This window comes from Kitasatospora sp. NPDC004615 (assembly GCF_042873545.1).
In the GTDB taxonomy this organism is placed as follows: Bacteria; Actinomycetota; Actinomycetes; order Streptomycetales; family Streptomycetaceae; genus Kitasatospora.
This window is the reverse complement of record NZ_JBIALQ010000002.1, coordinates 601,146-657,567: the sequence shown is the minus strand read 5'-3', so window position 1 is coordinate 657,567 and position 56,422 is coordinate 601,146. Positions and strand designations below refer to the sequence as shown.

53 protein-coding genes and 1 tRNA gene (2 of these 54 only partly in view) are annotated in these 56,422 nt (G+C 73.0%); 32 read left to right on the top strand and 22 right to left on the bottom strand.

The features are described from left to right. Positions 1-278: the end of a SagB family peptide dehydrogenase gene (locus ACFYS8_RS09840; protein WP_387638261.1), read on the top strand. 1,240 nt of this gene lie to the left of the window's left edge; 278 of the gene's 1,518 nt are visible here — the last part of the coding sequence; its start codon lies beyond the left edge, outside the window; its stop codon occupies positions 276-278. Between the two features lie 78 nt (positions 279-356). Here the strand turns inward: ACFYS8_RS09840 and ACFYS8_RS09835 are convergent, their stop codons facing one another. The 3 genes from ACFYS8_RS09835 to ACFYS8_RS09825 form a co-directional block, all read right to left on the bottom strand. Beyond that, a complete protein-coding gene (locus tag ACFYS8_RS09835; RefSeq protein ID WP_387638258.1) occupies positions 357-1,052 on the bottom strand; it encodes a LuxR C-terminal-related transcriptional regulator in 696 nt (231 codons plus the stop codon). A 34-nt stretch (positions 1,053-1,086) separates the two neighbouring features. Beyond that, positions 1,087-1,347, bottom strand: coding sequence for a hypothetical protein (locus ACFYS8_RS09830; RefSeq protein ID WP_387638255.1), 261 nt, complete (start codon positions 1,345-1,347; stop codon positions 1,087-1,089). 236 nt (positions 1,348-1,583) lie between these two features. Further along, positions 1,584-1,910: a hypothetical protein gene (locus ACFYS8_RS09825; RefSeq protein WP_387638252.1), complete on the bottom strand. Its 327-nt coding sequence runs from the start codon at positions 1,908-1,910 to the stop codon at positions 1,584-1,586. Between the two features lie 276 nt (positions 1,911-2,186). On the opposite strand from ACFYS8_RS09825, the gene ACFYS8_RS09820 reads away from it, so the two are divergent. Continuing rightward, on the top strand, positions 2,187-3,197 hold the full coding sequence (locus ACFYS8_RS09820; RefSeq protein WP_387638249.1) for a LuxR C-terminal-related transcriptional regulator: 1,011 nt from the start codon (positions 2,187-2,189) through the stop codon (positions 3,195-3,197). A 160-nt stretch (positions 3,198-3,357) separates the two neighbouring features. Here ACFYS8_RS09820 and murJ read toward each other — a convergent pair whose 3' ends face one another. Further along, positions 3,358-5,562, bottom strand: coding sequence for a murein biosynthesis integral membrane protein MurJ (gene murJ / locus ACFYS8_RS09815; RefSeq protein WP_387638247.1), 2,205 nt, complete (start codon positions 5,560-5,562; stop codon positions 3,358-3,360). 304 nt (positions 5,563-5,866) lie between these two features. Then, positions 5,867-6,679 carry a phosphatase PAP2 family protein gene (locus ACFYS8_RS09810; RefSeq protein ID WP_387638244.1) on the bottom strand — a complete coding sequence of 271 codons (813 nt, stop codon included), beginning with the start codon at positions 6,677-6,679 and terminating at the stop codon, positions 5,867-5,869. Between the two features lie 322 nt (positions 6,680-7,001). Here ACFYS8_RS09810 and ACFYS8_RS09805 point away from each other — a divergent pair, with 322 nt between their 5' ends. Together ACFYS8_RS09805 and ACFYS8_RS09800 are read left to right on the top strand one after the other, a co-directional pair. After that, a complete protein-coding gene (locus tag ACFYS8_RS09805) occupies positions 7,002-7,973 on the top strand; it encodes a sigma-70 family RNA polymerase sigma factor (protein WP_387638242.1) in 972 nt (323 codons plus the stop codon). Between the two features lie 66 nt (positions 7,974-8,039). Further along, positions 8,040-8,207: a hypothetical protein gene (locus tag ACFYS8_RS09800; RefSeq protein ID WP_387638240.1), complete on the top strand. Its 168-nt coding sequence runs from the start codon at positions 8,040-8,042 to the stop codon at positions 8,205-8,207. 11 nt (positions 8,208-8,218) lie between these two features. On the opposite strand, the gene mscL is transcribed toward ACFYS8_RS09800, so the two are convergent. The 4 genes from mscL to ACFYS8_RS09780 all read right to left on the bottom strand — a co-directional run bounded on the left by mscL (position 8,219) and on the right by ACFYS8_RS09780 (position 12,629). After that, on the bottom strand, positions 8,219-8,659 hold the full coding sequence (gene mscL / locus ACFYS8_RS09795) for a large conductance mechanosensitive channel protein MscL (RefSeq protein ID WP_387638238.1): 441 nt from the start codon (positions 8,657-8,659) through the stop codon (positions 8,219-8,221). A 554-nt stretch (positions 8,660-9,213) separates the two neighbouring features. Next, positions 9,214-9,513 carry an FmdB family zinc ribbon protein gene (locus ACFYS8_RS09790; protein WP_387638235.1) on the bottom strand — a complete coding sequence of 100 codons (300 nt, stop codon included), beginning with the start codon at positions 9,511-9,513 and terminating at the stop codon, positions 9,214-9,216. Positions 9,514-9,607: 94 nt separating this feature from the next. Continuing rightward, positions 9,608-10,900: an MFS transporter gene (locus ACFYS8_RS09785; RefSeq protein WP_387638232.1), complete on the bottom strand. Its 1,293-nt coding sequence runs from the start codon at positions 10,898-10,900 to the stop codon at positions 9,608-9,610. 208 nt (positions 10,901-11,108) lie between these two features. Beyond that, positions 11,109-12,629 (bottom strand): potassium/proton antiporter, encoded by a 1,521-nt coding sequence (locus ACFYS8_RS09780; protein ID WP_387638229.1) that lies wholly within the window; start codon positions 12,627-12,629, stop codon positions 11,109-11,111. 217 nt (positions 12,630-12,846) lie between these two features. Between ACFYS8_RS09780 and ACFYS8_RS09775 the strand changes: the two genes are divergently transcribed. Beyond that, the gene (locus tag ACFYS8_RS09775; protein WP_387638226.1) at positions 12,847-15,591 is read left to right on the top strand and encodes a penicillin acylase family protein; all 2,745 of its coding nucleotides are present in this window, start codon (positions 12,847-12,849) and stop codon (positions 15,589-15,591) included. A 202-nt stretch (positions 15,592-15,793) separates the two neighbouring features. On the opposite strand, the gene ACFYS8_RS09770 is transcribed toward ACFYS8_RS09775, so the two are convergent. Then, positions 15,794-16,390, bottom strand: a complete 597-nt coding sequence (locus tag ACFYS8_RS09770) for a 5-formyltetrahydrofolate cyclo-ligase (protein WP_387638223.1) — start codon at positions 16,388-16,390, stop codon at positions 15,794-15,796. A 60-nt stretch (positions 16,391-16,450) separates the two neighbouring features. Here ACFYS8_RS09770 and ACFYS8_RS09765 point away from each other — a divergent pair, with 60 nt between their 5' ends. The 10 genes from ACFYS8_RS09765 (at position 16,451) to ACFYS8_RS09720 (ending at position 25,415) form a co-directional block, all read left to right on the top strand. Then, positions 16,451-17,290, top strand: coding sequence for a GGDEF domain-containing protein (locus ACFYS8_RS09765; protein WP_387638221.1), 840 nt, complete (start codon positions 16,451-16,453; stop codon positions 17,288-17,290). Between the two features lie 57 nt (positions 17,291-17,347). Further along, positions 17,348-18,268: a UTP--glucose-1-phosphate uridylyltransferase GalU gene (gene galU, locus ACFYS8_RS09760; RefSeq protein ID WP_387638219.1), complete on the top strand. Its 921-nt coding sequence runs from the start codon at positions 17,348-17,350 to the stop codon at positions 18,266-18,268. A 26-nt stretch (positions 18,269-18,294) separates the two neighbouring features. Next, positions 18,295-19,608: a gephyrin-like molybdotransferase Glp gene (gene glp / locus ACFYS8_RS09755; RefSeq protein ID WP_387638217.1), complete on the top strand. Its 1,314-nt coding sequence runs from the start codon at positions 18,295-18,297 to the stop codon at positions 19,606-19,608. 116 nt (positions 19,609-19,724) lie between these two features. Continuing rightward, complete coding sequence (gene moaC / locus ACFYS8_RS09750; protein WP_387638881.1) at positions 19,725-20,162, top strand: cyclic pyranopterin monophosphate synthase MoaC; 438 nt, start codon at positions 19,725-19,727, stop codon at positions 20,160-20,162. Beyond that, positions 20,159-20,650, top strand: a complete 492-nt coding sequence (locus ACFYS8_RS09745) for a molybdenum cofactor biosynthesis protein B (RefSeq protein ID WP_387638214.1) — start codon at positions 20,159-20,161, stop codon at positions 20,648-20,650. Before moaC ends, ACFYS8_RS09745 begins: the two co-directional genes overlap by 4 nt. Further along, a complete protein-coding gene (locus ACFYS8_RS09740; RefSeq protein ID WP_387638878.1) occupies positions 20,647-21,273 on the top strand; it encodes a GNAT family N-acetyltransferase in 627 nt (208 codons plus the stop codon). The genes ACFYS8_RS09745 and ACFYS8_RS09740 overlap by 4 nt, the downstream gene beginning before the upstream one ends. 163 nt (positions 21,274-21,436) lie before the next feature. Further along, positions 21,437-22,498, top strand: a complete 1,062-nt coding sequence (gene glpR / locus ACFYS8_RS09735) for a gephyrin-like molybdotransferase receptor GlpR (protein ID WP_387638212.1) — start codon at positions 21,437-21,439, stop codon at positions 22,496-22,498. A 140-nt stretch (positions 22,499-22,638) separates the two neighbouring features. After that, positions 22,639-22,712: transfer RNA gene (locus ACFYS8_RS09730), tRNA-Ala, on the top strand. 201 nt (positions 22,713-22,913) lie between these two features. Then, entirely contained in the window at positions 22,914-23,075 is a 162-nt protein-coding gene (locus ACFYS8_RS09725; RefSeq protein WP_387638209.1) for a hypothetical protein, read from the top strand. A gap of 216 nt (positions 23,076-23,291) precedes the next feature. Next, complete coding sequence (locus ACFYS8_RS09720) at positions 23,292-25,415, top strand: tetratricopeptide repeat protein (protein ID WP_387638206.1); 2,124 nt, start codon at positions 23,292-23,294, stop codon at positions 25,413-25,415. A 70-nt stretch (positions 25,416-25,485) separates the two neighbouring features. On the opposite strand, the gene ACFYS8_RS09715 is transcribed toward ACFYS8_RS09720, so the two are convergent. The 7 genes from ACFYS8_RS09715 to ACFYS8_RS09685 form a co-directional block, all read right to left on the bottom strand. Further along, complete coding sequence (locus ACFYS8_RS09715) at positions 25,486-27,171, bottom strand: hypothetical protein (protein WP_387638204.1); 1,686 nt, start codon at positions 27,169-27,171, stop codon at positions 25,486-25,488. Positions 27,172-27,210: 39 nt separating this feature from the next. Then, positions 27,211-28,314: an acyltransferase family protein gene (locus ACFYS8_RS09710; protein ID WP_387638201.1), complete on the bottom strand. Its 1,104-nt coding sequence runs from the start codon at positions 28,312-28,314 to the stop codon at positions 27,211-27,213. Between the two features lie 64 nt (positions 28,315-28,378). Then, positions 28,379-29,023, bottom strand: a complete 645-nt coding sequence (locus tag ACFYS8_RS09705) for a response regulator (protein ID WP_387638198.1) — start codon at positions 29,021-29,023, stop codon at positions 28,379-28,381. Beyond that, positions 28,975-30,252, bottom strand: a complete 1,278-nt coding sequence (locus ACFYS8_RS09700; RefSeq protein WP_387638195.1) for a sensor histidine kinase — start codon at positions 30,250-30,252, stop codon at positions 28,975-28,977. Before ACFYS8_RS09700 ends, ACFYS8_RS09705 begins: the two co-directional genes overlap by 49 nt. Next, positions 30,249-31,022: a CPBP family intramembrane glutamic endopeptidase gene (locus tag ACFYS8_RS09695; protein ID WP_387638192.1), complete on the bottom strand. Its 774-nt coding sequence runs from the start codon at positions 31,020-31,022 to the stop codon at positions 30,249-30,251. Before ACFYS8_RS09695 ends, ACFYS8_RS09700 begins: the two co-directional genes overlap by 4 nt. Positions 31,023-31,142: 120 nt before the next feature. Beyond that, positions 31,143-31,379, bottom strand: a complete 237-nt coding sequence (locus ACFYS8_RS09690) for a response regulator transcription factor (protein ID WP_387638189.1) — start codon at positions 31,377-31,379, stop codon at positions 31,143-31,145. Positions 31,380-31,413: 34 nt separating this feature from the next. Continuing rightward, positions 31,414-31,617, bottom strand: a complete 204-nt coding sequence (locus tag ACFYS8_RS09685; protein WP_387638186.1) for a hypothetical protein — start codon at positions 31,615-31,617, stop codon at positions 31,414-31,416. Positions 31,618-31,930: 313 nt separating this feature from the next. Here ACFYS8_RS09685 and ACFYS8_RS09680 point away from each other — a divergent pair, with 313 nt between their 5' ends. Together ACFYS8_RS09680 and ACFYS8_RS09675 are read left to right on the top strand one after the other, a co-directional pair. After that, complete coding sequence (locus ACFYS8_RS09680; RefSeq protein ID WP_387638183.1) at positions 31,931-32,353, top strand: hypothetical protein; 423 nt, start codon at positions 31,931-31,933, stop codon at positions 32,351-32,353. Between the two features lie 119 nt (positions 32,354-32,472). Continuing rightward, positions 32,473-32,967 carry a hypothetical protein gene (locus ACFYS8_RS09675; RefSeq protein ID WP_387638180.1) on the top strand — a complete coding sequence of 165 codons (495 nt, stop codon included), beginning with the start codon at positions 32,473-32,475 and terminating at the stop codon, positions 32,965-32,967. 11 nt (positions 32,968-32,978) lie between these two features. Here ACFYS8_RS09675 and ACFYS8_RS09670 read toward each other — a convergent pair whose 3' ends face one another. Continuing rightward, positions 32,979-33,299, bottom strand: a complete 321-nt coding sequence (locus ACFYS8_RS09670) for a hypothetical protein (protein ID WP_387638178.1) — start codon at positions 33,297-33,299, stop codon at positions 32,979-32,981. A 205-nt stretch (positions 33,300-33,504) separates the two neighbouring features. Between ACFYS8_RS09670 and ACFYS8_RS09665 the strand changes: the two genes are divergently transcribed. Continuing rightward, positions 33,505-35,697 carry a germacradienol/geosmin synthase gene (locus ACFYS8_RS09665; RefSeq protein WP_387638175.1) on the top strand — a complete coding sequence of 731 codons (2,193 nt, stop codon included), beginning with the start codon at positions 33,505-33,507 and terminating at the stop codon, positions 35,695-35,697. A 151-nt stretch (positions 35,698-35,848) separates the two neighbouring features. On the opposite strand, the gene ACFYS8_RS09660 is transcribed toward ACFYS8_RS09665, so the two are convergent. Together ACFYS8_RS09660 and ACFYS8_RS09655 are read right to left on the bottom strand one after the other, a co-directional pair. After that, the gene (locus ACFYS8_RS09660; RefSeq protein ID WP_387638172.1) at positions 35,849-36,715 is read right to left on the bottom strand and encodes a peptidase; all 867 of its coding nucleotides are present in this window, start codon (positions 36,713-36,715) and stop codon (positions 35,849-35,851) included. A 2-nt stretch (positions 36,716-36,717) separates the two neighbouring features. Continuing rightward, positions 36,718-38,040, bottom strand: coding sequence for a VWA domain-containing protein (locus ACFYS8_RS09655; RefSeq protein ID WP_387638169.1), 1,323 nt, complete (start codon positions 38,038-38,040; stop codon positions 36,718-36,720). Between the two features lie 95 nt (positions 38,041-38,135). Here ACFYS8_RS09655 and ACFYS8_RS09650 point away from each other — a divergent pair, with 95 nt between their 5' ends. The 8 genes from ACFYS8_RS09650 to ACFYS8_RS09615 all read left to right on the top strand — a co-directional run bounded on the left by ACFYS8_RS09650 (position 38,136) and on the right by ACFYS8_RS09615 (position 47,484). Next, positions 38,136-38,966, top strand: coding sequence for an ATP-binding cassette domain-containing protein (locus ACFYS8_RS09650; protein WP_387638166.1), 831 nt, complete (start codon positions 38,136-38,138; stop codon positions 38,964-38,966). Further along, the gene (locus ACFYS8_RS09645; RefSeq protein WP_387638163.1) at positions 38,963-39,613 is read left to right on the top strand and encodes an ABC transporter; all 651 of its coding nucleotides are present in this window, start codon (positions 38,963-38,965) and stop codon (positions 39,611-39,613) included. Before ACFYS8_RS09650 ends, ACFYS8_RS09645 begins: the two co-directional genes overlap by 4 nt. Before the next feature lie 102 nt (positions 39,614-39,715). Then, positions 39,716-40,219 (top strand): DUF1269 domain-containing protein, encoded by a 504-nt coding sequence (locus tag ACFYS8_RS09640; RefSeq protein ID WP_387638161.1) that lies wholly within the window; start codon positions 39,716-39,718, stop codon positions 40,217-40,219. A gap of 75 nt (positions 40,220-40,294) precedes the next feature. After that, positions 40,295-41,632, top strand: a complete 1,338-nt coding sequence (locus tag ACFYS8_RS09635; RefSeq protein ID WP_387638159.1) for an FtsW/RodA/SpoVE family cell cycle protein — start codon at positions 40,295-40,297, stop codon at positions 41,630-41,632. Positions 41,633-41,718: 86 nt separating this feature from the next. After that, positions 41,719-43,140, top strand: coding sequence for a penicillin-binding transpeptidase domain-containing protein (locus ACFYS8_RS09630; RefSeq protein WP_387638876.1), 1,422 nt, complete (start codon positions 41,719-41,721; stop codon positions 43,138-43,140). 87 nt (positions 43,141-43,227) lie between these two features. Beyond that, a complete protein-coding gene (locus tag ACFYS8_RS09625; protein WP_387638157.1) occupies positions 43,228-44,655 on the top strand; it encodes an amino acid permease in 1,428 nt (475 codons plus the stop codon). Positions 44,656-44,743: 88 nt separating this feature from the next. Then, on the top strand, positions 44,744-46,006 hold the full coding sequence (locus ACFYS8_RS09620) for a glycosyltransferase 87 family protein (RefSeq protein ID WP_387638154.1): 1,263 nt from the start codon (positions 44,744-44,746) through the stop codon (positions 46,004-46,006). Next, positions 46,003-47,484, top strand: a complete 1,482-nt coding sequence (locus ACFYS8_RS09615; protein WP_387638152.1) for a N,N-dimethylformamidase beta subunit family domain-containing protein — start codon at positions 46,003-46,005, stop codon at positions 47,482-47,484. The genes ACFYS8_RS09620 and ACFYS8_RS09615 overlap by 4 nt, the downstream gene beginning before the upstream one ends. A 41-nt stretch (positions 47,485-47,525) precedes the next feature. On the opposite strand, the gene ACFYS8_RS09610 is transcribed toward ACFYS8_RS09615, so the two are convergent. Together ACFYS8_RS09610 and ACFYS8_RS09605 are read right to left on the bottom strand one after the other, a co-directional pair. Further along, the gene (locus ACFYS8_RS09610) at positions 47,526-49,253 is read right to left on the bottom strand and encodes a penicillin-binding transpeptidase domain-containing protein (RefSeq protein ID WP_387638149.1); all 1,728 of its coding nucleotides are present in this window, start codon (positions 49,251-49,253) and stop codon (positions 47,526-47,528) included. 114 nt (positions 49,254-49,367) lie between these two features. Next, the gene (locus tag ACFYS8_RS09605; RefSeq protein WP_387638873.1) at positions 49,368-51,158 is read right to left on the bottom strand and encodes a dolichyl-phosphate-mannose--protein mannosyltransferase; all 1,791 of its coding nucleotides are present in this window, start codon (positions 51,156-51,158) and stop codon (positions 49,368-49,370) included. A gap of 139 nt (positions 51,159-51,297) precedes the next feature. On the opposite strand from ACFYS8_RS09605, the gene rsmI reads away from it, so the two are divergent. The 6 genes from rsmI to ACFYS8_RS09575 form a co-directional block, all read left to right on the top strand. Continuing rightward, complete coding sequence (gene rsmI / locus ACFYS8_RS09600) at positions 51,298-52,143, top strand: 16S rRNA (cytidine(1402)-2'-O)-methyltransferase (RefSeq protein WP_387638146.1); 846 nt, start codon at positions 51,298-51,300, stop codon at positions 52,141-52,143. 413 nt (positions 52,144-52,556) lie between these two features. Further along, a complete protein-coding gene (locus ACFYS8_RS09595; protein WP_387638144.1) occupies positions 52,557-52,979 on the top strand; it encodes a hypothetical protein in 423 nt (140 codons plus the stop codon). Positions 52,980-53,114: 135 nt separating this feature from the next. Continuing rightward, positions 53,115-53,996 (top strand): TatD family hydrolase, encoded by an 882-nt coding sequence (locus ACFYS8_RS09590; protein ID WP_387638142.1) that lies wholly within the window; start codon positions 53,115-53,117, stop codon positions 53,994-53,996. 54 nt (positions 53,997-54,050) lie between these two features. Beyond that, entirely contained in the window at positions 54,051-54,626 is a 576-nt protein-coding gene (locus ACFYS8_RS09585) for a Uma2 family endonuclease (protein WP_387638140.1), read from the top strand. An 18-nt stretch (positions 54,627-54,644) separates the two neighbouring features. Beyond that, on the top strand, positions 54,645-55,526 hold the full coding sequence (gene rsmA / locus ACFYS8_RS09580) for a 16S rRNA (adenine(1518)-N(6)/adenine(1519)-N(6))-dimethyltransferase RsmA (protein ID WP_387638138.1): 882 nt from the start codon (positions 54,645-54,647) through the stop codon (positions 55,524-55,526). Beyond that, positions 55,526-56,422 carry the 5' portion of a 4-(cytidine 5'-diphospho)-2-C-methyl-D-erythritol kinase gene (locus ACFYS8_RS09575; protein ID WP_387638136.1) on the top strand. Its footprint extends 33 nt past the window's final position, so the window shows 897 of its 930 coding nt (coding positions 1-897); it begins with the start codon at positions 55,526-55,528; its stop codon lies off the right edge, out of view. The genes rsmA and ACFYS8_RS09575 overlap by 1 nt, the downstream gene beginning before the upstream one ends.

Below are 56,422 nucleotides of genomic sequence, written 5' to 3'. Positions count from 1 at the left end.
ACAGCCAGATCGCCTACGCACTGACCCTCAAGCACGTCGGCGTGCTCTACCAGACCCTCTACCTGGTGGCCACCGCCATGGGCCTGGCCCCCTGCGGCCTCGGCTCCGGCGACACCGACGCCGCCGCCCGCGCCCTCGGCCTGGACTGGGCCGCCGAATCCTCCGTCGGCGAGTTCCTGATCGGCAGCCGCCCCGCCGACCTGCCACGCACCGCGCACGGCTTCGCCGACGTGGTCTCCGCCGCCCGGGCCGGGGAGGGACTCGGCGGGAACTTCTGACACAGGCCTGTACGCACGCACGCCTGCGACCCGTCAGCGGGAATCTGACGGGTCGTCGGCGGGTCCGTTCATGGGGTGTTACAGCCAGCCGCACTCGCGGGCGATCCGGATCGCGTCGCACCGGTTGCGCGCCCCGGTCTTGGCGATCGCCGCCGACACGTAGTTGCGCACCGTCCCCGGCGACAGCGACAGCGCCACCGCGGCCTCCTGCACCGTGCTGCCCTCGGCGATCTCGCCCAGTACCGCGAGCTCCCGGCGGCTGAGCGGACCCGGCTGCCCGGTGGTCCGCACCACCTCCAGCACCAGCCGCGGGTCGTACACCCGCCCGCCGCGGGCCAGTTCACGCACCGCCGCGATCAGCGCCGGCGCCTGCACGTCCTTCAGCAGCACCCCCGCCGCGCCCTCCACCAGCGCCCGCCGCGCCTGCGCCGTCCGCGGCAGGGCCGGTACCAGCAGCAGCACCGCGGTGCCCGGCGCGGCGTGCTGCAGGCGCCGCGCGGCGGCCGTCGGATCCGGCTGCTCCTCGTCCACGCCGAGCACCGCGACCGCCGGGCGCACCCCGGACGCCGCCGCCGCGGCCTCCTCTCCGCCGACCGCCTCGGCGACCACCGCGAGGTCCTCCTCCCGGTCCAGCAGCGCCCCCAGCCCCGAACGGAACAGGTGGTGCCGGTCGGCCAGCAGCACCCTGGTCGGGCTCGCCGCCGCTGCCGCGGCGAGCGGGAACTGGTGGGGCAGGGCCCGCTGCACCAGCGGGCGTTCCAGTGCGGTGGTCATCCGGACGCCTCCCCGGCTCTGCCGCCCGGCCCGATCAGCCCCAGCCCCAGGTGTCGTTGTGCGGCGGCTCGGTCGAGGTCGGGCTGCCGGACGGCGCCGGGGTGGGCGTCGGCCCGACCACGATCACCTGCGCACCCGCGTCGGTCGGCGGCTGCGGACCGCCCGCGACGGTGCCGTCCGCCGTGACCACCGCTCCCGGCCGGCTCGGCCCGGCCGGCTCCGCGGCGGTGGCGATGCCGCCGACCACCATCGCACCCAGAGCGGCAATCGTGACAAAACGGATGTTCAGCGTCATGGGAGTGCCCGATCCTCTCGCGTTCGGCCGATCCCCGGGCTGCCGCCGGGGAAGTGTGGTGAACCGCCGTCAGGTCTCCGGTGCGATCCGCGGCCCCCGCCGGGGGCTGCTCCCGCGGTCTCGCACCGCCGTCCTGCCGACATCACCAAGAGTGGCCCGGACGGCACCCCCGCGTCAGCACCCGGAGCTGGCACCAGAGTGCCGTGACACCGAACGGCCAGCTTCCCGCCGAGAGGTCAACTCCGTGCGCGGGCCTGCAACATGCCGAGCGCGATCCACGGATCCGCCTCGCAGCGCACCACCGCCCAGCCCGGCAACGGCCCGCCCGGCTCCGCCAGCGCACCCGCGCCCACCTGCAGCGCCCGCTCCGCGGCCAGCAACGACCCGGCGGTCAGGAAACACACCGCCGCCAACCCGTCCGGTCCGGTCAGCACCCGGGCATGGCAGACCCGGGCCCCGATCAGCGGCAGCCGCAGCAGGGCCAGCCGGACCGGATCGGCCTCCATCGCCGGACCGCCCGGGACGGGCCGCGGCGGGATCAGCTCCAGGCGGATCGCGTACACCCCCCCAGCGTGACGGACCCGAGCCCCCGCCGGAGGGCGTCACGGGTGACAGATATCCGCCTGGCAAGAAAATGCCAGTTGCCCGGCACCCTTCACGGGTTGCCCACCCGTCCGCCAGAATCTCCGCAAGTCAGTTCCAGACCTGACTCGGGCGGCAATAACCTGACGCCCGATCAGGACGCTACCCGGGGGCAGCGCCGCGAACCGGCGCATGGAGGCCGAGATGATAAGAGCGACGCGCACCGGCACCGGACAGGACATACGGAAGACCGAACGTTGACCGCCGGCGGCCCGATCGGGCTCGACGCGTTCGGCGAAGCCGTCTACCGGGCAATGCTGCTGCACCCCGACCTCGACACCGGCGGCCTCGCCACCCATCTGGACAGCACCGAGACCGAGGTCTGCGCCGCTCTCGACCGCCTCGCCGACCTCGCCCTCACCCGCCCCACCAGCTGCGGAACCCGCTGGCGCGCCGTCAACCCGGAACGCGGCCTGGCCGCCCTGCTCGCCCACCAGGAAGCCGAGGCAGCCCGCCGCCACCGCGAAATGGAACGCAGCCGCGCCGCGATGGCCGGCCTGATCGCCGAGTACGCCCACCTGCACTCGCCCGGCGAACAACGCGGCGTCGAAATGCTCTCCAGCCTCGACCAGGTCCGCGACCGGCTGATCCAGCTCGCCTCCGACGCCACCGCCGAAGTGCTCTCCTTCGCCCCCGGCGGCCCGCAGCCCGCCCAGGTGATGGAGGCCAGCCGCACCCTTGACCAGGAGACCCTGGAACGCGGCGTACGGATGAGAACCGTTTACCAGGACAGCGTCCGCAACGACCCCGCCACCGTCCAGTACGCCCGCTGGCTGCACGGCCTCGGCGGCGCCGTCCGCACCGCACCCACCCTGCCGCTGCGCATGATCGTGGTCGACAACGCCACCGCCATCGTCCCGATCGACCCCGAGGACCCCCGCAAGGGCGCCGTATTACTCCAGAGCCCCGGCGTGGTCGCTGCCCTGCGCGCCCTGTTCGACCAGGTCTGGGACCACGCCCGCCCGCTCGGCGAATCCACCCAGCGCGACCCGCACGGCCTCACCGGCCAGGAACGCGAACTGCTGCGCCTGCTCGCCGACGGCCTCACCGACGAACGCGCCGGCCAACGCCTGGGCGTCTCACTGCGCACCGTCCGCCGCATGATGGCCGACCTGATGATCCGCATGGACGCCCGCAGCCGCTTCCAGGCGGGCATCCAGGTCGCCGGCCTCGGCTGGCTGGAGGCCGCCGAGGACGCCCCCGCCTGACGACGCGAGGCGGTGTCCCCGGCCCAGGGCCTGTCTTCGAGCTCCCGCCTGCCCCACGGCGCGCGCCCGGCTCTCGGCCGGGAGGCGTCCCCGGGCGAGGCCTTCCACCCCGGCACACCGAGAGCACGCACCGGACACCGCCCGGCACCGACGGCGGACCCTAGCGGCGGTGCTTGCCCCCGGCGGCCGGGGCCGGCGTCGGGTACGGGATCCGCAGCTTCCGGGCGAACGGCGCCACCGCCGCCCCCACGCCCAGCGGACGGGCCAGCAGGAACAGCGACAGCAGCACTGCCAGCGAGCCCGCCGCCAGGCCCGCCAGGCTGCCGAACAGGCTCTCGCCGAACCGCCCCGCCAGCCAGTGCGCGGCGAATGCTCCCGGCAGGCACGCCACGATCAAGCCCACGTGCAGGGTCACCAGCCGGAAGCCCTCCAGCCCGCTGCCGCGCCGCCCGCCGCGCCGCGTCCCCAGGTCCACGGTGGCGTTCGCGCCCGGCGCGAAGGCGTCGGTGCGCAGCACCATGGTCGAGTCCAGGTCCGGCTCCGCTGCGGCGGGCACGGCGGCCGGGGGAGCGCCCTTCGCCAGGCGGCGGCCCAGCGCGACGCCGGTCACCAGCACCGACAGGATGGCGGCAGCGGTGTGCGCCACCGCCATGCCGATCACCTTGTCCTGCAGCGGCAACACCTCGTACGCCACCCAGCACAGCGCGGCGTTGGTGCCGGTGGAGATCAGGGTCAGCCAGAACGGAGTCTTGGCGTCGCCCATCGCGTAGAAGCCGCGGGCCAGGCCGTACTGGGCGCAGAACGCGGGCAGTCCGATCGCGAAGGCCATCAGCAGTTGGCCCACCACCATGGCGTCGTCATGCACGGTCGGCCCTGAGCCGTAGCCGTACGCGGCCATCGCGATCTGCGAACCCAGCGCGAAGAACAGCACGGCGGCGGTCACCACCATCGCCGCCGAGGAGCGCAGCACCGCCGACAGGTCCTCGCCGATCTTCCGGTAGTTGCCCGCCGTCGCGGACCGCGCCATGCTCGGCAGCAGCGCCGTCACCAGCGACACCGTGATCACGCCCTGCGGGACCACGAACAGCGCGTAGGCGTTGTTGTAGGCGAAGATGCCCCGGCCGCCCAGGATGCCCGCGTCGTGCGCCGCCTTGCCCGCACCGGTGCCCAGGCTACTGATCACCGCGAAGGACAGCTGGGTGGCCGCCACCAGGGCCAGCGCCCAGCCCGCCGCGCGCAGTGGCCGGGTGAGGCCCGCACCGCGCCAGTCGAAGCGCGGACGGTAGATGAAACCGGCCTTGCGCAGCGAGGGAAGCAGCGCGGCAGCCTGTACCACGATGCCCATGGTCGAGCCGAGACCCAGCAGCAGCGCGTCGCCGCTGCTCACCTCCTCGGCCGCGTACGCGTGGTGCCCCATCGCCAGGTAGCCGCCGAACACGCCGATCGCCACCACGTTGTTCAGCACCGGCGTCCACATCATGGCGCCGAACCGGTCGCGGGCGTTCAGTACCTGCCCGAGCAGGGTGAACACGCCGTAGAAGAAGATCTGCGGCAGGCAGTACCGGGCGAAGGTGATCGCCAGCTCGCGTTGCACCCCGTCGAACGTGGAATAGAGGTCGACGATCTGCGGGGCGAACAGCCACGCACCGAGCGTCAGCACCACCAGGATCGTCCCGCACAGGGTCAGCAGCCGGTCGGTGTACGCCTGGCCGCCGTCCTTGTGGGTCTGCATCGCGTGCACCAGCTCCGGCACGAACACCGAGGCCAGCACACCGCCGATCAGCATCATGTAGACGATGTTCGGCAGCGAGTTCGCGACGTTGAACGCCTCGCCGGCCGGGCCGATGGTCAGCGCAGCCACGATCACCGCGCTGCGCACGAAGCCCAGCGCACGGGACGCCAGCGAGCCCAGCGCCATGATCAGACCGTTGCGCCCGGTGGACGCGGCGGGCTTGGCCGCCGGCGTCTCCGCCGCCTGTTCTCGCTCCTGCTCCTCGCTCGCCCGCGGCGCAGGCACCGGCACCGGAGCCTGCGGTGGGGGCGGCGGGTAGCCGACCTGGTCGTACTGGCCGAACTGGTCGGGGATCCGGCTGAACTGCATGGTCGGCGGATCCTGCGGAACGGCCGGCGGATCCTGCGGAACGTACGGCCCGCGCTGCCGGGGGTACTGGACACCTTGCTGAGGGTGCTGCGGGCCGCCCTGCTGGGGGTACTGACCACCCGGCTGCTGGGCGTACGGGCCGCCCTGCTGCGGGTACTGGCCGCCCTGCGGAACGTACGGGCCCCCCTGCTGGGGGTGCTGGCCGCGCTGCTGGGCGTACGGGTCGTACGGGTCGGTCGGGCCGTCCGCGGTGTGCGTGGTCATCGGACCCCCCGTCGATCGGTGCCCGTGCGGCGTTGCGTGGGAATGTGCGGGAGTTCCGGTCCGGCCGGGCTCCATCTGCCGGTTGCAGGGTGCATCCAGCCGCAGAAGTCTGCCGTAATTCGGCACCCGATGGGGAGTCGGGTGCCGTTCGGGGGCCGATCCGGCCCGTCGCGGTGGGCGTTCGGAGGCCGTGGCGGGTCGTCTGCCGAGCGCCGTTTCCGCCCGGAAACATGCGGAATGCCGCCCACGTCCGTTCCCTCCCCCGGACGGCCCGGATGCGGAGTGTGACCTTGCTCACGAACCGTCAGGAGCGGCTCGGGTCGCCGTCCGCCTCGACCGGCAGCGGCGGGGCCAGCACCCGCTGCACCCGGGGCCGCAGCCGCCAGTGCAGTCGGCGGACGTCCCGGCCGAGCCGGCCCGGCAGCCAGAGTTCGACCGCCAGCGTCACCCCGGCCAGCACCGCGGCCGCCGCCGCCCAGCCGGCCAGCACGTCGCTGGGGTAGTGCACGCCCAGTGCGAGCCTGGTCCAGCCGACGCCCAGTACGGTGAGCGCCGCGCCGGTGCCCGCCACCGCCCGGACCGCCCGGTCCGCGCGCGGCCAGAGCAGGACCAGCAGCGCCCCGCAGGCCACCGCCGAGGCGATCGCGTGCCCGGACGGGAAGCCCGCGCCGGAGCCCACCGCGACCGGGTCGGCGAAGTGCGGCCGGGCCCGGCCGATCAGCGCCCGGCCCGCCCCGCTGACCGTCCAGCCCAGCAGGCCGACCGCGACCACCCAGCCGGCCAGCACCCGGGCGCGCACGCACCACAGCCACAGCGCGGCGGCGCCGAGCAGGGCGCGCATCGTCCACGGGGCGCCGATGTCGGCCAGCGTCTGCATGGCCGCCGTCCACACCGGGTGCCGCAGCGCGTACCGGTGCAGCGCCGCCACCCAGCCGTGGTCCAGCCGGTCCAGCGGCGACCAGCCGGTTCTCACCAGAACCAGCAGCACCGTGAACAGCAGCAGACCCGTCAGCCCGATCCAGGCACAACGGAGCAGTGTCCGGCGTTGAACCGGAGAGCGGCGGCGGCCGGCCGGGGGCCGGTCGACCGACGGGGAGCCATCGGTGGACTGGTGCATGACAGACACCTTCCCAACGGCGGGAGGCCAGTCGGCCGTCCGTCGATAGCGATTCGGCATCAGTTGTGCGGATGTGTCGCGAAGGCTCCGCGCCGGTTCGGTGGTGGCGGGTGGATGCGGGGTGTGCGAGCCACGTCACGCTGCGTGTATCGACGGATGAAAATCGGCAGGATACTGCATCGCTCACGAAAAACTGAGCCACTTGGGAATGTTGTCCGATTTCTGTGCGTTGGATCGTTACGTGTGAGCCGGGAACTGGCCCACACGGTTGTGCCAGGCGGCGGAACGGAGCGCCCCCGGCCTCGTCAGTGAGGGAGCAAGCATGGCCACCCGTGCCGTCGTACGCGACAGGGCCGATCGGACTCGCACCGCCCGACCGACCAACCTCGAAGCCGACCGCGATCTGGTCGGCATGTACCTCGACGAGATCGCCAGGACGCCCCTGCTCGACGCCGCCGAGGAGGTCGAGCTGTCCCTGCGCATCGAGGCCGGAGTCTTCGCCCAGCACCTGCTGGACGAGGAGGAGCAGCTCGACGGCGCCAGCACGGAGGAGCTCCGCGCGATAGCCGACGACGCCGAGCGCGCCAAGGACGTCTTCATCCGCTCCAACCTGCGCCTGGTGGTCGCCGTCGCCCGCCGCTACCCGCGCAGCGGCCTCCCCCTGCTCGACCTGATCCAGGAGGGCAACGCCGGCCTGGTCCGTGCGGTGGAGAAGTTCGACTACTCCAAGGGCTTCAAGTTCTCCACCTACGCGACGTGGTGGATCCGCCAGGCGATCACCCGCTCGATCGCCGACCAGTCCCGCACCATCCGGCTGCCCGTCCACCTGGTCGAGGAGCTCGGCAGGATCCGCCGGGTGCAGCGCGAGAAGGCCAAGGAGCTGGGCCGCGAGCCCGAGCCCGCCGAGATCGCCGCCGAGCTGGACACCACCGAGCAGCGGGTCAAGGACGTACTCGACTGGGCCCGTGACCCGGTCAGCCTGAACATGGCGGTCGACGACGAGGGCGAGACCCAGTTCGGAGACCTGGTGGAGGACACCGGAGCCGTCTCGCCGGAAGACGCCGTGCTGGTGATGCTCCGCCGCGAGGAGCTGGACGGTCTGATCGGCCGCCTCGACGACCGCACCGCCTCCATCATCCGAAGCCGCTACGGCATGGAGGACGGCCGCGAGCGGACGCTGACGGAGGTCGGCAAGCAGCACGGCCTGACGCGCGAGCGGATCCGGCAGATCGAGAAGCACGCGCTGGCCGAGCTGAAGAAGATCGCCGACCACGCGGGCTTCGAAGCCGCGTGACCATCGACGCACGATCAGTCCTTCGGGCGCCCCTGCGGGGGCGCCCGTCGGTTCTAGAGTGGACGAATGACCGAGCAGGACGAGACGAACAAGCCCAAGCCGCGACTGGTCTTCAAGGACCCGTTCGAGCAGCAGACCAGTGACGACACCGACCGCGGCTGGGGTGAGTCGCAGGGCGGGCGGGGGCTGGACTGGTACCTCGACCAGCGGCCCCCGCACCACGGCGAGAAGTAGCAGCGCAGCCCTCAGCGGCTGACCAGCGCGTCGCGGATCTCGGTGAGCAGCTGGACCTCCTTCACCTCGGCGCTCAGTACCTCTTCCTCGACCGTCTTCCGCTTCTCCATGAAGTGGTTCATCGGCAGGACGATCAGGAAGTACACGACAGCGGCGATGATGATGAAACTGATCACGGCACTGATCACCGAGCCCCACAGGATGAAGATGCCGGAGGTCACGTTGCCGCTCGCGTCCATCGAGCACGGCCCCCGGAGGCAGGACGCGTAGCTGTTCAGGTCCTTGGTGCCGATCAGCCCGAGGAGCGGGTTGATGACGCCCTTGACGAACGCATTGACGACGTTGGTGATGGCCGCACCGATGACGACGGCGACGGCCAGGTCCACCACGTTGCCGCGGAGCAGGAATTCCTTGAAGCCTTTCATGCCGCGTCGAACGGCGGCAGTACTCATAGGTCACGGGTGAATCCACAGCCCTCCGGTTGACGCCCGGGGGCATCCGGCGGCTCCCGGACCGGGCGGGGGAGCGGGCCGCAGCGGGCCCGAGGTGAACGCGGCGGCCAGCGCCAGGCAGGCCATAGCGAGCAAGCCCGGACGCCGGCGCACGGCCTGCCGCAAGCGGTGGCGGCCCCGCGCGGTGCCCCGGATCGGTGGAAAATCGGGCACTTCGCGGCGCGGCGGCACCGGCGCGGCGGGCAGCGGGGGAAGCACGAAGGCGGTCATGGCGGCAGGCCCTTCCTCGGGAACGGCGGCCCCGACCGGGGTCGCGGCAGTCATCCTGCGCCCGCCCCGCGGCCCCCGCCCGCCGATATCCCCACCCTGTGGATAACCCGGCCCTGTGGAAAACCGCCGTCACCCGCAGGGCTGAACCGCTGCGCCGTTCGGAGCACACCCCGCAGGCGCCGCGCCCCGCCGTCCGGAGGAACCCGCGTAACCGCCCCGGACACGCCAGCAGGCCCCGCCCGGTCGGTACCGGGCGGGGCCTGCTGTGCTGCTGCTTCAGGCGATCAGCTCGCGGCCGGAGCCGAGCTGCTGCTGGTCGACGACGAGGCCGACGAAGAAGAGGTCGAGGTGCTCGACGAGGACGACGACGAGGCCGAGGACGACGAGCTCAGCGAGCTGCTGGAGCTGCTGCGGCTGTCGGTGCGGTAGAAGCCGGAGCCCTTGAAGACCACGCCCACGGCCGAGAAGACCTTACGGAGCTTCCCCTGGCAGACGGGGCACGTGGTCAGCGCGTCGTCGCTGAACTTCTGCACCGCCTCGAGGCTGTTGCCGCACTCGGTGCACTGGTACTGGTACGTGGGCACTTTCCGCTTCCTCCTGCACTCCCCCTGGCACTCTCACGCTACGAGTGCTAACGACGGTCCATGATGCGGCATTCCGCTGGTGGAGTCCAGCGGCTCAGCCGCGCAGGCCTGCTCCGGCCGGCTCCTGACGGGCGTCGGCACCGTGAACCACCGTACGGCCGGGGGCGGCCGGAGCGAGCAGCAGGCCGCGCATCGTGACCATCGCCACCAGGCCGAGGCCGGAGCCGATCAGCGCGACGGCGAAGCCCAGCGAGGGCCCGGAGTGGTCGATCAGCTGGCCTGCGGCGGTGGAGCCGACCGCCAGTCCGAGGCCGATGGCGCCGGTCAGCCAGGTGAACGCCTCGGTCTTGGCACCGTCCGCGACCAGGGTCTCCACCAGGGTGTAGCCGGTGATCAGGGTGGGGGCGATGGCCAGGCCGCAGAACAGGCCGGCGATCGCCAGCGAGACCAGGTTCGGCATCGCCCACAGGGTGGAGCAGCCGATCACCAGCAGCGCGTAGCAGGCGAGCATCCGCTGCCGGGCCGAGCTGCGCCACGGGATCAGGCCGTAGAGCACGCCGGCGACCATCGAGCCGGCCGCGAACAGGCCGTAGACCGGGCCGCTGAGGCCGGGGGTGCCGGCGTCCTCGGCGAAGGCGGTGATGGAGACCTGGAGCGCACCGAAGACGGTGCCGAGGCCGAGGAACCCGCCGGCCAGCAGTCGCACGCCGGGGGAGGCCAGTGCGGAGGCGCGGCGCAGGCCGGGGGCGGCGGGGCCGCTGGGGGCGGGGGCGGTGCCGCGGCGGGCGGCGAAGGCCAGGCCGCCGATCACGGTGAGGGTGGCCTCGGCGATCAGCCCGACGGACGGGTTGACCGCGGTGGCGATGCCGGTGGCCAGCACCGGGCCGATCACGAAGGTGAACTCGTCGGTGACGGACTCGAAGGCGAACGCGGTGTTCAGCAGCGCGGGCCGCTGGTTCAGCCGGTTCACCCAGCGGGCCCGGACCATGGCGCCGACCTGCGGCACGGAGGCGCCGGCCGGGGCGGCGGCGAGGAACAGCGTCCACTCGGGGGCGCCGCCGTGGGCGAGCGCGATCAGCGTGCCCACCGCGGCGGCGTGCGCCAGGACGGCGGGGACCAGCACGGCGGCCTGGCCGTGCCGGTCGGCGAGCCGGCCGGTCTGCGGGCCGATCAGGGCCTGCGAGACGGCTGCGGTCGCGGCGACGGCGCCGGCCAGGCCGTAGGAGCCGGTGGTGTCGCGCACCAGCAGCACGATGCCGAGGCCGAGCATGGCGTACGGCAGTCGGGCGACCAGGGCGGGGAGCAGGAAGGTCCAGGCGCGCGGGGTGCGCAGCAGGGCCACGTAGCCGTTGGAGGTGGTGTCGTCGACCGGTCGGCGGGCCGCCACGGTCGGTCCTCTCTGCTGCCTGGTAGCGCGGGACCGGGCAAGCAAGAAGGAACCGGGACCGGCGCCGAGAGTCGTCCTCTCGCGCGTCGACCGGGGTTGTTACCGGGCCCGGGCGGTGCGCCTCGGGGCCCGGCCGCCGAGCGGTCGCGCCGACTCTGCATCAGGCAGATGCGGGGGAATCGGGGTTTTCAGCCTTCAGCTTAGCGGTTCAGCCCGCTTTCTTTCTGGGAACGGAAGGTGAAGCCTCGGCATTGTGCAGCCAGCCGGCCAGCTTGCCGCCCTGGTCGACGGCGCGCAGCCGGTGTTCGGCGGCCTCCGAGACCTCGTCGGTGGTGACCACCAGCAGTTCGTCGCCTTCGCGCAGCACCGTCATCCGCTCCGGGACGAAGCTGGAGCCCTCGCGGACCACCAGGGTGACGGCGGCGCCCTTGGGCAGGCGCAGCTCGGAGACCTCGACGCCGGACATCCGGGAGCCGGCGGCCAGCTGCACGGACAGCAGGTGGCCGTGCAGCTTCTCCAGCGGGGCGGATTCGATGTCCAGGTCCTGGCCCATGTCGCCCTCGCCGATCTTCAGCCAGCGGGCGACCATCGGCAGCGTCGGGCCCTGGAGCAGGGTGAAGACCACGACCAGGATGAACACCACGTTGAACAGCTGCTCGGCGTCGGCCGCGCCGGACACCAGCGGGATGGTGGCGAGCACGATGGGCACGGCGCCGCGCAGTCCGGCCCAGGACAGCAGGGCCTGCTCCTGCCAGGAGATCCGGAACGGCGTCATGCTGACCATCACCGACAGCGGCCGGGCGACGAACACCAGCACGGTGCCGGCCACCAGGCCCGGAATGATCGCCGAGCCCATGCTCGCGGGGGTGACCAGCAGGCCGAGCAGCACGAACATGCCGATCTGGCCGATCCAGGCGAGTCCGTCGGCGAAGCCGCGCACCGCGGGGCCGTGCGGCAGCTTGGAGTTTCCGAGGACCACCGAGGCGAGGTACGCGGCCAGGAAGCCGGAGGCGTGCAGCAGCGCGCCGCCCGCGTAGGCGAGCACGATCAGCCCGAGCACCGCGATCGGGTACAGGCCGGAGGAGGGCAGCGCGACCCGGCGCATCGCGTACGCGCCGAGCTTGCCGACCGCGAGGCCGACGGCCGCGCCGATCGCCAGTTCCATGGCGATGGTGCCGAGCAGCACGTACCAGGAGTCGAGTTCGCCGGTGGTGGCGAAGGCCACCACCAGGATCACCACGGGCGCGTCGTTGAAGCCGGACTCGGCCTCCAGCAGGCCGGTGAGGCGCTTGGGCAGCGGGACCGTCCGCAGCACCGAGAAGACCGCCGCGGCGTCGGTGGACGAGACGATCGCGCCGAGCAGCAGCGCGGTGCGCCACTCCAGGCCGACCAGCCAGTGCGCGCCGGCGGCGGTGACGAACACCGAGACCGCGACGCCGACGGTGGCGAGCACGGCGGCTGCCGGTACGACCGGTTTGATCGCCTTCCAGCTGGTTTTGAGTCCACCCTCGGCGAGGATGACCACCAGGGCCGCGTAGCCCAGGACCTGAGTGAGTTCGGCGTTGTTGAAACTTATGCCGATGCCGTTCTGGCCGAGCAGGACACCGATGCCGAGGTACAGCAGCAGTGACGGCAGCCCTGTTCGGGTGGAGAGCCTGACGGCGCCGACGGCGACGAGCAGGATGACGGCGGACTCGAGAAGCAGCTCGTTCAGGTGGTCAACGGTCACGCAGGGGCACCTCGGGGCAGGAAGGGCGGCTGACGGATCGTTACTCAGTCTAACATTTTACTTGATCTTTACGCTAGTCCCTCCTTTCATCCAGGCCCGATAGGGTCCGAACGGCACCGGCGAAGCCCTGCCGGTGTCCCCCGTGCACAGCTGCCGCTGCCGTCGCCCTAATGTGGTGACCTGTTACGGCTGCACGCTCCCTCATACAAGGACTCGGATGCCCCGCTCGAAGAAGTTCCGGCGCGCACGTCTGATCGTGATCCTGCTGGCCGTGCTGCTGGTAGCGGGTCTGGCCGGCGGCGGCTGGTGGGCAGTGGACACCGTCCGCTCGTCGTTCCCGCAGGTCAGCGGCACCGTCAAGGTGCCCGGCATGTCCGCCCCGGTGGACGTGGTGCGCGACGACAAGGGCATCCCGCAGCTGTACGCCGACACCGACGCCGACCTGTTCCGCGGCCAGGGCTACGTCCAGGCGCAGGACCGGTTCTGGGAGATGGACGTCCGACGGCACATCACCGCCGGCCGGCTCTCCGAGATGTTCGGCTCCGGCACGGTGGAGAAGGACAGCTTCCTGCGCACCATGGGCTGGCGTCAGGTGGCCCAGAAGGAGTGGGACACCACGCTGTCCGAGGAGACCAAGCGCAACCTGACCGCGTACACCGAGGGCGTGAACGCCTGGCTGGCCGAGCACCCTGGCGGGGCCGGCGCCTCGGTCGAGTACGCGCTGCTCGGCGCCGTCAACTCCGGCTACACGCCCGAGAAGTGGGACCCGGTCGACTCGGTGGCCTGGCTGAAGGCGATGGCCTGGAGCCTGTCCGGCAACATGCAGGAGGAGATCGACCGCTCGCTGCTGACGCAGAACTTCACCACCGAGCAGATCGCCCAGCTCTACCCGGACTACCCGTACGACCGCAACGGCACCATCGTGAAGACCGGCAAGGTCGTCACGGACGGCACCTACACCCCCGGCGAGGGCGCCACCGTGCCCGCCCAGCCCGGCAGCGCCGCCGCGGTGAACACCGCTCAGGCCCGGGCCGTGACCCAGCAGCTGCTCGGTGACCTGTCCGGCAAGATGGGCGGAATGCCGCAGCTGCTCGGCCCCAACGGGCAGGGCATCGGCTCCAACTCCTGGGTCGTCTCCGGCGCCAACACCACCACCGGCAAGCCGATGCTGGCCAACGACCCGCACCTCGGCCCCGGCATGCCGTCGATCTGGTACCAGATGGGCCTGCACTGCCGCGCCGCCTCCGCCGCCTGCACCTACGACACGGCCGGCTACACCTTCGCCGGCATGCCGGGCGTCGTCATCGGCCACAACAAGGACATCGCCTGGGGCTTCACCAACCTCGGCGCCGACGTCACCGACCTGTACCTGGAGAAGGTCACCGGCCCCGACACCTACCTGCTCGACGGCAAGGACGTGAAGTTCACCGTCCGCAAGGAGACCATCAAGGTCGCCGGCGGCTCGGACCGGACCATCACCGTCCGCACCACGCAGGACGGCATGCCGATGATCTCCGACCAGTCCTCCGAGGACCAGAAGATCGGCAGCTACGCGCCCGCCGGCAACGCCGCCCCCGACCGGGCGGCCGGCTACGGCGTCGCGCTGCGCTGGACCGCGCTCGTCCCCGGCAAGACCATGGACGCCGTCTTCAAGCTCGACAAGGCCAGCGACTTCACCACCTTCCGGGCCGCCGCGCAGGACTTCGCCGTCCCCGCGCAGAACCTGATCTACGCCGACACCAAGGGCAACATCGGCTACCAGGCCCCCGGCCTGATCCCGGTCCGCGGCAAGGGCGACGGCCGCTACCCCGCCCCCGGCTGGGACTCCACCTACGCCTGGAACGCGAACTACCTGCCGTTCAAGTCGCTGCCCTACGCGTACAACCCGCCCGAGGGCTACATCGTCACGGCCAACCAGGCCGTCGTCGACGACACCTACAAGCCGCTGCTCACCAAGGACTGGGAGTACGGCACCCGCGCCAAGGAGATCACCGACCAGATTCAGTCGAAGCTGAAGAACGGCGGCAAGATCTCCCTCAACGACATGCAGTCCATGCAGCTCGACAACACCAGCGTGCTCGCCAAGGAACTCGTCCCGCTGCTGCTCAAGGTCCAGATCGACGACCCGTACGTGCGCGAGGCCCAGGACCTGCTGAAGGACTGGAACTACCACCAGGACGCCGACTCCGCCGCCGCCGCGTACTACAACGGCGTCTGGCGGAACCTGCTGATGCTCTCCTTCGGCCAGAAGTTCCCGGCCGACCTGCGGGTCGAGGGCGACTGCCTGCTGGTCCGCCAGAAGCGCGACAACACGCTCCCCGACGACGCGCTCGGCGGCGCCGCGCAGGCCGTCACCGAGTGCGGCACCCGCAAGCCCTCGCTGGCCCAGCCCGACGGCGGCGACCGCTGGATGGAGGTCGTCCGCCAGCAGCTCGCCGACCCCAAGTCGCCGTGGTGGGACTACATCGACTCCAACCACCAGCAGCAGCACGGCCTGGACAAGCTGCTCGCCGAGGCCCTCAAGGACGCCCGCCAGGACCTCACCTCGCGCCTCGGCAAGGACATCTCCACCTGGAGCTGGGGCCGACTCCACCAGCTGACCCTGCAGGAGCCCACGCTCGGCACCGACGACTCGTCGATCGCCTCCACCGCCGTCCACAAGCTGCTCAACCGGGGCCCGTACAAGATGTCCGGCGGCAGCGCCGCGGTCGACGCCACCGGCTGGAACGCCGCCGCCGGCTACGACGTCGACTGGATCCCCTCGATGCGCATGGTCGTCGACCTCAGCGACTTCGACGCCTCCCGCTGGATCAACGTCGGCGGCGCCTCCGGCCACACCTTCCACCCCAACTACAACGACCAGACCGACCTCTGGGCCAAGGGCGAACTCCTCCCCTGGTCCTACACCAAGGACGCCGTCACCAAGTCCGGGAAGAACACCCTCACCCTGACCGCCGGCTGACAGCCCCTGCCCCAACCGAGGCGGACCCCCAACGACAAGGGGGTCCGCCTCCGGCGCGTTTCGGGGCGGAACCCCGGAAAGCGGCGCGGGGCACAGCGGCGCCGCGGACGGTGGCCGCCTGCGGCGGGCCGGCACGCCGGCTTCCGGTGGAACGGCGGCCCTGCCGACCTCCGTGCCACCCTGCCTCCGGCGTTCCCCGCGGTCAGTCCGCGAAGCGGGTCACGCCGGCCGGGGTGACCACGGCGTGGACCGGGAGGTCGTGGGGTTCGGCGGGGACAGCGGGGAGGAGCTCGTGCGGGTAGAGCAGGGTGGCCAGCAGCGGGTGGGCGCCGGCGCGGGCGAGGCGGGCCAGGACGCGGTCGTAGGAGCCGCCGCCGCGGCCGAGCCGGATGCCGCGGGCGTCGACGGCCAGGCCGGGGAGCAGGACGACGTCGGCCTCGCGGACGGCGTCGGGGCCGAGGCGGTCGGCGAGCGGTTCGAGCAGCCCGCGGGTGGCGGGTGCCAGCCGGGCCTCGCTCTCGTAGGGGGCCCAGTCGAGGTCGTTGTCCGGCAGCAGGACCGGCAGCAGGACCCGCGCCCCGGCGGCCGCCAGCGCGGCCAGCAGCGGGCGGGTGCCGGGTTCGGCGCCGACCGAGACGTACGCGGCGACGGTGCCGCCCGGCGGCACCAGCTCCGTCGCGTGCTCCGCCAGCGCCCGGGCCGCGGCGGCCCGCTGTTCGGCGGTGAGGGCCCGCCGTTCGGCGAGCAGCCGTGACCTGAGCGCCGCCTTGTCGTTGGACAACTGATCCGCAGACACCATCCGTATCCCTTCGGCTCCGTCATTCGCAGTGACACGAGCCTGACACGTCGAGGCCGCCGCATGCCCACCCCGCTCCTGCTCCAGGCCCTGGCCGTGCTCGGCGCGGCCGCCCCGGTCGCCGCCGGCGTCGCGGCGCTGCGCCGCCGCGGGGCCGGGGCCGCGCCCGGCGGCAGGGAGACGGAACTTCTGGCGAAGATCGCGGAACTGACGGCGGAACGGGACGAGCTGCGCCGCACCGCGTCCTGCGACCCGCTCACCGGGGTGTGGAACTACCGGCACCTCCAGCTCACCCTGGACCAGGAGATCGAACGGGCCCGCCGGGCCGAGGCCACCGCCGTCGACCCGCGCCCGCTGTCGGTGCTGATGGTGGAACTCGTCGGCTTCGACGCACTGGTCGCCGAGCACGGCCGCTCGCGCGCCAACGGGATGCTGCGCGACCTCGCCCAGCGGCTGGCCGTGGAGATCCGCAGCTGCGACACGCTGGGCCGATACGGCGGCGAGGAGTTCCTGGTGCTGCTGCCCGACACCGCCCCGGAGGGCGCCGCCCAGGTCGCCGAGCGGCTCTGCTGGTCGGTGCGCCGGCACCGCCTGACCGACCGTCACCCCGGCGAGCCGGCCGACCCGGAAGCCCGCAGCGGGCTGACCGCCGCGATCGGCCTGGCCGTACTGCCCCGGGACGGCGCGCACGCCGCCGTCCTGCTGCGGGCCGCCGACCGCGCGCTCGCCGAGGCCAGGGCGGCCGGCGGCGACTGCTGGCGCCCCGCTCCGTCCGGCCCGCCCGCGTCGAGCGGTCCGGACGCTTCACCGGTGCCCGGTAAGGTGTTTTCCGGCCCCGGCGGGAACCCCCTCGCCCCGCCCGTGGCCACCGTCGGCCCCCATACGACCGGTGACCGGCCCTGACCGACGATTCATCCGCCTCTCAGCGGGGTGGAGTTCCTGCCTTAGTAAGGTCGACGCATGACGAACAAGCACGCCCGCACGCCGGTCACCAAGGCAGTCGTCCCCGCTGCCGGCCTCGGCACCAGGTTCCTCCCCGCCACCAAGGCCACGCCGAAGGAGATGCTCCCGGTCGTCGACAAGCCGGCCATCCAGTACGTCGTGGAGGAGGCCGCCTCGGCCGGTCTGTCCGACATACTGATGGTCACCGGTCGCAACAAGCGTGCTCTGGAAGACCACTTCGACCGCGCGTACGAGCTGGAGGAGCTGCTCACCCGTAAGGGCGACCACGACCGTCTGCGCCGCGTCCAGGAGTCCGTGCAGCTGGCCAACATGCACTACGTCCGCCAGGGCGACCCGAAGGGCCTCGGCCACGCCGTCTCGGTCGCCGAACAGCACGTCGCGGGCCAGCCGTTCGCCGTCCTGCTCGGCGACGACCTGATCGACCCCCGGGACCCGCTGCTGGCCCGCATGATCGAGGTGCAGCAGGAACTCGGCGGCTCCGTGGTCGCGCTGATGGAGGTCGACCCCGCGCAGATCCACCTGTACGGCTGCGCCGCCGTCAAGCCCAACGGCTTCGGCGAGGACGTCTTCCAGGTGACCGACCTGGTCGAGAAGCCCGACACCGCCGACGCCCCGTCCAACTACGCGGTCATCGGCCGCTACGTGCTCGACCCGGCCGTCTTCGACGTGCTGCGCGAGACCCCGCCCGGCCGCGGCGGCGAGATCCAGCTGACCGACGCGCTGCGCGAACTCGCCACCCGCGACGAGAACGCCGGCGGCCCGGTCTACGGCGTGCTGTTCAAGGGCCGCCGCTACGACACCGGCGACCGCGCCGACTACCTGCGCGCGATCGTCCGGCTGGCCGCCGAGCGCGAGGACCTCGGCCCCGAATTCCGGACCTGGCTGCGGCAGTTCGTCGCCGCCGAGATGCAGGGCTGACCCACCACGAAGGCGAGCGTGAGGCGATGACCGGGAAGCACGACCCCTGCGGAGAGGGCGCCGGCTCCCCGGCCTCGCCGCGCCTGTGGAGCGTCGACGAACACCTCGCCGACGTGCTCTTCGCGGCCGCCCCGCTGCCGCCCATCGAACTGCGGCTGCTCGACGCCCAGGGCTGCCGGCTCGCCGAGGACGTGCGGGCCGGCGCCGACCTGCCACCGTTCGACAACAGCTCGATGGACGGCTACGCGCTGCGCACCGCCGACACCGTGCGGGCCACCGGGCAGTACCCGTCGGTGCTCGCCGTGGTCGGCGACATCGCCGCCGGGGCCGGCGACCTGCCCAAGGTCGGCCCCGGCCAGGCCGCCCGGATCATGACCGGCGCCCCCGTCCCGCCCGGCGCCGAGGCCGTCGCCCCGGTCGAGTGGACCGACGGCGGCACCGGCACCGGGCAGGCCGCCGACGCGATGGGCGGCGCCGACGAAGGCACCGAGGTGCGGGTGCTGCGCCCGGTCTCCGAGGGCGCGTTCATCCGCCGCCGCGGCAGCGACGTCACCGCCGGGGACACCGTGCTGGAGGCCGGCACCGTGCTCGGCCCCACCCAGATCGGCCTGCTGGCCGCGATCGGCCGGGCCACCGTCCGGGTCCGCCCCCGGCCGCGCGTCGTGGTGCTCTCCACCGGCAGCGAACTCGTCCAGCCCGGCGAGGAGACCGGCCCCGGCCGGATCCACGACTCCAACTCCTTCACCCTGACCGCCGCCGCGATCGCCGCCGGCGCCGTCGCCTACCGGGTCGGCGGCGTCCCCGACGAGGCGTCAACTCTCCGCGCGGTACTGGAGGACCAGCTCGGCCGGGCCGACCTGATCGTCACCAGCGGTGGCGTCTCCGTCGGCGCGTACGACGTGGTCAAGGAGGTGTTCGCCGACTACGCCGGCGTGGACTTCCGGCGGCTGAGGATGCAGCCCGGCAAGCCGCAGGGCTACGGCCGGATCGGCGGCGAGCGGGGCGTGCCGCTGCTCGCGCTGCCCGGCAACCCGGTGAGCGCGTACATCTCGTTCGAGTTGTTCGTCCGCCCCGTCATCCGCACCATGCTCGGCGCCCCCGACGTGCACCGCCCCGTGGTGCGCGCCACCACCACCGCCGCGCTGCGCTCCCCGGCCGGACGGCGGCAGTACCTGCGCGGACGGTACCGCCCGGCGGACGGCACGGTCGGTCCGGTCGGTGGCGAAGGATCGCACCTGGTCGGGGCGCTGGCCCAGGCCGACTGCCTGATCACGGTGCCCGAGGACACCACCGCACTGCCGGCCGGCAGCCCCGTCGATGTGCTCCTTCTCACGGACTGACCCGCGCGGGGCGGTACGGTAGCGCGAGATTCGCACCGTGTTACTGGAGCCCATTCGTGACCGACACACCCCCCGGCGACCGCCTCACGCACGTCGACCACACCGGCGCCGCCCGGATGGTCGACGTCTCCGAGAAGGCCACCACCACCCGGGTCGCGGTGGCGGCCGGCCGCGTCCGGGTCGCCCCCCGGGTGGTCGAGCTGCTGCGCGGCGAGGGCGTCCCCAAGGGCGACGCGCTCGCCGTCGCCCGGATCGCCGGCATCATGGGCGCCAAGCGGACGCCCGACCTGATCCCGCTCTGCCACCCGATCGCGCTCACCGGCACCACCGTCGACCTGACGGTCACCGACACCGCCGTGGAGATCACCGCCACCGTCCGCACCGCCGACCGCACCGGCGTCGAGATGGAGGCGCTCACCGCCGTCGCCACCGCCGCGCTCACCGTCATCGACATGGTCAAGGCCGTCGACAAGGCCGCCGCCATCGAGGACGTCCGGGTGCTCAGCAAGACCGGCGGCAAGAGCGGCGACTGGGTGCGGGAGGACGCCCGATGAGGGCGCTCGCCGTCACCGTCTCCAACCGGGCCGCGGCCGGCGTGTACCAGGACAAGGGCGGCCCCCTGCTGGTCGCCGGACTGCGGGAGATGGGCTTCGCGGCCGACGGCCCGACGGTCGTCCCCGACGGCGACCCCGTCGAGGCCGTGCTCCGCGAGGCCGTCGCCGCCGGGTACGACGTGGTGCTCACCACCGGCGGCACCGGCATCTCCCCGCAGGACCTCACGCCCGAGATGACCGCCCGGGTGATCGACCGCCCGGTCCCCGGCATCCCCGAGGCGATCCGCGCGTACGGCCGCGAGCAGGTGCCCACCTCGGCGCTCTCCCGCGGCCTGGCCGGCCTCGCCGGACGCACCCTGATCGTCAACCTGCCCGGCTCCACCGGCGGCGTCCGCGACGGCCTCGCGGTGCTCGCCCCGCTGCTGCCGCACGCCGTCGACCAGTTGGCCGGCGGCGACCACCCGCGCCCCGCGGGCGGTGCGCACTGAACGCGGGCTGGCCGGTCGAACTGGCCGAGGGCGACATCGTGCTGCGGCCCATCCGCCGCCGCGACCAGGCCGAGTGGCAGGAGGTCAGCCGGCGCAACCGGGAGTGGCTGCGCCGCTGGGAGGCCACCGTCCCGCCCGCCCCGCCCGGCCGCGTCCCGCTGCCCCGGCCGACCTTCCGGCAGATGGTCCGCTACCTGCGCGCGGAGGCCGCCGCCGGCCGGATGCTGCCCTTCGTGGTGGTCTACCGGGGCCGCCTGGTCGGCCAGTTGACCGTCGGCGGGATCACCTGGGGCTCGATGTGCTCCGCCAACGTCGGCTACTGGGTGGACGAGGCGGTGGCCGGCCGAGGCATCACGCCCACCGCCGTCGCGCTCGCCGTCGACCACTGCTTCCGCGACCTGGGCCTGCACCGCATCGAGGTGTGCATCCGCCCCGAGAACCGGCCCAGCCGTCGGGTGGTGGAGAAACTCGGCTTCCGCGCCGAGGGAATGCGCCCCCGCTATCTGCACATCGACGGCGACTGGCGCGACCACCTGGTCTACGCGCTCACCGCCGACGAGGCCGCCGACGGCCTGCTGCGGCGCTGGCACTCCCTCAGGAGTGGTCCTCCGCAGGAGAATTGAATATCTGTTCGAATAGTAGATATCGATATGGCATCGGCGGGGCGCCGGAGCCGGGGCGAGCCGCCACAAATAGCGGCAAAATAGTCTGAGAATCAGCTTGATCGGACGACACGCCGTCCCAAATTGCTGCAGCGCCTTACCCCGCGCCCGTACCGTGTGAAACGTGAGCAGCAGTGGCCTTATCTACGCGGTCATCGTAGGGGCCTGGGCCGCCTATCTGGTGCCGATGTGGCTCCGCAGGCAGGACGAGCTCAACGAGTCGCGTCCGACGGAACGGTTCAGTACCGCGATCCGCCTGCTGGCCGGGCGATCGGCCATGGAGCGGCGCGCGGCCCGAGCCCTCGGCGAACAGACCGCCGACCAGCAGCACCCCGCCGGGGAGCCGGACGGGGTCCTCGCCGACCCCGCAGACGTCCCCACCCGGCCCGCCGGATGGGACGGCGCCGGGGCGGCCTCCGGGTCCGGGTCCGAGCCCGACGTGCCGGCCGGGCCGGTTGCGACCGCCGAGGAGACCGCGCCCGCCGCTGCCGTCCCGCCGGTCGCCACCGCCCCGTCCGCGCCGCCCGCCTCGGCGGTTCCGCCGGCCTCCTCGGCCGGGAAGGGCGCTCGTGGCGAGCAGGACGAGCGGCGCTCCGCCGAGCGGCGGGCCCGGCTGCTGGCCCGGCGGCGGCGGATGGTCTCGATGCTCTTCCTCGCCTTCGCGCTCGGTGCGGTGGTCGCCGCGGTGGCCGGTGTCGCGTTCCTCTGGGTGCCGGCCGTGCCCGGCATCCTGCTCACCCTCTACATCGGGCACCTGCGCCGCCTCGAACGGCAGCGCTACGAGGTCAAGTTCGACCGGGTCCGGGCCGCGCAGGCCGCCGAGCGGCTGCGGGAACGCGAGCGGGCCCGGACGGCCGACACCGCGACCGCGCCGCACGGCATCGACGTCCCGACCGAACCCGCCGCCCGGGCCAGCGCCCTCGCCGACGCGACCGAGCACGAGGAGTGGGTCGACGGAGTCCGCGCCCGCGCCGCGGCCGGACCCGACTCCTGGGAGCCCGTCCCCGTCCCGCTGCCCACCTACGTCACCGCGCCGGTGGCCCCCCGGGTCAACCGCGGCCTCGACCTCGCCGCCCCGAACACCTGGGACTCCGGCCGCCCCGCCGCCACCCCGCTGTTCGACCAGTACGGCGAGCCCGGCCACCAGGCGGCCCCCGAGTACCGCCCCCGCGCCGCCAACGAGTAGCCCGCACCTCCGAGCGCCCCGCCCATCGATCCAGGTGGCCGGGGCGTTCGTGTTTTCCGGGCTTTCGAACGTCCAGTCACGGCCGCCCGGCGACCATGGTCATGAGTACCCCTCCAGGGGTGATAGAGTTTCTTCTTGTTGGGGCTGTGGCGCAGTCCGGTAGCGCACCTCGTTCGCATCGAGGGGGTCAGGGGTTCGAATCCCCTCAGCTCCACCCAACAGAAGTCCCGCCCGGGTCACCCGGGCGGGACTTCTGCGTTGCGGCGATTCGGTAGGCGGACGTGGCGGGCGGGGTCGAACGGGCGGCGGCCGTGGTGGAGTTCTGGCGGGCGGTGGAACTGTTCAGCGCTCGGGCGGTGCCGGCGCCGGACGAGAAGCAGAAGGTCTACCCGCTGGACGCCGACGGGCTGCTCCCGTGGCAGGACGGTCACCGGCTGCGGCGGACGAAGCCCGCGCCCGGGCACACCTGGCGGCACGGGTCTACGGCGGGCTGTTCCCGCTCGCGGAGGTGCGCAACACCTTGATGGAGGTGTTCAGCCGCGACCCGGAGAGCCACGACGGGCGGCTGGACAGCTAGGGCGCGCTGTTCGCGCTCACCGTGGACGACTCCGGGTCGGTGCTGGCCGATTCCACCGTCATCTCGACCTGCGGCTGGGCGGTCGGCCGGACCGCTGCCGGGGCCGGGGGCCGGGAAGGCGTGCTGACGGAGGGTGGTGTGCAGGCTACCGTTGGGCGCGTCGGGTGGAGTGGGCGGAGGCCGTCGTCTTCGCGCACGGTACTGAGGGGTGGGGGCATGATCGATCCGCTGTCGGTCTCGGCGGTCGCGGGGGTGCTGGGCACGATCGGCTCGGCGATGGCCGGGGAAGCCGGGAAGTGGGCCTGGGAGTCGATCGGGAACCTGGCCCAGCGGGTGACCGGCCGTCAGCTCGCGGCGCCCTCCGGGGCCGAGGAGCGGGAGGAACTCGCCCGGCTGCTGGTCGAGGGGGCGCGGCGCGATCCGGCCCACGCCCAGGCGCTGGCCGCGTGGTTGACGGGCCTGGCCGACGGGGAGTCCGAGCAGGCCGACGCGGTGCCGCGGCTGCTGCCCGTCTCCACCCGGTACTTCACCGACCGCAAGGGGCCGCTCGCCGCGCTCGACAAGGAAGCCGGACGGAAGGCGGACGGCCGGCCCCGGCAGGTGCTCCTGCACGGCCCGGACGGCATCGGCACCAGCGCGGTGGCGATCCACTGGGGCGGCCGGGAGGCCCACCGGTTCCCCGACGGACAGCTGTACGCCGACCTGCGCGCCGGCGGACCGCAGGGCGCGGCCGACCCGGCCACCGTGCTGCGGCGCTTCCTGCAGAAGCTCGGCGTCCCCGCCGACCAGCTGCCCGCCACCGTCGAGGACCGGGCCGAACGGTTCGGGCAACTGCTCGCCGGGCGGCGGCTGTTGGTCGTCCTCGACCACGCGCACTCGGCCGCCCAGATGCGGCCGCTGCTCACCGCCGCCCCCGGCGTCGTCACCGTCATCACCGCGCGCCGCCCGCTGGCCGGGCTGGACGCGCTGAACATCCCCGTCGGACCGCTCGCCGACAAGGACGCCCGCCGGCTGCTCACCGACCTGGCCGGCAAACACGCCGTCACCGCCGCCAAGGCCGCCCTGCCCGGGGTGCTGGACCGCTGCGCCGGCTCACCGTTCGCGCTGCGCGCCGCCGCCACCGTGCTGGGCGAGACCGCGCCGCGGGCGCTCGCCGGGCAGGTCTTCGCCGACCCCGTGGAGGCCGCGACCGCCGACCGGTACGCCCGCCTCGCGCCGAACAGCGCCTCGGTGTACCGCAGTTGCGCGCTGCGCCGGTGGCCCGCGATCGGGCCGGCCGCCGCCGCGGCCGCCACCGGACTGACCGAGGCCGAGGCCGCCGAGGCGCTGGACGAACTCGCCGCCGCCGGACTGCTGGAGACCGCCTTCGACGGCCGCCACCGCTACCGCCCGGCCGTCCGCAGGCACGCCGAGGCAGCAGCCATTCGGGAGGACGGGCTCGCGGCCTGCGCAACTGCCGTGCGGCGCACCGTCGATCACTACCTGCGGCTCGCCGTCCGCGCCGACTACGCGGCGCTCCCGCAGCGCTGGCACCTCGGCCCGCTGTACGCGGAGCTCGGACCGGACGGCTACCCCGGCGAGGCCGAGGCGCTGGCGGCGCTCGGGGCGGAACTGCCCAACCTGGTGGAAGCCGTGGGCGCCGCCGAGGAGTTCGCCGCCCCCGACCTGGTCTGCCAGCTGGTCGAGGCGCTGTGGGCGGTCCAGTTGAAGGCCGGCCGGCACGACGAACTGCTGCCCGCGCTGCGGGCCGGTGCGCGGGCCGCATCCGCCGTACGGCCTCCGGTGGCGGCCCGGATGCACGTCCAACTCGCGCTGGCGCTCACCGAGTTGCAGGAGTACGGCGAGGCCGAGCAGCAGCTGGTGCTGGCCGCCGAGGTGGAGGAGTCGGACGGTCACCTGCGCGGGCAGGCCACCGCCGTGGAGACGCTCGGCCTGCTGCGGCTGCGCCAGTGGCGCTGGGCCGAGGCGCTGCAGTGCTTCGACCGGGCCGTCGGACTGCTCGACGGCATCGGGGACGGTGACAGCGGGCAGGCCGACCTGCCCCGGGCCCGCGCCCTGCTCGCCCGGCACCGCGGCCGGGCGCTGCGCGGACTGGGCCGGTTCGAGGAGGCCCGGGCGTCGATCGAGCAGGCGGTGGCGTTCTTCCGCGGCACCGGCGAGGCCTACAACACCGCCCGCGCGCTCACCGACCTGGTCCAGACGCTCATCGACCAGGGGCACGGGGCGCAGGCGCTGCCGCTGCTGGACGAGGCCGGGGTGCTGCTGGAGCGCGGCGGCGCGGTGTTCCACCTGGTGCCGCTCGCGGTGCTGCGGTCGCTGTGCGGCGGCGCGGGCGAGTGACCGAGTTGGGCGTCAACGGGGGCGAGTGACCGAGTTGGGCGTCAACGGGGGCGAGTGACCGAGCTGTGCGTCAGCGGGGCTGAGTGACCGTCACCCGGTGGATCGTGGTGCCGGTGCGGACGGTCAGGGTGCCGGTGGCCGGGCCGAGGGCGAGCAGGGCGGAGGCGGCGGTGGCTGGGTCGAGGCCGTCGAGGGAGGTCAACTCCAGGTTCGCGCCGGAGCGGTGGCGGGCCGTGCAGGTGGTCGGGCCGGTGATCTGGACGGCCAGGGTGCAGGAGGCGTGGCGGGACAGGGTGTGATCGGCCCAGGCGAGCGGCGGGTCGAGCCGGGGGTCGTCGAGGGTGCCGTGGCGGACGATGACGTCGGCGAGGGCCAGGGTGCCCGGGTCCAGGGTGTCCTCGTGGGCGACCAGGTGGGCGGTGCCGGGGCCCTCCGGTTCGTGGCGGGGAGCGGCGAACCGGCGTATCTCGACCGTGCCGTCCTTGCCGGCGTGGGCCAGCACCCGAACGGGTGCCGTCACCAGGGGCGGCTGGTGGGCGGGCAGGGGCAGCAGGTCGAGCAGTGCGGGGGCGGGCGGTTCGGGGAGGTCGAGGAGGCGGTGGAACAGCGCGCGCAGCAGACCGGCGGACTCGCCCGGGCGGGAGCTGGTCAGCTCGGCCGGTCCGGCCGGTGCCGTGCCGCGGGCGAGCAGCTCCGCCAACTGCGGGGCCAGCGCGGCGTGCAGGTCGAGCTTCGGGGCCTCGCGGACGAACGCGGCGACCTGGGAGCCGTCGTCGAGGACGGATGCGCCGGCCGCCGCCAGCACCACCGGGGTGCCGAGGGCCGCCGCGTAGTAGCTGACCGAGCCGAAGTCGCCGATCACGGCGTCCGCGGCGATCAGGGCCTGCCGCCAGTCCGCGACCGGGTCGACCAGCGTCACGCCCGCCCGGCGGGCCCCGTCGAGCCAGAGCCGGACCTGGCCGGGGCCGTGGCCGTGCCACACGTTGGGGTGCAGGACGACGGCGACCCGGTACTCGTCCAGCGGCAGCTCCGGCAGGCGGGAGAGCAGCAGCGGCAGTATGTCCTCCGCGCCGCCGTCGCCGAACAGCGAGGTGGGGTTCCAGGTCGAGTTGAGGACGATCAGGCGCTGGCCGGGGCGGACGCCGAACGCCCGGCGGAACGCGTCGCGGCGGGGGCGGGCCGCGAGGATGCGGTCGAAGCACGGGTCACCGCCGAGCACCGCCGTACCGGCCGCCTCCGGGCAGGCCGCCGCGAGCCGGTCGAGCTGATCGGGGTGGGACAGCACCAGTGCATCGGCGACCGGGACCCCGTCGTGGAGCAGCCACTCGCGCGAAAGCCCGAACACCGGCGCTCCGGTGTCCGGTGTCCGGTGTCCGGTGTCCGGTGTTGCCAGCTTCTTATTGTAGCCAACGCCGTGCGAGAGGACGATCAACCGGCTTTTGAGCTCGTGCAGTTGACCGCCGAAGCTGGCCGAGATCGCCAGCTCGGGGGCGAGCTCGAGGGCCTGCTCCCAGGGGACGACGGGGACGCCCAGGGAGTGGAGGAGTTCGGGCAGTCCGGAGCGGAACGGGGAGCTGCCTGGGCAGGTGGCGAGCAGTTGGACGCGCAGGTCGTCGCGGAACAGGCCGACCACGTCGAGCAGCCGCGTCGCCGAGGTGACGTTGTGTGCCACCAGCAGGACCCGCCGGCACTCGCCCCGGGTGGTCCACCGTGCGGAGTCGTCGCCGACCGGCACCCTGATCCACTCGCCCCGCAAACCGTTCCTCCGTGATCGTTCCACCACCGCCCCGGCAGCTTAGCGATCACGGGCGGGCGGCGGACCGGCTTCCGGGGACAGGCTCTGGCGACGCAGCAGCAGACCGAGTCGCGGGGCGAGCAGCGGCCGCAGCAGGCGGGCCACCGGGGGAGTGGACAGCAGCAGGGCGAGTGCGGCGGCCCCTGCGGTGAGGGCGAGGTGGCCCGGGGCGGAGGCGAGGAAGGCCCCGTCGTAGGCGCCCTGGTGGACGAGGGCGAGCTGGACGAACGGGTGCACCAGGAAGGCGGACATGCCGGCCGCGCCGAGCGCCGTGAACCAGGCGTGGCGGGTGGGCGTGAGGGCGAGGAAGGCCGCGCCGAGCACCGCCCCGGCGACGCCGAGGGCCAGTGAGAGGGCTGCCCAGCGCAGGTAGCCGGAGTGCAGGCCGGTGGCGCTCATGCTGCGGTACAGCCAGGCGGCGTCCAGGCGCGGCACCGCCCGGTACGCGGCGACGGCGGCGAGCGCGAACAGCGGGACGGCGGCGATCCGCAGGGCGCGGTTGCCGCGCAGGGCGAGGACCTTGTCGCGGTCGAGGGTGAGGCCGGCCACGAAGAACGGCAGGAACTGGAGGGTCCGGCCGATCGAGAGCTGCGGGGTGAGCGGCAGCGCCCCGGCGAGCAGCGCGATCGCGACGGCGACGGTGATCGGCGCGCGCAGCTGCCGCCACAGCGGTGCGCTCAGCCGCCACAGGAACAGGGACAGCAGGAACCAGGTGACCCAGGCGGGCGTGAGCAGGTCCAGGGTGAACGCCCGGCCGTTCAGCCACGCCGTGTACCGGCCGAGCAGCGTGGTCCACAGCAGGTAGGGCACCAGCACGCCGCCGATCAGCCGGTTCACCTGGTGCGGCCGGGCGGTGAAGGACCGGGAGAACCAGCCGGAGACGAACACGAACACCGGCATGTGGAAGGCGTACACCAGCAGGTACGCCGCGTGCACCGCCCGGTGCCCGGGCTGCCGGGCCAGCGGCTCCCAGAAGTGCCCGCAGACCACCAGGACCAGGGCCGGCAGTTTGGCGTTGTCGAAGAACGCCTCCCGGGCCCGGCCGTCCTGACCTGTGCCGATGGCGGGCGGCAGAGGCGGCGCGGGGGAGGGTTCGGCGAGCAAAGAGGCACTCCAGGTTCGGCGGTTCCTCAGGACCCTGCGAGCCCGACTGCGCGGCGCCAGGGCGTCAGCGCTTCAGATAGGCGAGGACGGCGAGCACGCGGCGGTTGGCGTCGGGGGTGTTGTCGATCCGGAGCTTGCCGAAGATCGCGGCGGTGTGTTTGGCCACCGCGCTCTCGCCGATGTGCAGTTCGGCCATCACCGCGGCGTTGGAGCGGCCCTCGGCCATCAGGCGCAGTACGTCGAGTTCGCGGGGCGACAGGTCGGCGGTGGTGCCGCGGGCGGTGGAGCGGGCCATCAGGCGGGCGATCACCTGCGGGTCCATCACGGTGCCGCCGGAGGCGACGGTGCGGACGGCGTCGACGAACTGTGCGGTGTGGGTGACCCGGTCCTTGAGCAGGTAGCCGACCGCGCCCTCCCCGTCGGCGAGCAGTTCCTGCGCGTACAGCTGCTCCACGTACTGGGACAGCACCAGCACCGGCAGGGCGGGCCGTTCGCGGCGGACGGTCAGCGCGGCCTGCAGGCCCTCGTCGGTGTGGGTGGGCGGTAGGCGGATGTCGACGACGGCCACGTCGGGGCGCAACTCGCGCAGGGCGCGCAGCAGTTCGGGGCCGTTGTCGACGGCGGCGACGACCTCGAAACCGTGTTCGGCGAGGGTGCGGCTCAGGCCGTCACGGAGGAGGAAGAGGTCTTCGGCGAGGACGACGCGCACGGGAGCTCCAGGGTCGCGGTGGTCGGTCCGCCCGGCGGGCTGACCAGGGCGAGGGTGCCGTCGAAGGCGGCCAGTCGGCGGCGCACCCCGGCCAGGCCGCTGCCGCGGGCCGGGTCGGCGCCGCCCCGGCCGTCGTCGGTGACGGTGGCGCGCAGCAGGCCGTCGGCGCAGCGCAGTCGTATCCGCACGGTGCGGCCGCCGGAGTGCTTGCCGGCGTTGGCGAGCAGTTCGGCGACCGCGAAGTAGGCGGCGCCCTCGACGGCGGCGGGCAGCCGGCCGGGCAGGTCGGCGTCCACCTCGACGTCCAGGAAGGCGTCCAGGGCGAGCGAGCGGACGGCGTCGGGCAGGCCGCGGTCGGCGAGTACCGGCGGGAGGATGCCGTGGACCAGGTCGCGCAGCTCCTGCAGGGCCCGCTCGGAGCTGGCCCGGACTTCGCCGAGCAGCCGGCGGGCGGCGGCCGGGTCGCTGTCGACCAGCCGGTCGGCTTGGTCGAGGGTCAGGCCGAGGGCGACCAGCCGGGCCTGCGCGCCGTCGTGCAGGTCGCGTTCGATCCGGCGCAGTTCGGCGGCCTGGGTGTCGAGGGCGTCGGCCCGGCTGTCCGTCAGCTGGCCGATCCGGCGCTCCAGCCGGGTCGCGTACGGGTCGCCCAGCAGCTTGCCGGTCCACTCGCCGTAGCGGACCAGCACCGGGACGGTCAGCCACAGGCCCCCCGCGACGAAGGCCAGGCCGAGCGCGGCGGCGGCGAGCGCGGTGCCGGTGGACTCCACCGGGACGAAGGCGTACCAGTTGTCCGGGCCGAGGTACTGCCAGATGAACGGCTGCACCAGCGCGCCGAACAGACCGAAGCCGACCAGCGTCGGCGGGACGGCGACCAGCAGGCCGGTGCTCCACGGGCCGAAGCAGGACCAGGCGAGGTCGCGCCAGAAGGCGTGCGAGCCGAGCACCGCCACCGCCCGGCCGGTGACGGTCGGGGCGGTGGGCAGCGGTTCGGGATCGTCGAGCACGGTGCCCGTCCAGCGGGCGGTGCGGTCGCGTTCGCGGTCGCTGCCGCGGCGCAGCAGGCCGGCCGCGGACGGCAGGAGCAGCAGACCCAGGCCGACCGGCAGCAGTGTCAGCGCGCCGAGCGCCGCGAGCCCCCGCAGTGACGTCACCAGGGCGTCCAGCGAGAGTCGTTGGCAGCGGGCCAGGGCGACCAGTGGTCCCCGGAAGCGCATCTGTCGGTCCGTCATGTCGTCGCGAGCCTATCCGCCCGGGCCGGGCGGCGGTCGGCCAGGACCCAGGGCAGCGCGACCAGCACGCTCGCCGCGCCGAACAGCAGCATCGGCTCCACCGCGCCGGACTCCTCGTCCAGGAACAGCAGCATGCCCAGGTTCACCAGGGTGTGGAAGCCGCCGGCGAGCAGCAGCCGGTGGGCGCCGATCCGCTCCCAGGCCAGGCCCAGCAGCACCGACATGGCGACGGTCGCCGCCAGGAACCCGGCCGCGTACGCCGGGGCCTGCGCGAACACCTGCACGTGCCAGGCGCCCCAGAGCAGACCGACCGCGGCGGACGAACCGAGCGGGCCGAAACGGGTGCGCAGCAGCGGCTGCAGCAGGCAGCGCCAGCCGATCTCCTCGCCGCAGGCGCCCACGAACTGGGCGACCACCACCACGCCGAACGGGGCGGCCAGCGAACCCGGGTTGCGCACCGGGACACCGCCGTGCAGCAGCAGGGCGCCGGCCACCGCCAGCGCGGTGATCGCCACGGCGCTGAGCAGCAGCGCCCCGCGCGGGCCGCGTGCCCCGCCGGCCGTCAGCAGGCCCCATACCTGCGACGGCCGCATCAGGGCGACCGCGGCCACGCCCAACGCCGGTCCGAACTGGGTCAGTTGGAGGACTTCATCGGGCAGTCCGGTGAGCGGCTGGACCGCGCCCAGCAGGCCGGCGGCCGGAAAGGCCACCGCGAGGAAGAGCGCGGCGGGGCCGAACCAGCCGGTCCGGGTGGCCCGGGTGTTCCGCATGGGAGTTCGCCTCTCGATCGGGATCGTCGTGTCACCCATGACGATCCCGGGCGGCGCTTCTCGTGCCATTGCAGCCACCTGCCCGGCCGGGGTGCACCTAGCTGCACCCCTCGCCCCTTCCTAGGCGGCTGCCGGCGTGGGCAGCCGGGAGGCCAGCAGCGCGAGCTGGACCTGCGAGCTGACACCGGACTTGGCGCGGATCCGGCGCAGATAGGTGTCCACGGTGTGCGGGCTGAGCCCCAGCCGGCGGGCGATCGTCGCATAGCTGGCGCCCTCGCCGACCAGGTGCAGGACCTGGAGCTCGCGGCGGCTGAACCCGACGGTGGCAGCGGGGTGCTGGACGGTGGAGGTGTGCATGGAGAACTCCCGGAGGTCGAGGTGGCAGCGGGGGTCAGTTCCAGGGCTTGCAGAGGGGGGTCTCGCAGGCGCCGCCCCACGAGGTGTCGCCGTCCAGCGGGGTGTCCGGCAGGTCGACCGTCACCTGCTGCTGCAGCGTGGTGGAGCCGGTCGGGGCGGCGGTGTCGGCGGAGGCCGGGGAAACGGCGGCGAACAGGGCCGCGGCGGTGACGGCGGCGAGGGCGAGGGCGCGCTTCATGGGGGCCTCCGAGGGCGGTTGTGGGGTGGGGAGCGGGCCGGTCGGGCGGTGCTGCCCGGTGCTGCTCGGCCTGCATCCAGCATGTCCGCCGGGCCGCCGCCGGACCACCGGGTGGCCACCTCATCAACTGCGCTGGCAGCAAAGTGACCAGGGGGCGAAACAGGTCAAATCGGTTGAAAGGCCATGTCCTGCCGGATGGTTGTACGGGGTCGGGTGTCACGCGATCTCGTGACTGTCCATCAGGTTTGGGAGCGGCCCAGGATGGTTCGGCGGTGCCCGAGACGGCTCGGCGCCCGCTCCGGAGGGGGCAGTCGTGCAGTGGTACGAAGGGGAGGACCGGCGGTCCCCCGAACCTGACGGCCAGGTCGTCGAGTTGGCGGCCTTCCTGCGGGGCGGCACCGCCCGCTCCGGGCCGGCGCTGATGTGGAGCGAGCAGGAACCGGCCCCGGACTGCTCTGCCGATGCGCTGGCCGCCGCCCTGGAGCGGGAGTTGGCCCGCCCCGTCCTGGCCGTCCCCGACCGCCTCGCCGGACCGTGGCAGCACGGCCAGGTCGCCGTGCTGCTGGTGCAACGGCGCGGCGCCGCGGCGGTCCAGCTGAGCCCGCCCCCCGGCTCCGCCGCCGGCCGCAGCACGCTGCGCCTGCGCGCCGCCCAGTGCCTGCTGGTGCCTGCCGACTGGAGCTACCGCCTCGACCCCGGCAGCCCCGTCCGGCCGCTCGTGCTCGCGCTGCCCTGACGCCCCGTCGGCCTCTTCGGCGGCGGAAGATACCCTGCGCTTGGTGTACGAAGATCGAACTGCGGTTCGGAGCGTGCACTGCTCGGCCCGGACGACGTGAAGACCCTGGAGGCATTCGGATGAGCGACTGGCACCCACCGGCCCCGCCCGGCCTCCGTACCGGCCCACTGCCGCAGCGCTCTGCGTTCGGGCTGCGGCTCCAGTTCGCGCTGCAGTGGTTCTGGCTGCCGATCCGGGTCCTCTGGGACTTCCTGGACGGCTCGGTGGCGCTCGACGGCACGGCCGAGCCCGGTGCGTCCAAGTTCGTTCTCACGCCGAGCCGTTACCGCCTGGAGCGGCACGGCACCCGCGAGGAGTGGGAGGCGTGGGCCGCGCGGGCGCTCGACCGGGGCATCGAACGGGAGCTGGCCAGGGTGCGGTCGCGGCTGGAGCACAACAAGAAGTACCGCTACAAGTACAAGGGCAAGGACTTGATGCCCAGGACGAGCATCCGGCGGCGTTACTACCGGGGCATCGGCCTCGACGGGCTGGCCGCCCTGGCCGCAAGCCGCGGCTGGCAGGTCGACTGGAGCAGCGACCTGGCGGAGGCCCGGATCTTCCAGCCACAGGCCTGACGGGCGGTGCGTCAGTCGTCCTCGAACGGTTCCTCGCTGAAGCGGAACCATGCCTGCGGCGGCTCGATGTGCAGCAGGAACTCGGCGACCGGGCCGTCCGGGGCGTGCAGGGTGCAGTTCTTCGTCAGCGCGGTGTAGAACGGGTCCCACGCCTCCCACTCCTCGGCCTCGACCAGCCGAAGGCTCTCGGCGAACCCGGGCTCGGCTGCCGGCCAGCCCGGGCCGGGCAGGAAATCGCCGGACAGCCACGGGAAGTCGGCTTCGGTGATGCGGATCTCGCCGACCAACTCCTCGCCGCGCAGCAGGCGCCAGGTCTCGTCGGTGAACGCCATGCGAGGCTCCAAGGGGCGGGGGAGGCGGGCGGTGACAGTCTGGCGGAGGGGTCCGACAGCACCCAATGTCACGCGATCGTCCCCGAGTTCACTCGTACGAGTGGTTTGTGGCGTCGGGGCGGCGGAGCCGGGTAGCGGTGACCGAGGGTCGGAGGGCTCGTTAGGCATCGCGCCGATCTCTGTCGTCGAAAAGGGGCGGGACCCAGTGGCTCAGCCGTTCGAACTGCCGGACTTCTACGTGCCGTACCCGGCGCGCATCAACCCGCACTACGAGAAGGCGCGGGTGCACACCAAGGAGTGGGCACGCGACTTCGGCATGCTGGAGGGATCGGGCATCTGGGAGGAGCACGATCTCGACTCGCACGACTACGCGCTGCTCTGTTCCTACACCCACCCCGACTGCGACAGCGAGGCACTCGACCTCGTCACCGACTGGTACACCTGGGTCTTCTTCTTCGACGACCACTTCCTGGAGATCTTCAAGCGCACCCTCGACCGCGAGGGCGGCAAGGCCTACCTGGACCGGCTGCCCGCCTTCATGCCGATGGACCTCGCCGACGGCTTCCCCGATGCCACCAACCCGGTCGAGGCGGGCCTGGCGGACCTCTGGCAGCGCACCGTCCCGCACATGTCGGCCGACTGGCGGGCCCGGTTCGCCGAGTCCACCCGGAACCTGCTGAACGAGTCCCTCTGGGAGCTCTCCAACATCAACGAGGGCCGGGTCTCCAACCCCGTCGAGTACATCGAGATGCGCCGCAAGGTCGGCGGCGCCCCCTGGTCGGCCGGTCTGATCGAGTACGCCGCACACGCCGAGGTGCCCGAGGCGGTCGCGTACTCCCGTCCGCTGCGGGTCCTGCGCGACGCCTTCTCCGACGGCGTGCACCTGCGCAACGACCTGTTCTCGTACGAGCGCGAGATCCAGGAGGAGGGCGAACTCTCCAACGGCGTCCTGGTGCTGGAGACCTTCCTCGGCTGCTCCACCCAGCAGGCCGCGGACGCGGTAAACGACCTGCTGACGTCCCGCCTCCAGCAGTTCGAGAACACCGCGCTCACCGAACTCCCCGGCCTGTTCGCCGAACACGCGCTGAACCCGGAGGAGATCGCCCGCGTCCTGGCCTACGTCAAGGGCATGCAGGACTGGCAATCCGGCGGCCACGAATGGCACATGCGCTCCAGCCGCTACATGAACGGCGGCGGCGCGGCAGCCCCCGTCCTCGGCCCCAAGGGCCTCGGCACCTCCGCCGCCAACATCCGCCTCGCGGCGGGCATCCGCGGCCTGCGCAGCTTCGCCCACACCCCGCACCGCAAGGTCGGGCCCTCGCGGATGCCCGACTTCCCGATGCCGTACGCCGTCTCGCTCAACCCGCACCTGGACGCCTCCCGCGAGAACGTCATCGACTGGGCCCGCGAGTTCGGCCTGCTCGACCCGGAGCCCGGCGTCCCCGCCTCCGACATCTGGAACGAACAGAAGCTCCGCGACTACGACTTCCCGCTGTGTGCCGCCGGCATCGACCCCGACGGCACCGCCGCCGAACTCGACCTCAGCTCCGCCTGGCTCACCTGGGGCACCTACGCGGACGACTACTACCCCCCGGTCTTCGGCCGCCCCCGCGACCTGGCCGGCGCGAAGGCCACCAACGAGCGGCTCTACGCCCTGATGACGCTCGACGGCAGCCTCCCCTTCGAGCCCCGCAACGCCCTGGAAGCCGGCCTCGCCGACCTCTGGCAGCGCACCAGCGCGCCCTTCTCCACCTCGGCCCGGGCCAAGTTCCGCAAGGCCGTCGGCGACATGATCGACAGCTGGCTGTGGGAGCTCGCCAACGGCGCGCAGAACCGCATCCCCGACCCCGTCGACTACATCGAGATGCGACGCGCCACCTTCGGGTCCGACCTGACGATGAGCCTGTCCCGGCTCGGGCGCGGCGAGACCATTCCCGAGGCGGTGTACGAGAGCGGCACCATGCGGGCGATCGAGAACTCGGCGGCGGACTACGCCTGCCTGGTCAATGACCTGCACTCGTACCAGAAGGAGATCGAGTACGAGGGCGAGTTCCACAACCTGGTCCGGGTGGTGGAGAACTTCTTCTCCTGCGACTACCCCGTCGCGGTGGACATCGTCGCGGACCTGATGGGCTCGCGGCTGAACCAGTTCCAGCACGTGGTGCAGGGTGAACTGCCCTTGCTGAAGCAGGACTTCGGTCTGGATGGCGAGGCGTCGGAGGCGATCGACGGGTACGTCCACGAGCTGGAGGACTGGATGGCCGCCGTGCTGCACTGGCACCAGCAGTGCCGGCGGTACACGGAGGACGTCCTCGAGCGGCACTTCGCACCCAGCGCGGCTGTCACGCCGGAGCTGGGGATGTCGGCGGTGCGGATCCTCGCGACGCTCAGGGGGTAGTGCGTGGGGAACTGCGCGACAAGCGCAAGCCACGTCCGCAAGGTCGCGAGCAGTGTTCAAGTCATTGCCTGCATCGCGATCTTGCGGTGGGGTGCCTTCCGCTGCGCGCAGTTCCCCGCGCCCCTGTATTCGCGCTCGCCTGCGTTCTTGCCTACTCCACCGGGTGGTGATGGTGGTGCGGCCGGTGCCCTCGCGGGTGGCGGGTGAGGGTGTAGCCGAGGACGCCGGCGAGGGCGGCGAGGATGCCGCCTGCGGCGGTCCACCACCAGCGGGTGTTCCAGCCGGAGAAGAGGTCGGAGTACCAGTGGGTCTCTTCCGCGGTGGGGGCCGCCGCGTACGCGGCACTCGCGCTGGGGGCGGGCGTCGCCGCCGGGCCGCTCGCGGTGGAGCCGGCGTTGACCGGCGGGACGAGCGGGGCCTTGAGCGAGCCGCCTTCGGGCTGGGCGTCGTTCAGGCCGCCGGTGGTGGCGACGTGCACGTGGACCTGGGAGGCGAGGCCGAGGTCCTGCTGCGGGATGTCGCTGGTGGAGAGCCGGATGTAGTAGGTGCCGGGCAGCGGGTCGCCGGACCAGGGCTCGGCCCAGGAGCGGATCTGCCGCAGGGTGCAGCTCAGGGCGATGGTGGTGGCGCTCTGTTCGGCGCTGCCGTTCTGCGGCCCTGCGGTGCAGGCCTGGCGGCGGCGCAGGCCGTCGAAGAGTTCGACGGTCCAGGTCTGTGCGCCGTGCCGGTCGGCGGCGTCCGGGAGGGTGACCTTGACCTGGACGGTGGCGGTCTGGCCCTCGGAGGCCGGGAACGCCCAGTACAGGTAGTCGCCGGTGGAGACCGGGACGTCCGCGTCCTGGCCGGCGGCCAGCGTGGTGGCGGTCAGGAAGCTGGTGCCGACCGAGTTGAGCACCGGCTTGGCGCTGCCGCTCGCGGACGGCGAGGGTGAGGGCGAAGCGGCGGTCGCGGCGGGGGCCAGCAGGAGCAGGCCGGTGAGCGCGGCGGCCGGGGCCGCGAGGGTGAAGAGCTTGCGCATGGTCAGTTCTCCCGCCAGACGGCGATCCGCCAGCGTGCCAGCCAGCCGAAGATCAGACCGGCGAGCAGGCCGGCCAGGGTGAGCACGCCGAGCAGGATCCAGCCGCGGCCGAGGCCCATCGCGGCGCCGTCGGGCGCGGGGGAGGCGGCGGAGACGTCGACGGTCAGTTCCAGCGGCAGGCCGGGGTCGGCGGCCTGGGCGGCGGCCTGGCCGGCGAAGGAGTTGCTGACGATCAGGCAGACGGTGCGGTCGGTGCTCGCCTTGGTGCCGGAACTCGGCGACGGGGACGCGGAGGTGTCGGGCGCGGACCAGCGGACGCCGGTGGACGCCACGTCGGTGCGGCCGGAGCCGGCGTCGCTGCCGCGGACCAGTTCCTGGCCGCTGCTGTCGGTGGCCTGCAGCAGGACCCCGTAGTCGCGGGCGACGGCCCGGTCGGGGGTGACGCTGACCGAGGCGCGCAGTTCCTGGCCGGCCTTCACCGGCACCCGGTACACCCGGTGCTCGGAGAACTTCTCCCGGTCGCTGTACACGCCGGGCGCCAGGATCGGCGCGTTGGTGCACTGTTCGGCGCCGGTCACCTTGGCGGGGGTGACGGTGTGGGTGTCCTGGGCGCGGGTGACGATCTGCTTGACGCGGGTGGTCAGCTGTTCCTGGGTGCGGACGTCGGTGAAGGTGCCGCCGGTCGCGTTGGCGATGCACAGCAGCTGCTGGCGGGTCTTGTCGTCGTGCGCCAGGCCGAGGGTGTCGACCACCAGGTGGATGCCCTGGCTGGCGAGTTCGCGGGCCACGTCGCACGGGTCGGGCGGGGCGCAGGTGTCCTCGCCGTCGGTGATCAGCACGATCCGGCGGGTGGTCGGGCCGGTGCCGAGGTCCTGGGCGGCGGCGCGCAGCGCCACGCCGATCGGGGTCCAGCCCGTCGGGCGGACGGTGGCGACGGCGGTCTTGGCCTCGACCTTGTTGGTCTTGCCGACGGGGAAGAGCTGCTTGGTGTCCTTGCAGCCTTCCTTCTGGTCGGCGCCGGGGTAGGTCGCGCCGAGGGTGCGCAGGCCGAACTCGGTCTCGTCGGGCAGGGCGTCGATGACCTCGTTGATGGACTGCTGGGCGACCGCGATCCGGCTCTTGCCCTGGATGTCCGCGGTCCGCATCGACCCCGACCCGTCCAGGATGAGGTCGACCTTGGGCGCTTCGGTCGCGGCGGCGGGCGGGGCCCCGGGCTCGTCGGCGTACGCGGGGAAGCCGGCCAGCACCGTGGCGCCGACTATCGTCAGCGCCCCGAGCAGGGCGGCTCCGCGGGCCGTCCGTCGTTTCTTGGTAAGGGTGATCACCGCCGCATCCTATGAACCGTCAGTTCCAATCGCCCAATGCGCGTGGTGGGCGCGACGTACCCTGAACTGGTCGGCACAGCAGGCGGGGAGAGCGCATGACGGTGCGTCTGGCGGGCGTCGGAAAACGTTACGGGCGCGGGGGTCCGTGGGTCCTGCGGGAGGTCGGGCTGACGCTCCGTCCGGGTTCCCTGGTGCGGATCGAGGGCGCCAACGGCAGCGGAAAGTCGACGCTGCTGAAGCTGCTCGCCGGGATCGAGCGCGCCGGGCGGGGGACGGTCGAGGTGCCCGCGAGCCGGGCGTACGTCCCGGAGCGGTTCCCGCCCGCGCTGCCGTTCGACGCCCGTGGCTACCTGTGCCACCTGGGCCGGATCCGCGGCCTGTCCGACGGGGAGGCGCGGCGGCGGGCCGACCACTGGCTGGAGCGGTTCGGCATCGCCGGGTACGCGGGCACCCCGATCGGCCGGCTCTCCAAGGGGACGTGCCAGAAGGTCGCGGTGGCCCAGGCGATGCTCGCCGAGGCCGAGTTGCTGCTGCTGGACGAGGCGTGGACCGGGCTCGACCAGAACGCCCGCGGCGAACTCGACAGCGCGGTCGCCGAACGGGCCGCGGCCGGCGGCCTGGTGGTGTTCGTCGACCACGACCCGACCCGGCTGGCGGGCCTGACCACCGAGGGGCACCGGGTCGACGGCGGCACGCTGCACCCGATCCCGCTGCCGCGCGTCGAGGAGGGCGGGCCGCGCACCGCGGTCGTGGTCGAGGCCGAGTCGCTGCCCGAGTGGCTGCCGGGCCGGCCCGAACGCAAACCGTTGGCCGACGGCGCCACCCGGCTGGACGTGTCGGCCGCGCACTCCGACGCGTTGCTGCGCCGACTCCTGGCCAACCATCCGCCGGTGCACATCAGGTCCGTCCAGCAGGAGGCGTCATGACGGTGCGCATGCTGACGCGCTACCACCTGGAGCTGCTGGTGCGCTCGCAGCGCTGGCTGCCGCCCGGACTGGTGTACCTGCTGCTGATGGGCCTGGGTGTGTCGGGCGGCGACGAGGCACTGTCGGCGGCGGCGTTCTCGGCCGGTCTGCTGGTGCCGGTGACGGGTTGGCTGGTCCGGTCGGCGGTGACGGCGGAGCCCGCGCAGTCCCGGGCCTGCCTGGTGGCGGCCGCGGGCTGGCGGCGGGTGCACCTGTCGGCGCTGCTGGCGGCGGCGCTGGCCGGGCTGGCGCTGGGCGCGGCGGGCCTGGCGGCGGTGCTGCTGGTGGGCAGCGGCAGCTCCGGGCCGGCGGTGGCGGCCGGTCTGCTGGCCACCGTGGTGTGCGTGCTGACGGGCACGGCGGTGGGCGCGGTGTGCAACCGTCCGGTGGTGGCGGCCACGCAGTACGCGGTGCCGCTGGGGCTGGGCGCGATGGTGCTGGTGCTGCTGGTACCGGGCTCGCCCGCCAATGTGGTGGTGCGGGCGCTGGTGCTGGGCTCGCGGCAGCACACGCTGTCCGTTCCGTGGTGGACGTTCCCGGGCGCGGTGGCGCTGGCGGCCGCCGCCGGGTGGGCGGCGGTGGCGGTGGCGGAGCGCCGGGGCGAGTGAGCGCGGGGGAATCGGACACACCGCAGTAGATGGGATTAAATACCGCGAACCCTGGCTAGGGTGCTGGTGACGTGCCCGATGCCCTGCCGGAAGGACCCTGCTGTGAGCAACCTGTTTGCGATTGCCTACCCCGATGTCGCCACCGCGCAGAAGGTCCGGGACGAGCTGATCGGCCTGCAGAAGCAGCGGCTGATCGACCTGGAGGACATCGTGGTGGTCGAGCGCCGCGCGGACGGGAAGATCAAGCTCCACCAGGCGGTCTCCAACACCGGCCTGGGCGCGGCCTCCGGCGCCCTGTGGGGCGGCGTGATCGGCCTGCTGTTCCTGATGCCGGTGATCGGCGCGGCGATCGGCGGCGCGACCGGCGCCGCCGTCGGCGCCTCCACCGACACCGGCGTGGACGACAACTTCATGCGGCAGGTCGGTCAGAAGCTGGCCCCGGGCAGCGCCGCGGTGTTCGCCCTGGTGCGCACCGCCACCCAGGACAAGGTGATCCCGGCGGTCGCGCAGTTCGGCGGCGAGCTGATCCAGACCTCGCTGAGCCACGACGAGGAGGAGCACCTGCGGGAGATCGCCCGCGCGGCGAACCCCACGTCCACGCTCTGACGCTGCCTCAACGCTGTACGGCGGGGTCGCTCGGTACCCCGCCGTCCCTGCCCTTCGAGTTGGCGAGGACGCCCGGTGGCCACTGACTACGCGATCCTCGTGGCCGGCGCGCGGCGGCCCCGGCGGTGGACCGAACTGCTGCTGGTGGTGGCCGCGGTGGGGATCGCGGTGTTCGGGTACGTCGAGGTGGGCGTCAACATCGACGGCAAGGCGCCGCCGGACGCCGCCCAGTACGGCGCCGCGTTAGGGGTGCTGGCGCTGCTCGCGCACGGCGCGGTGCGCTGGCGGGCGAAGTGGGCGGACCCGCTGCTGCTGCCGATCGCGGTGCTGCTGAACGGCATCGGGCTGGTCGTCATCTACCGGCTGGACCGCAACACCCCGCACCACGAGGCCGCCCCCACCCAGCTGTTGTGGTCCACCCTCGGGGTGGGCCTGTTCATCGCGGTGCTGCTCCTGCTGCGCGACCACCGCTGGCTCCAGCGCTACGCGTACCTTGGCGCGTTCGTGGCGCTCGTCCTGCTGGTGCTGCCGGTGTTCTTCCCGCCGGTGTACGGCTCGCGGATCTGGATCACGCTGGGCCCGCTGTCCTTCCAGCCCGGCGAGTTCGCCAAGGTGCTGCTGGCGATCTTCTTCGCCGCCTACTTGGCGCAGCACCGCGACTCGCTCGCCCTGACGGGCCGCAAGGTGCTGTGGTTCCGGCTCCCGCTCGGCCGGGTGTTCGGGCCGGTGCTGCTGATCTGGGCGGCGTTCGTCGGCGTGCTGGTGCTGGAGACCGACCTCGGCACCTCGCTGCTGTTCTTCGGCCTGTTCGTGGTGATGCTGTACGTGGCCACCGCCCGCACCGGCTGGATCGTCATCGGCCTGCTGCTGTCGGCCGTCGCCGCCGTCGGGGTGGGCTGGTTGTCGCCGCACGTGCACAGCCGGGTCACCGCGTGGCTGCACCCGCTGGCCTCGATCGAGGCCGGGCAGGGCGCCAACCAGATCGCCCAGTCGCTGTTCGCGTTCGCCTGGGGCGGCGAGCTCGGCACCGGCCTCGGCCTCGGCCACTCGGCGCTGATCGGCTTCGCCACCAAGTCCGACTTCATTCTCGCCACCATCGGCGAGGAGCTCGGCCTGACCGGCCTGCTCGCGGTGTTCCTGCTGTACGCGCTGCTGGTCTCCCGCGGCTTCCGTACCGGCATCGCGCTGCGCGACCCGTTCGGGCGGCTGCTCGCGATCGGCCTGGCCGCGCTGGTCGCGATCCAGGTGTTCGTGGTGGCCGGCGGCGTGCTCGACCTGATCCCGCTGACCGGCATGACGCTGCCGTTCATCGCGCAGGGCGGGTCCTCGGTGGTCACCAACTGGATCATCGTGGCGCTGCTGGTGCGGATGAGCGACGTCGCCCGGCGCCCCGTCCCCGAGGAGGCGGCGTGAGGTTCACCCGCCCCGAGGGCACCAACGGCGGGCCGCAGGGCCTGCCCGGCATCTCCACCACCGGCCGCCGGGCCGCCACCTTCTGCATGCTGCTGATCATCGCGCTGGCCGTCCAGGGCACCCGGGTCCAGGTGTTCCAGAAGCAGGAACTCGACCACAACAGCGCCAACCAGCGCGCCACCATCCAGCGGTACGCGCAGCCGCGCGGCAACCTGATCGCCGGCCAGTCCGTCACCGGCTCGGTCGCCACCGGCGGCCGCCTGGCGTACAAGCGCACCTACACCGACGGCCCGCTGTACGCCGCCGTCACCGGCTACTCCTCGCAGCTCTACGGCAACACCCAGCTGGAGGGCGTCTACGACGACCTGCTTACCGGTACCGACCCCCGGCTGGCCGGCTGGGCGGTGTGGGACGCCATCACCCGCCACCAGCAGCCCGGCGGCGACGTGGTCACCACCATCGACCCGGCCGTGCAGCGCGCCGCCATGCAGGGGCTCGGCGGCCAGCAGGGCGCCGTCGCCGCGATCGAACCCGCCACCGGCCGGATCCTCGCGCTGGCCTCCACCCCCAGCTACGACCCCGGGGCGATCGCCGGCACCGGCTCCGCCGACCAGGCCACCTGGGAGAAACTCCAGGCCGACCCCGACCAGCCGATGCTCAACCGGGCGCTGCGGCAGATCTACCCGCCTGGCTCCACCTTCAAGGTGGTCACCGCCGCGGCCGCCCTCGCCAACGGCACCGTGACGGACATCCAGGCCCCCACCGGCGCGCCCTACCCGTACGTGCTGCCCGGCACCACCACCACGCTCAACAACGACACCAGCGGCTGCGACCAGGAAGGGCTGTCGCTGGACGAGGCGATGACGATGTCCTGCAACAGCGTGATGGGCTGGCTCGGCGTGCAGACCGGCCTCGACCGGATGGTCGCGATGGCGAAGAGCTTCGGCTTCGACGACGCCAGGCTCGACGTTCCCGTGCGGGCCGCCCGCTCCAACTTCGACACCACCATGAACAGCTCGCAGCTGGCGCTGTCCTCGATCGGCCAGTACAACACCGCCGCCACCCCACTGGTGATGGCCATGGTCGCCGCCGGGGCCGCCGCCGACGGGCGGGTGATGTATCCACAGCTTGTGGACAGGCTCACCAAGGCCGACGGCACCCAGGTCCAGCTGATGCGTCCCACCCTCTACCGGCAGGCCCTCGGGCCCGGCGTCGCCGCCGAGCTGCGCACGCTGATGGTGAACGTGGTGAACAACGGCACCGGCGGCAACGCGCAGATCCCCGGCGCCGAGGTCGGCGGGAAGACCGGCACCGCCGAGCACGGCGTCGACAACACCGGCACCCCGTACGCCTGGTTCATCGCCTGGGCCCGCCCGGCCGGCTCCACCGCCACTCCGCCGGTCGCGGTCGCCGTGGTGGTCGCCGACAGCCAGGCCACCGACGTCACCGGCGGAAAGCTGGCCGCGCCGATCGCCAAGGCCGTCATGCAGGCCGCCCTGAACCGGTGACCGCCGCAAGGCTTCAAGGTCGCATAGTTATGCAAAGCGGTGCATTTGATACAGTTCCTCCCTGATCCCCACCAGAAGGACAATTCGATGAGCACCACCCGCCTGCTGCGGCGCAAGCCCGTGGACACCCTGATCGCCGAAGCGGGCGGAACCGGAGCCGGGCACCTGCGCCGGTCCATCGGCCTGTGGCAGCTCTCCGCGATCGGCATCGGCGCCACCGTCGGCACCGGCATCTTCTTCGTCCTCACCACCTCCGTCCCCGAAGCCGGGCCGGCCGTGGTGATGTCCTTCGTGATCGCCGCCGTCACCGCCGGCCTCACCGCGCTCTGCTACGCCGAGCTCGCCTCCGCCATCCCGGTGGCCGGCTCCTCGTACTCGTACGCGTACGCCACCATGGGCGAGATCGTCGCGTTCGGCGTCGGCGTCTGCCTGCTGATGGAGTACGGCGTCTCCGCGTCCGCGATCGCCGTCACCTGGGGCCAGTACCTCAACCAGTTCGCCGACCTGGCGTTCGGCCTGCACCTGCCCGCGGCGCTCACCGCCCCGCCCGGCGAGAACGGCATCGTCAACCTGCCCGCCGTCATCCTGGTCGCGCTGGTCACCGTGCTGCTGATCCGCGGCGCCGGCGAATCCGCCAAGGTCAACGCCGTGATGGTGGCCATCAAGCTGGCCATTCTGCTGCTGTTCGTCGCCATCGGCCTGACCGGCTTCCACGCCGGAAACTTCACCCCGTTCGCCCCCATGGGCTGGGAGGGCGTGCAGACCGCCGCCTCCACCATCTTCTTCTCGTTCATCGGCCTGGACGCCGTCTCCACCGCCGGCGAGGAGGTCCGCGAGCCGCGCCGCACGCTGCCGCTGGCCATCCTGATCTCGCTCGGCGTGGTCACCCTGCTGTACATCGCCGTCGCCGTCACCGCGATCGGCGCCCAGCCCTGGCAGCAGTTCGACGGCCAGAAGGCCGGCCTCGCGCAGATCCTGCAGGACGTCACCGGACAGTCCTGGCCCGCCCTGGTGTTCGCCGGCGGCGCGATCATCTCGATCTTCTCCATCACCCTGGTGGTGATCTACGGCCAGACCCGGATCCTGTTCGCGATGGGCCGCGACGGCCTGCTGCCGCGCCACTTCACCAAGGTCTCCCCGCGCACCGGCACCCCCGTGTGGAACACCGTCATGGTCGGTGCCGCCGTCGCCCTGCTGGCCGCCGTCTTCCCGCTCAAGCTGCTGGCCGACATGACCTCGATGGGCACGCTGGTGGCGTTCTGCGCCGTGTCCGTCGGCATCATCGTGCTCCGCCGCACCCGCCCCGACCTGCCGCGCGGCTTCAAGGTCCCGTTCTACCCGGTCACCCCCGTGCTCAGCGCCGCCTCCTGCGTCTACCTGATCACCAGGCTGCACCGCGACACCTTCATCGCCTTCGCGATCGCGCTGGCCCTGGCCGGCGTCCTCTACTTCACCTACAGCGCCAAGCACTCCCGGCTGGCCGCCGCCCGCAGCGAGGGAGCTGACACTCCGTAGCCCACGTGCCGCTGAAATTCGGACGGAAAGGGCGAAACCGGCCCGGGCTTCGCGACAGAGCGTGCACATCCCGCCTAGCCTTCGAGCCATGGCGAGCACCCGACGGGCCCTGCGCGTGTTCGGGCACCCCGTGGTGCAGGCCGGCGGGTGGCTGGCGGCGGCGGGCTGGGCGGGGGCGTTTCCGCTGGTGTCGCACCTGGCCAACCAGGTCGCCTGGGGGCGGTTCGCGGCGCCCGGGTACCTGCTCGCCGCAGTGCTGACGCTGACGCTGCCGCGCGGGATCGCGGCGCGGGCGGCCGCCGCCGCGGCGGCGCTGAGCGCGGTGCTGCTGCCGCTGGGGACGCTGGCGCTGGCCGGGCGGCACCAGTCCGAGGTGACGGTGGTCGAACGGTCGGCGGCGCTGCTGCTGCACACCGGAAGCCCGTACCTGCCGCACCCGGTGCACGTCGTCGACTACAACCCGTACCTGCCCGCGATGTCGCTGTTCGGCCTGCCCCGGCTGCTGCTCGGCGCGGCCGACGGCCCGGCGGTGCGGGTGCTGGGCGACGCCCGGCTGTGGTTCGCCGCGGCGTTCCTGGCCTGCCTGCTGGCCGGCTGGCGGCTGCTGCGCCCCGCCCCGGTGCGGGCGCCGGTGCTGCCGCTGACGGTGCTCACCGCCTCGCCACTGATCGCGCCCGCGCTGACCGTCGGCGGCGTCGACCTGCCGCTGATCGGCGTCTGCTGCCTGGCCATGGCGCTCGCCGAACGCGGCCACCCGCTGCGCACCGGCCTGGTGCTGGCGCTGGCCTGCACGCTGAAGTGGACGGCCTGGCCGGCGCTGCCGATCGCGCTGCTGCTGCTGCACCGCCGTCACGGCCTGCGCCCGGCGCTGCGGGCCGCCTGGCCGGTGCTGGCCCTCGGCGGGGCGGTGATCGGCCCGCTCGTGGTGCTCCACCCGCGCGAACTGTACGAGCAGGTGGTGCGCTTCCCGCTCGGGCTGACCGCCGTCCACACGCCGGCCGGCAGCCCGCTGCCGGGCAAGGTGCTGGCCGGTCTCGGCCCGCTCGGCCACACCCTGTCGCTGACCCTGCTGTGCCTGGGTGCGCTGGCCGTCGCGCTGTGGCTGCGGGCCCACCCGCCGGCCACCGCGGTCGCCGCCTGCGACCTGCTGGCGGCGGGCCTGACGGTGGCGTTCGCGCTGGCCCCGGCCGGGCGGTTCGGCTACCTGGCGCTGCCCGTCGTCCTGGTGCTGTGGCCGCGGCTGGCGGCGGCCCCCGGGCGGCCGGTTCCGGTGCCCCGGCGCCGGGCGACGCAGCGGCGGCCCCTCGCAGTGCCTATGGTGTCCCGGGACACCGTACGAACACGGGAGTGATCTTGGGCGCCACCGGACGACGCCGCTTCTTGGGCCTGGCCGCCGGCGCGGCCGCCGCCTCGCTCGCCGCCTGCGGCCCGAACCGCACCGCCACCGGAGGCAGCGGCGGCGGCGCCGCGCCGAGCCCCGCGCCGTCCGCCACCGCGGCGGAGAACGCCAAACCGGGCAACGCCGACTGGGCGATCCGCAACGCCGGCCCGGCCGACGCGATCGAGGGCTGGGCGGACCGGGCCAGCGTGCTGCCCGGCGAACAGGTCGGTCTGCACGTCTCCACCACCGCGCCCGGCTTCACCGTCACCGCCTACCGGATGGGCTGGTACGGCGGGGCGCGCGCCCGGCAGGTGTGGAAGTCGGAGCGGCTGCCCGGCAGCAAGCAGCAGCCGTTCACCGTCGAACAGCCCACCCGCATGGTGATCACCGCCTGGCCGCGCAGCACCGCCGTCGACACCACCGGCTGGCCGGAGGGCTGCTACCTGCTGCGGCTGGACGCGGACGGCGGCGCCGGGCAGCGGTACGTGCCGCTCACGGTGCGCTCGCGCAGCACCGCCGGCACCACCGTGGTGGTCAACGCGGTCTCCACCTGGCAGGCCTACAACGAGTGGGGCGGCTACAACCTGTACAACGGCCCGTCCGGCGGCCTGCCGACCCGCTCGCTCCAGGTCAGCTTCGACCGGCCGTACCAGTACGACGACGGCGCGGGCCTGTTCCTGGTCTACGAGGCCCCGCTGGTCGCGCAGGCCGAGAAACTCGGCATCCCGCTGTCGTACACCACCGGCATCGACGTCGCCGCCGACCCGAACCTGCTGCACGGCGCCAAGGCGGTGCTCTCGCTCGGCCACGACGAGTACTGGTCGCCCGAGCAGCGCGCGCACTTCACCGCCGCCCGCGACGCCGGATCGCACCTGGCGATCCTGGGTGCCAACTGCTGCTTCCGGCGGGTGCGGTACGAGCCGTCACCGACCGGGCCGGACCGCACGGTGGTCTGCTACAAGGGCGCCTGGAAGGACGACCCCGGGTACCAGGCCGGGCACCCGGCGACCACCGACTTCCGCTCCCCGCCCGGCGCCGACCCCGAGTCCTCGCTGCTCGGCGTGATCTACGACGGCTACCCGGTGGACGCCCCGTACGTGGTCACCGAGCCGGGCCACTGGCTGTTCGCGGGCACCGGCGCGAAGGCCGGCGACAGCTTCCCGCACCTGGTGGGCGTCGAGTATGACCGGGTCGACCCGTCCTTCCCGACCCCGCAGGGCATCGAGGTGCTGTCGCACTCGCCGGTGGTCTGCGAGGGCCGGCACTCGTTCGCCGACACCGCGCTGTACACGGCGGGCAGCGGCGCGCTGGTGTTCGCCACCGGCACCATGCGGTGGGTGGAGTCGCTGGAGGCGACCGGCCAGGGCGGCATCCACGGCATCGACGGGAAGGCCGGCGCGTTCACCCGGCAGGTCACCGAGAACCTGCTGCGGCGCTTCGCGCAGTAGCCCCCGCCGTCCCGCAGGCCGGGCGGGGGCCCCGCCCGCCGTCACTTGTGGTTGCCGACCCCCAGCACCTTGGACGAGGCCGGACCGGCCGCGGCCGAGCCGTGCCCGGCTCCCTGGAACTCGGCGGCGACGGCCAGATCGCCGGAGTAGGCGGTGAACCAGGAGTTCGCGTCGGCGGTGTTGTCGACCTCGGCGGTGCCGGTCTTCGCGCCGGAGCCGCTCGGCAGGGCCGGCTTCACGGCCGCGGCGGTACCGGACTTGACGGTCTGCGTCATCAGCGACCGCAGGCTGGAGAGCACCTCGGGGGAGAGCGTCCGGGCGGCCTTCACCTGGTCCATGCCGGGCACCAGGATCGGCTGCTTGAACACCCCGGACTGCACGGTCGCGGCGATCGACGCCATGCCCAGCGGATTGGCGCGCACCTTGCCCTGGCCGATGAACTCGCTGGCCGCGCCCGCCATGTTGGTCTCGGTCGGGATGTCGGTGTCGAAGTTCGACAGGCCGGTCTTCCAGACCAGCCCGATCCCGAACACGTCCTTGGCGAGCGAGGGCAGGCTGTTCGCCTTGAGGGTGTCCTTGCCCTTCTCGATGAACGAGGTGTTGCAGGAGTTGATGAACGCGTCGGTGAGCGTGTACTCCGGGTGCGCGCCCTTGAAGTCGTTGCTGATGGACTTGCCGGTGACCATGGTGGTCTCCGGGCAGGGCATCGAGCTGCTCGGCGTGAGGCCGGCCTCCAGCAGCGCGGCGGCGGTCAGCACCTTCAGGGTGGAGCCGGGCGCGGTCGCCCCGGAGAACGCCCGGTTCTGGCCGTTCGTGGGGGAGAAGGCGTAGGCCAGGATGCCGCCGGTGCTGGGCTCGATCGCCACCAGCGAGCCCGGCTTGCCCTGGGCGGAGACCGCGGCCTCGGCGGCCGCCTGGAGGTCCGCGTCCAGGGTCAGCTTCAGGTTGGGGACGGCCTTGGGCTCCTTCAGCGTGAACAGCTTCTCGGAGGCGCCGTTGCCGGCGGCCGGGGAGATCACCACGGCGGTGCCGGCGTCCTCCGGGCTGCCCTGCGGGGCGGCGGCCTTCAGCTGGTTGAGCAGGCCGGTGAGCGAGGCGTAGCCGGCCAGCGGCTTGCCCTTGCGGTCGGTGACGGCGGAGGGCGCGGCGAACACCGGCTTCACGCCGATGGTCTCGTTGGCGTCCAGCTTCGGGTGGATCACGGTGGGTGCCCAGTGCACGGCGGCGGTGCCGTCGCTCATCTTCACCACCCCGAGCACGCCGTCGTAGTTCCACGGGGTGCCGGTGTCGGCGAACTCCAACGAGGCCTTGAAGCTCTCGAACACCCCGGTCGGACCGGAGTCCGCCGGAGCCGGCGCCGACGCGGATGCCGGCGCCGATGCCGAGGCAGCGGCGGACTTGGAGGCGGACGGGCTGGGCGCGGTGGTGGGGCCGCCGACGGTGAGGTGGACGGCGCTGGGCTTCACGCTGTCCTTGAAGGCCTGCATCGCGGCCTGCGCCTTGTCCGGGTCGTCGGTGAGTTTGGCGGCGGCGGACAGATCGCCCTTGCCCCAGGCGTCCAGGAACGCCTTGGCGCCGGACGCGGCGAGCTCGGGGCTGGGCGGTTCGGCGACCACGGTGCGGGGCTTCTTGGCGGATTCCTTGCTGTCCGAATCGCCGGAGACCAGGGCGTAGGCCCCGTAGCCACCGGCGAGGAGCAACACCGTGGCGGCCGAGGCGATGCCGATCTTCGCGCCGTTGTTCACGTGGAGCCCCCCGAGATGTGTCATGGCCGTCGGAATTCAGCGGCCACGACACCATAAGCAGACACCATCCGTGCACTCACGACACGCCGTCCGTTTGTGACAGATCCGGTACACGGTTTCCGGTGTGGTTCCGGTGGCTCAGATCCAGGTGCTGAGCCACATTCGGCCGTTCCAGTCCGACATGGGGATCGTCTGGCCGGTGTAGATCGGATAGAAGTACAGGAAATTCCACATGATCGCTGCGATCAGCAGACCCGCACCCGTGGCCCCCGCCAGCCGGCGGTCCGGCGAGGCGTCGGCGGGGCCCAGCATCGCGCCGATCATCATCGTCACCGCCAGCACCATGAACGGCACGAAGCACACCGCGTAGAACAGGAAGATCGTGCGCTCCTGGTACATGAACCAGGGCAGGTAGCCGGCCGCCACGCCGCTCAGCAGCGCCGCCGCCCGCCAGTCGCGGCGCCACAGCCAGCGGTACAGGCAGTACAGCAGCGCGGCGATGCCCGCCCACCACAGCAGCGGGGTGCCGATCGCCAGCACCTCACGGGCGCAGTCGGAGGTGGTGCAGCCGTCCTGGCCGTTCTTCGGCGACTCGTAGAAGAACGACACCGGGCGGCCCAGCACCATCCAGCTCCACGGGTTGGACTGGTAGGTGTGCGGGCTGTGCAGGTGGGTGTGGAAGTCCCACATCGTGTAGTGGTAGTGCCACAGGCTGCGCAGCCAGTCCGGGCCGAAGCCGCCCGGGTTCTGCACCGCCCAGTCGCGGAAGTAGCCGCCCTTGCCGGGCTGCGTCGAGGACATGATCCAGCCGGTCCAGGTGACCAGGTAGGTGGCCAGCGCGGTGAGGCCGAGAGTCAGGCCGGACCAGAAGAAGTCCCAGGCGTGCCGTAGCAGCCGTCCGCCTTCGCCGATCGGCCGCCCGTCCGGGGTGCGGCGGATACCGCCGGCCAGGCGGCGGGCCGAGGAGTCCCAGAACGCGCTGAGCAGCAGGAACGCGAGGATCGCCGGGCCGCCGCTCCACTTGGTGCCCATCATCAGGCCGAGACTGACGCCCGCCGCCAGGCGGTAGGGCCGCCAGCCGAGGTGCCACCACTCGCCGCCGAGGCCCTGTTCGAGACGGGCGGCGACCAGGGCGCGGCTCCTGTCCCGGTCGATCAGCAGCAGGCCGAACGCGGCCAGGAAGAAGAACATCACGATCAGGTCGAGGATCGCGGCGCGGCTGAGCACGAAGTGCAGGCCGTCGACCGACATCAGCAGCCCGGCCACGCAGCCCAGCAGGGTGGAGCGGAACAGCCGCCGCCCGATCCGGGCCAGCATCAGCACCGACAGGGTGCCGAGCACGGCCATCATGAACCGCCAGCCGAACGGGTTCATGCCGTAGATCTGCTCGCCCAGGCCGATGATCCACTTCCCGACCGGCGGATGCACGATGTACGCCGGGTCGGTGCGGAACGGGACGGTCGGATTCGGGCCGGTGATCAGGTTGTTGGCGTCGTCGGACCAGTTGGTCTCGTAACCGACCTGCCAGAGCGAGTACGCGTCCTTGGCGTAGTACGTCTCGTCGAAGATCAGCGCGTGCGGCCCGCCGAGGTTGACGAAGCGCAGCACGCCGGCGAACGCGGCCACCGCGATGGGGCCGAGCCAGCCGGACCAGCGGCACAGCCACGCCCAGAGCGCGTCCGGCAGCCGGATGCCCAGCCGGGCCAGCAGCGGGGACGGCGCGACGCGCTCCGGAGTGACGCCCGGCCCGTCCGGCATCGGCGGCACCAACTGCTCGTCCACCGCCGTGCGCCGCGGCGCACGGTAGCCCACGCCGGACAGCGCCCGGGCCCACCGGGAGTCCGGCTCGGGCTCGGCGCGCGGTGCCGGAACGGCGGCCGGATCGGCCGATTCCAGCACGCTCACGCCACCCCATTCAGGGTGGTCCATACCACTGTCCATGTCGCCGCTCACGGGCCACATCGTAGGGGCAATGGCTGAAGTCACAAGGGGTCCCCGTACGGCCCGCGCCGCACCGCGCCGCGTCCGTCCCGGTGAGGACCCCCCTCCGGTAGGGGAGGATGGTGCCGTGACTGGTGTTCTCGTACTGGCAGGTACCCCCATCGGCGACGTCGAGGACGCGCCGCCCCGACTGCGCTCCGAACTCGCCGAGGCGAACGTGATCGCGGCGGAGGACACCCGGCGGCTGCGCCGGCTGACCCAGGCCCTCGGCGTGACGCCGACCGGCCGGGTGGTGTCCTACTTCGAGGGCAACGAGGTCGCCCGCACCCCGGAACTCGTCGCCGCCCTCCAGGACGGCGCCCGGGTCCTGCTGGTCACCGACGCCGGCATGCCCTCCGTCTCCGACCCCGGCTACCGGCTGGTGGACGCGGCCGTCGCCGCCGGGATCAAGGTGACCGCCGTGCCCGGCCCGTCCGCCGTGCTCACCGCGCTGGCGCTGTCCGCGCTGCCGGTCGACCGGTTCACCTTCGAGGGCTTCCTGCCCCGCAAGGCCGGCGACCGCTCCCGGCAGCTCGCCCAGATCGCCGCCGAACCGCGCACCATGGTGTTCTTCGAGGCCCCGCACCGGATCGCCGAAACCCTCGCCGCGATGGCCGAGGCGTTCGGCGCCGAACGGCCCGCCGCGGTCTGCCGCGAACTCACCAAGACCTACGAAGAGGTCAAGCGCGGCCCGCTCGCCGAACTCGCCGCCTGGGCCGCCGACGGCGTCAAGGGCGAGATCACCGTCGTGGTGGCCGGCGCCCCGCCGGCCGCCCCCGAGGAGGTCGGCCCCGCCGAACTCGCCCGCCGGGTCGCCGCCCGCGAGGAGGCCGGCGAACGCCGCAAGGAGGCGATCGCCGCCGTCGCCACCGAACTCGGCCTGCGCAAGTCCGTCGTCTTCGACGCCGTGGTGGCCGCCAAGCACGCTGGCTGACCCGACGAGTTCGGTGCCGTGGTGGCCGCCAAGCACGCCGGCTGACCCGACGAGTTCGGTGCCGTGGTGGCCGCCAAGCACGCCGGCTGACCCGACGAGTTCGACGCCGTGGCGGCCGCCAAGCACGCCGGCTGACCCGACGAGTTCGACGCCGTGGTGGCCGCCAAGCACGCCGGCTGACCCGACGAGTTCGGTGCCGTGGCGGCTGCCAAGCACGCCGGCTGACCCGACGAGTGCCCGTGGCCGAAATCGGTCGTACGTTGGAATGAGCAACCCCAGCGGAGGGCCAATTCGGAACCAAGACTTGGCAAGCCGGGCATCGGACGGACCCTCCCGGGCATTCCCTGGGATGGAAAGACCCGCGCCGGGCCCGCCAGGTCGGGCGACGGGCTCCGAGCGAAGCGAGGTGGCGCATGAGCGACACGATCGACAGCCCCCTGGAAGGCGGAGCGCCCAGCGGCCTCGGGCTGACCACCCGGCCGCGAACCCCCGTGGAGACGGTCCGTGAGGCCTACTCCTTCGTCTGCCTCAACTGCGGCTACGGCTGGGAGCAGGCGTACGACATCGAACACCACATGGACCGGGACGGACACATCCTGGTCGAGTACAAGGCGAACGGCGTCAAGGTGCCGTCCCCGCTGCGTGAACTGGTCTGCCCCGGCTGCGGCGGCGAACGGGTCCGGATCATGCGGGCCGGCCGAGTGGCCGGACTGGCCGCCATGGCCGCCGCCCCCGGCTACGCCCCCACCGCTGAACCCGAGGGTCCGCAGAAGCCCCGCAAGCCGAGGGTCCTGCACTGGTGGAACCGCCTCTTCCGGAGCCACCGCCCCCGCTGAACCGACCGACCCCCGGCCCCGGACCGCCCGTGCGGTCCGGGGCCGCGGCGTTCTCCGGTGACTAGGATTTCGTCGGGGGCCACCGCCGTGCCGCCGTCCGCCGCCTCGCCGACTCGAAGAGAAGATCGCCTCCTGATGGCCAGCAAGAAGAACGACGACCGCAACACCCCGCCGCCGCTCCCCGAGCCGCTCGCCGTCCCCGTCGCCGACTCGCACACCCACCTCGACATGCAGTCCGGTACCCCCGCCGAGGGACTGGCCCGCGCCGCGTCCGTCGGCGTCACCACCGTCGTCCAGGTCGGCTGCGACGTACCCGGCTCGCAGTGGGCCGCGGACCTCGCCGCCGAGTACGAGCAGGTGCACGCCGCCGTCGCGCTGCACCCCAACGAGGCCCCGCGGATCTTCCTCGGCGACCCCGACAACTGGTCTGGCCAGCGCCGTTCGCCCGGCGGCCAGGACGCTCTCGACAAGGCCTTGGGCGAGATCGACCGCCTCGCCGCCCTGCCGCACGTCCTCGCCGTCGGCGAGACCGGCCTCGACTACTTCCGCACCGGCCCCGAGGGCGTCGACCTGCAGAAGGAGTCCTTCCGCCGCCACATCGAGATCGCCAAGCGCCACGGCAAGGCACTCGTCATCCACGACCGCGACGCCCACGAGGACGTCATCGCCGTCCTGCTCGAAGAAGGCGCCCCCGAGCGCACGATCTTCCACTGCTACTCCGGCGACGCCGCCATGGCCAGGACCTGCGCCGAACACGGCTGGTACCTCTCCTTCGCCGGCCCCGTCACCTACAAGGCCAACCACCCCCTGCGCGAGGCCCTCACCGCCACCCCCCTCGACCGCGTCCTGATCGAGACCGACGCCCCCTTCCTCACCCCCCACCCCTACCGCGGCCGCCCCAACGCCCCCTACCTGATCCCGGTCACGCTGCGCGCAATGGCGGCCCATCTGACGCTGGGGGAGGACGAGTTGGCGACGGCGATCAGCGCCAACACGGCGCGGGCGTTCGGGTACTGACCGCATCCCGGTGCGGGGTCCGCTCGTTAGCATGGAGGCAGTGAGGAGGCTGTGATGAGCGCCGAACCGATCGACTTGATGTACCCGCCGGCGAATGGCTGGACGTACAGCGAGCTCAGCGTGATCGACCTGCCGTTCAAGTGGGAACTGGTGGACGGAGCGATCGTGGTCCGGGGGCAGACGAAGTGGTGGCACGACCGGGTGCGCAACGAGCTGTACTCGGCGCTTCGAGCGGCTCGGGTCGAGCCCTACGTCGCAGACGCCGAGCGCTGTGTGCTGATCGACGAGTACACCGTTCTCCTGCCCGATGTCGTCGTGTTCGACCGGACCGACCTGAACGTTTTCGAGTTGGAGTGCACTCCGCCCGAGTCGGTGGTTCTGGCCGTTGAGGTGGTGTCGCCCGGCTCACGTGTGGCAGACCGTTTCAGCAAGCCCGGGATCTACGCCGAGCAGCGAATCCCGTCCTACTGGCGGGTCGAGCGCGGCGACAACGACCTCCCCGTCGTGCACGAGTTCCGGCGTGACGAGCTGCAGGGCGTCTATCTTCCGGTCGCCGTGCACGAGGGACTGCTCCGTACCGACCTGCCGTTCCCGGTCGAGATCGATCTCAAGCAGTTGGTGGAGCTCTGACCCCCGTATCCTTGGCGGGTGAGCACCACCGAACCCACCTCTGACGGCCACCTGCTGGGGGCTGCCGACATTCGTGCGCTGGCCGAGGCGTTCGGCGTGAAGCCGACGAAGCAGCGCGGGCAGAACTTCGTGATCGACGGGAACACCGTGCGGCGGATCGTGCGGGCGGCGGAGGTGACGGAGAAGGACGCGGTGGTCGAGGTCGGGCCGGGGCTCGGGTCTCTGACGCTGGCGCTGCTGGAGGTGGCGCGGCACGTGACGGCGGTGGAGATCGACCCGCTGCTGGCGCGGCACCTGCCGGACACCGTCAAGGGCCGGATGCCGGGCAAGGCCGCCAATTTCGACCTGGTGCTGAGCGACGCGATGGACGTCACCGAGCTGCCCGGCCCCGCGCCGACCGCGCTGGTGGCGAACCTGCCGTACAACGTCGCCGTGCCGGTGCTGCTGCACATGCTGGAGACGTTCCCGAGCATCGAGCGCACGCTGGTGATGGTGCAGAGCGAGGTCGCCGACCGGCTCGCCGCCAAGCCCGGCAACAAGGTGTACGGCGTGCCGTCCGTGAAGGCCAACTGGTACGCGGACGTGAAGCGGGCCGGCGCGATCGGGCGGAACGTGTTCTGGCCCGCGCCGAACGTCGACTCCGGCCTGGTCTCGCTGATCCGCCGCGACCCGCCGTCCACCACCGCCACCCGCCGCGAGGTGTTCGCCGTCGTGGACGCCGCGTTCGCGCAGCGCCGCAAGACCCTGCGGGCCGCGCTGGCCGGCTGGGCCGGCTCGCCCGCCGCCGCCGAGGAGGCGCTGCGCGGTGCGGGCATCGACCACACGCTGCGCGGCGAGATGCTGACGGTCGAGCAGTTCGCCGCGATCGCCGAGCACAAGCCGAAGGCGCAGGAACAGTAATGGTGACGGTCCGGGTGCCCGCCAAGGTCAACGTGCAGCTCGGCGTCGGCGGGGTCCGCCCCGACGGCTACCACGACCTGGCGAACGTGTTCTTCGCCGTCGCCCTCGGCGACGAGGTCACCGCCACCGCGGCCGACGGCGTCACCCTGACCTGCACCGGCCCCGACGCGGACGCCGTCCCGCTGGACGGCACCAACCTGGCCGCCCGCGCCGCGCGCCTGCTCGCCGCGCACCACGGCCTCGCCGACCCCGGCGTCCACCTGCACATCGCCAAGGCCATCCCGGTGGCCGGCGGCATGGCCGGCGGCAGCGCCGACGGTGCGGCCGCGCTGGTCGCCTGCGACGCGCTGTGGGGCCTGGACACCCCGCTGGAGACCCTGCTGGAGCTGGCCGCCGAGCTCGGCTCCGACGTCCCGTTCGCGCTGCTCGGCGGCGTCGCGCTGGGCCGGGGACGCGGAGAGATCCTGGAGGCACTGCCCGTCTCCGGCACCTTCCACTGGGTGTTCGCGGTCGCCGACGGCGGACTCTCCACCCCGGCGGTGTTCCGCGAGTGCGACCGGATCCGCGAGGAGTCCGGCACCGGCGCCACCATCGACGACGTGCCCACCCCCGACGCCGACCCCGCCCTGCTCGCCGCCCTCGCCGACGGCGACCCCGTCGCGCTGGCCGACGCCCTCAGCAACGACCTGCAGGCCGCCGCCGTCTCCCTGCGCCCCTCGCTCGCCGACACCCTGCACGCCGGCACCGAGGCCGGCGCCCTCGCCGCCCTGGTCTCCGGCTCCGGCCCCACCTGCGCCTTCCTCGCCAAGGACGCCGACGCCGCCGCCCACATCGCCGCCACCCTCCGCACCTCCGGCACCTGCCGCACGGCCCACGCCACGTACGGGCCGGTGCCC

Bases quoted from the DNA above. Each gene is read 5' to 3' on its own strand.
- ACFYS8_RS09650 (WP_387638166.1), top strand. From the start codon at position 38,136: ATGACGGTGCGTCTGGCGGGCGTCGGAAAACGTTACGGGCGCGGGGGT.
- ACFYS8_RS09660 (WP_387638172.1), bottom strand. From the start codon at position 36,715: ATGCGCAAGCTCTTCACCCTCGCGGCCCCGGCCGCCGCGCTCACCGGC.
- ACFYS8_RS09765 (WP_387638221.1), top strand. From the start codon at position 16,451: ATGCCCACCCCGCTCCTGCTCCAGGCCCTGGCCGTGCTCGGCGCGGCC.
- ACFYS8_RS09775 (WP_387638226.1), top strand. From the start codon at position 12,847: ATGCCCCGCTCGAAGAAGTTCCGGCGCGCACGTCTGATCGTGATCCTG.
- mscL (WP_387638238.1), bottom strand. From the start codon at position 8,659: ATGAGTACTGCCGCCGTTCGACGCGGCATGAAAGGCTTCAAGGAATTC.
- moaC (WP_387638881.1), top strand. From the start codon at position 19,725: ATGGTCGACGTCTCCGAGAAGGCCACCACCACCCGGGTCGCGGTGGCG.
- ACFYS8_RS09645 (WP_387638163.1), top strand. From the start codon at position 38,963: ATGACGGTGCGCATGCTGACGCGCTACCACCTGGAGCTGCTGGTGCGC.
- ACFYS8_RS09605 (WP_387638873.1), bottom strand. From the start codon at position 51,158: ATGGACCACCCTGAATGGGGTGGCGTGAGCGTGCTGGAATCGGCCGAT.
- ACFYS8_RS09700 (WP_387638195.1), bottom strand. From the start codon at position 30,252: ATGACGGACCGACAGATGCGCTTCCGGGGACCACTGGTCGCCCTGGCC.
- ACFYS8_RS09690 (WP_387638189.1), bottom strand. From the start codon at position 31,379: ATGCACACCTCCACCGTCCAGCACCCCGCTGCCACCGTCGGGTTCAGC.
- ACFYS8_RS09595 (WP_387638144.1), top strand. From the start codon at position 52,557: ATGAGCGACACGATCGACAGCCCCCTGGAAGGCGGAGCGCCCAGCGGC.
- ACFYS8_RS09675 (WP_387638180.1), top strand. From the start codon at position 32,473: ATGAGCGACTGGCACCCACCGGCCCCGCCCGGCCTCCGTACCGGCCCA.
- ACFYS8_RS09800 (WP_387638240.1), top strand. From the start codon at position 8,040: ATGACCGAGCAGGACGAGACGAACAAGCCCAAGCCGCGACTGGTCTTC.
- ACFYS8_RS09695 (WP_387638192.1), bottom strand. From the start codon at position 31,022: ATGCGGAACACCCGGGCCACCCGGACCGGCTGGTTCGGCCCCGCCGCG.
- ACFYS8_RS09585 (WP_387638140.1), top strand. From the start codon at position 54,051: ATGAGCGCCGAACCGATCGACTTGATGTACCCGCCGGCGAATGGCTGG.
- ACFYS8_RS09745 (WP_387638214.1), top strand. From the start codon at position 20,159: ATGAGGGCGCTCGCCGTCACCGTCTCCAACCGGGCCGCGGCCGGCGTG.
- ACFYS8_RS09835 (WP_387638258.1), bottom strand. From the start codon at position 1,052: ATGACCACCGCACTGGAACGCCCGCTGGTGCAGCGGGCCCTGCCCCAC.
- ACFYS8_RS09630 (WP_387638876.1), top strand. From the start codon at position 41,719: ATGCTGCTGATCATCGCGCTGGCCGTCCAGGGCACCCGGGTCCAGGTG.
- glp (WP_387638217.1), top strand. From the start codon at position 18,295: ATGACCGGGAAGCACGACCCCTGCGGAGAGGGCGCCGGCTCCCCGGCC.
- murJ (WP_387638247.1), bottom strand. From the start codon at position 5,562: ATGACCACGCACACCGCGGACGGCCCGACCGACCCGTACGACCCGTAC.
- galU (WP_387638219.1), top strand. From the start codon at position 17,348: ATGACGAACAAGCACGCCCGCACGCCGGTCACCAAGGCAGTCGTCCCC.
- ACFYS8_RS09805 (WP_387638242.1), top strand. From the start codon at position 7,002: ATGGCCACCCGTGCCGTCGTACGCGACAGGGCCGATCGGACTCGCACC.
- ACFYS8_RS09830 (WP_387638255.1), bottom strand. From the start codon at position 1,347: ATGACGCTGAACATCCGTTTTGTCACGATTGCCGCTCTGGGTGCGATG.
- ACFYS8_RS09620 (WP_387638154.1), top strand. From the start codon at position 44,744: ATGGCGAGCACCCGACGGGCCCTGCGCGTGTTCGGGCACCCCGTGGTG.
- ACFYS8_RS09590 (WP_387638142.1), top strand. From the start codon at position 53,115: ATGGCCAGCAAGAAGAACGACGACCGCAACACCCCGCCGCCGCTCCCC.
- ACFYS8_RS09670 (WP_387638178.1), bottom strand. From the start codon at position 33,299: ATGGCGTTCACCGACGAGACCTGGCGCCTGCTGCGCGGCGAGGAGTTG.
- ACFYS8_RS09625 (WP_387638157.1), top strand. From the start codon at position 43,228: ATGAGCACCACCCGCCTGCTGCGGCGCAAGCCCGTGGACACCCTGATC.
- ACFYS8_RS09610 (WP_387638149.1), bottom strand. From the start codon at position 49,253: ATGACACATCTCGGGGGGCTCCACGTGAACAACGGCGCGAAGATCGGC.
- ACFYS8_RS09685 (WP_387638186.1), bottom strand. From the start codon at position 31,617: ATGAAGCGCGCCCTCGCCCTCGCCGCCGTCACCGCCGCGGCCCTGTTC.
- ACFYS8_RS09720 (WP_387638206.1), top strand. From the start codon at position 23,292: ATGATCGATCCGCTGTCGGTCTCGGCGGTCGCGGGGGTGCTGGGCACG.
- ACFYS8_RS09810 (WP_387638244.1), bottom strand. From the start codon at position 6,679: ATGCACCAGTCCACCGATGGCTCCCCGTCGGTCGACCGGCCCCCGGCC.
- ACFYS8_RS09770 (WP_387638223.1), bottom strand. From the start codon at position 16,390: ATGGTGTCTGCGGATCAGTTGTCCAACGACAAGGCGGCGCTCAGGTCA.